At 71.5% G+C, this 57,671-nt stretch carries 39 protein-coding genes and 4 pseudogenes (1 of these 43 cut by a window edge); 27 read left to right on the top strand and 16 right to left on the bottom strand.

Annotation, left to right across the window (positions count from 1 at the left end; all coding sequences use genetic code 11):
- Both Q5761_RS08625 and lysA read left to right on the top strand, forming a co-directional pair.
- A protein-coding gene (locus tag Q5761_RS08625; RefSeq protein WP_318750271.1) for a thermonuclease family protein crosses the window boundary here: on the top strand, positions 1 to 1,009 show its 3' portion. Its footprint begins 35 nt before the window's first position; only the last 1,009 of its 1,044 coding nucleotides appear in the window; its start codon lies beyond the left edge, outside the window; it ends in the stop codon at positions 1,007 to 1,009.
- A 740-nt stretch (positions 1,010 to 1,749) separates the two neighbouring features.
- Entirely contained in the window at positions 1,750 to 3,087 is a 1,338-nt protein-coding gene (lysA, locus tag Q5761_RS08620; RefSeq protein ID WP_318750270.1) for a diaminopimelate decarboxylase, read from the top strand.
- A gap of 132 nt (positions 3,088 to 3,219) precedes the next feature.
- Here lysA and Q5761_RS08615 read toward each other — a convergent pair whose 3' ends face one another.
- Positions 3,220 to 4,302, bottom strand: a complete 1,083-nt coding sequence (locus Q5761_RS08615; protein WP_318750269.1) for a DUF1648 domain-containing protein — start codon at positions 4,300 to 4,302, stop codon at positions 3,220 to 3,222.
- A gap of 440 nt (positions 4,303 to 4,742) precedes the next feature.
- Here Q5761_RS08615 and Q5761_RS08610 point away from each other — a divergent pair, with 440 nt between their 5' ends.
- From Q5761_RS08610 to Q5761_RS08590, 5 genes are all read left to right on the top strand, one after another.
- A complete protein-coding gene (locus tag Q5761_RS08610; RefSeq protein ID WP_318750268.1) occupies positions 4,743 to 6,410 on the top strand; it encodes a peptide ABC transporter substrate-binding protein in 1,668 nt (555 codons plus the stop codon).
- Between the two features lie 266 nt (positions 6,411 to 6,676).
- Positions 6,677 to 7,588, top strand: coding sequence for an ABC transporter permease (locus tag Q5761_RS08605; RefSeq protein ID WP_135225832.1), 912 nt, complete (start codon positions 6,677 to 6,679; stop codon positions 7,586 to 7,588).
- 56 nt (positions 7,589 to 7,644) lie between these two features.
- On the top strand, positions 7,645 to 8,688 hold the full coding sequence (locus tag Q5761_RS08600) for an ABC transporter permease (protein ID WP_318750267.1): 1,044 nt from the start codon (positions 7,645 to 7,647) through the stop codon (positions 8,686 to 8,688).
- A gap of 588 nt (positions 8,689 to 9,276) precedes the next feature.
- Positions 9,277 to 11,658, top strand: a complete 2,382-nt coding sequence (locus Q5761_RS08595) for an ABC transporter ATP-binding protein (protein ID WP_318750266.1) — start codon at positions 9,277 to 9,279, stop codon at positions 11,656 to 11,658.
- 222 nt (positions 11,659 to 11,880) lie between these two features.
- The gene (locus Q5761_RS08590) at positions 11,881 to 13,224 is read left to right on the top strand and encodes a C40 family peptidase (protein WP_318750265.1); all 1,344 of its coding nucleotides are present in this window, start codon (positions 11,881 to 11,883) and stop codon (positions 13,222 to 13,224) included.
- A gap of 406 nt (positions 13,225 to 13,630) precedes the next feature.
- Here Q5761_RS08590 and Q5761_RS08585 read toward each other — a convergent pair whose 3' ends face one another.
- On the bottom strand, positions 13,631 to 14,173 hold the full coding sequence (locus tag Q5761_RS08585; protein ID WP_318750264.1) for a hypothetical protein: 543 nt from the start codon (positions 14,171 to 14,173) through the stop codon (positions 13,631 to 13,633).
- A 135-nt stretch (positions 14,174 to 14,308) separates the two neighbouring features.
- Between Q5761_RS08585 and Q5761_RS08580 the strand changes: the two genes are divergently transcribed.
- Complete coding sequence (locus Q5761_RS08580; RefSeq protein WP_318750263.1) at positions 14,309 to 15,046, top strand: transcription repressor NadR; 738 nt, start codon at positions 14,309 to 14,311, stop codon at positions 15,044 to 15,046.
- 72 nt (positions 15,047 to 15,118) lie between these two features.
- Here Q5761_RS08580 and Q5761_RS08575 read toward each other — a convergent pair whose 3' ends face one another.
- From Q5761_RS08575 to Q5761_RS08555, 5 genes are all read right to left on the bottom strand, one after another.
- On the bottom strand, positions 15,119 to 16,243 hold the full coding sequence (locus Q5761_RS08575; RefSeq protein ID WP_318750262.1) for a hypothetical protein: 1,125 nt from the start codon (positions 16,241 to 16,243) through the stop codon (positions 15,119 to 15,121).
- Positions 16,244 to 16,289: 46 nt separating this feature from the next.
- A complete protein-coding gene (locus Q5761_RS08570; RefSeq protein WP_318750261.1) occupies positions 16,290 to 16,856 on the bottom strand; it encodes a PTS glucose transporter subunit IIA in 567 nt (188 codons plus the stop codon).
- Entirely contained in the window at positions 16,849 to 17,163 is a 315-nt protein-coding gene (locus Q5761_RS08565; protein WP_256369312.1) for a glucose PTS transporter subunit EIIB, read from the bottom strand. Before Q5761_RS08565 ends, Q5761_RS08570 begins: the two co-directional genes overlap by 8 nt.
- 354 nt (positions 17,164 to 17,517) lie before the next feature.
- Positions 17,518 to 18,651 carry a PTS transporter subunit EIIC gene (locus Q5761_RS08560; RefSeq protein ID WP_135225827.1) on the bottom strand — a complete coding sequence of 378 codons (1,134 nt, stop codon included), beginning with the start codon at positions 18,649 to 18,651 and terminating at the stop codon, positions 17,518 to 17,520.
- Between the two features lie 206 nt (positions 18,652 to 18,857).
- Complete coding sequence (locus Q5761_RS08555; RefSeq protein WP_318750260.1) at positions 18,858 to 19,988, bottom strand: PRD domain-containing protein; 1,131 nt, start codon at positions 19,986 to 19,988, stop codon at positions 18,858 to 18,860.
- A 619-nt stretch (positions 19,989 to 20,607) separates the two neighbouring features.
- Between Q5761_RS08555 and Q5761_RS08550 the strand changes: the two genes are divergently transcribed.
- The 13 genes and pseudogenes from Q5761_RS08550 (at position 20,608) to Q5761_RS08490 (ending at position 35,125) form a co-directional block, all read left to right on the top strand.
- Positions 20,608 to 22,716 (top strand): hypothetical protein, encoded by a 2,109-nt coding sequence (locus tag Q5761_RS08550; protein WP_318750259.1) that lies wholly within the window; start codon positions 20,608 to 20,610, stop codon positions 22,714 to 22,716.
- A gap of 314 nt (positions 22,717 to 23,030) precedes the next feature.
- Positions 23,031 to 23,393, top strand: a complete 363-nt coding sequence (locus tag Q5761_RS08545; RefSeq protein WP_318750258.1) for a DUF2512 family protein — start codon at positions 23,031 to 23,033, stop codon at positions 23,391 to 23,393.
- 540 nt (positions 23,394 to 23,933) lie between these two features.
- Positions 23,934 to 25,046 (top strand): M20/M25/M40 family metallo-hydrolase, encoded by a 1,113-nt coding sequence (locus tag Q5761_RS08540; RefSeq protein ID WP_318750257.1) that lies wholly within the window; start codon positions 23,934 to 23,936, stop codon positions 25,044 to 25,046.
- Positions 25,024 to 26,058 (top strand): M42 family metallopeptidase, encoded by a 1,035-nt coding sequence (locus Q5761_RS08535; protein WP_135225823.1) that lies wholly within the window; start codon positions 25,024 to 25,026, stop codon positions 26,056 to 26,058. Before Q5761_RS08540 ends, Q5761_RS08535 begins: the two co-directional genes overlap by 23 nt.
- Positions 26,042 to 27,358 (top strand): M42 family metallopeptidase, encoded by a 1,317-nt coding sequence (locus tag Q5761_RS08530; RefSeq protein WP_318750256.1) that lies wholly within the window; start codon positions 26,042 to 26,044, stop codon positions 27,356 to 27,358. Before Q5761_RS08535 ends, Q5761_RS08530 begins: the two co-directional genes overlap by 17 nt.
- A gap of 272 nt (positions 27,359 to 27,630) precedes the next feature.
- On the top strand, positions 27,631 to 27,879 hold the full coding sequence (locus Q5761_RS08525) for a ferredoxin (protein WP_135225822.1): 249 nt from the start codon (positions 27,631 to 27,633) through the stop codon (positions 27,877 to 27,879).
- 245 nt (positions 27,880 to 28,124) lie between these two features.
- Positions 28,125 to 28,284, top strand: a pseudogene (locus Q5761_RS08520) (transposase); the annotation flags it as partial.
- Positions 28,285 to 29,021: 737 nt separating this feature from the next.
- Positions 29,022 to 29,741, top strand: a complete 720-nt coding sequence (locus Q5761_RS08515; protein ID WP_318750254.1) for a hypothetical protein — start codon at positions 29,022 to 29,024, stop codon at positions 29,739 to 29,741.
- A gap of 30 nt (positions 29,742 to 29,771) precedes the next feature.
- The gene (locus Q5761_RS08510; protein ID WP_318750253.1) at positions 29,772 to 29,942 is read left to right on the top strand and encodes a hypothetical protein; all 171 of its coding nucleotides are present in this window, start codon (positions 29,772 to 29,774) and stop codon (positions 29,940 to 29,942) included.
- A 319-nt stretch (positions 29,943 to 30,261) separates the two neighbouring features.
- Positions 30,262 to 30,624 (top strand): annotated as a pseudogene (locus Q5761_RS08505) (reverse transcriptase domain-containing protein); the annotation flags it as partial.
- The gene (locus tag Q5761_RS08500; protein WP_318751634.1) at positions 30,619 to 31,959 is read left to right on the top strand and encodes an MFS transporter; all 1,341 of its coding nucleotides are present in this window, start codon (positions 30,619 to 30,621) and stop codon (positions 31,957 to 31,959) included. The pseudogene Q5761_RS08505 and the gene Q5761_RS08500, both read left to right, overlap by 6 nt.
- A 195-nt stretch (positions 31,960 to 32,154) precedes the next feature.
- Entirely contained in the window at positions 32,155 to 33,282 is a 1,128-nt protein-coding gene (locus tag Q5761_RS08495; protein ID WP_318750250.1) for an IS110 family transposase, read from the top strand.
- Between the two features lie 622 nt (positions 33,283 to 33,904).
- The gene (locus Q5761_RS08490) at positions 33,905 to 35,125 is read left to right on the top strand and encodes an IS110 family transposase (RefSeq protein ID WP_318750252.1); all 1,221 of its coding nucleotides are present in this window, start codon (positions 33,905 to 33,907) and stop codon (positions 35,123 to 35,125) included.
- Between the two features lie 189 nt (positions 35,126 to 35,314).
- Here Q5761_RS08490 and Q5761_RS08485 read toward each other — a convergent pair whose 3' ends face one another.
- Positions 35,315 to 36,784 carry an IS1182 family transposase gene (locus Q5761_RS08485; protein ID WP_318750251.1) on the bottom strand — a complete coding sequence of 490 codons (1,470 nt, stop codon included), beginning with the start codon at positions 36,782 to 36,784 and terminating at the stop codon, positions 35,315 to 35,317.
- Positions 36,785 to 36,917: 133 nt separating this feature from the next.
- On the opposite strand from Q5761_RS08485, the pseudogene Q5761_RS08480 reads away from it, so the two are divergent.
- A pseudogene (locus Q5761_RS08480) lies at positions 36,918 to 38,235 on the top strand (IS1182 family transposase).
- A 362-nt stretch (positions 38,236 to 38,597) separates the two neighbouring features.
- Here Q5761_RS08480 and Q5761_RS08475 read toward each other — a convergent pair.
- The 8 genes from Q5761_RS08475 to Q5761_RS08440 form a co-directional block, all read right to left on the bottom strand.
- The gene (locus Q5761_RS08475; protein ID WP_318750250.1) at positions 38,598 to 39,725 is read right to left on the bottom strand and encodes an IS110 family transposase; all 1,128 of its coding nucleotides are present in this window, start codon (positions 39,723 to 39,725) and stop codon (positions 38,598 to 38,600) included.
- A 278-nt stretch (positions 39,726 to 40,003) separates the two neighbouring features.
- Positions 40,004 to 42,817 (bottom strand): aconitate hydratase, encoded by a 2,814-nt coding sequence (locus Q5761_RS08470; protein ID WP_318750249.1) that lies wholly within the window; start codon positions 42,815 to 42,817, stop codon positions 40,004 to 40,006.
- A 213-nt stretch (positions 42,818 to 43,030) separates the two neighbouring features.
- On the bottom strand, positions 43,031 to 44,521 hold the full coding sequence (locus Q5761_RS08465; protein ID WP_135225820.1) for an NADP-dependent isocitrate dehydrogenase: 1,491 nt from the start codon (positions 44,519 to 44,521) through the stop codon (positions 43,031 to 43,033).
- Positions 44,522 to 44,923: 402 nt separating this feature from the next.
- Complete coding sequence (locus tag Q5761_RS08460; protein ID WP_318750248.1) at positions 44,924 to 45,196, bottom strand: DUF3243 domain-containing protein; 273 nt, start codon at positions 45,194 to 45,196, stop codon at positions 44,924 to 44,926.
- Positions 45,197 to 45,229: 33 nt separating this feature from the next.
- Positions 45,230 to 46,924 carry an MFS transporter gene (locus tag Q5761_RS08455; RefSeq protein ID WP_318750247.1) on the bottom strand — a complete coding sequence of 565 codons (1,695 nt, stop codon included), beginning with the start codon at positions 46,922 to 46,924 and terminating at the stop codon, positions 45,230 to 45,232.
- A gap of 487 nt (positions 46,925 to 47,411) precedes the next feature.
- Complete coding sequence (locus tag Q5761_RS08450; protein ID WP_318750246.1) at positions 47,412 to 48,542, bottom strand: ABC transporter permease; 1,131 nt, start codon at positions 48,540 to 48,542, stop codon at positions 47,412 to 47,414.
- Positions 48,502 to 49,338: an ABC transporter ATP-binding protein gene (locus Q5761_RS08445; RefSeq protein WP_318750245.1), complete on the bottom strand. Its 837-nt coding sequence runs from the start codon at positions 49,336 to 49,338 to the stop codon at positions 48,502 to 48,504. The genes Q5761_RS08450 and Q5761_RS08445 overlap by 41 nt, the downstream gene beginning before the upstream one ends.
- Entirely contained in the window at positions 49,335 to 49,850 is a 516-nt protein-coding gene (locus tag Q5761_RS08440) for a MarR family transcriptional regulator (protein ID WP_318750244.1), read from the bottom strand. Before Q5761_RS08440 ends, Q5761_RS08445 begins: the two co-directional genes overlap by 4 nt.
- A 586-nt stretch (positions 49,851 to 50,436) precedes the next feature.
- On the opposite strand from Q5761_RS08440, the pseudogene Q5761_RS08435 reads away from it, so the two are divergent.
- From Q5761_RS08435 to Q5761_RS08415, 5 genes and pseudogenes are all read left to right on the top strand, one after another.
- Positions 50,437 to 51,897 (top strand): annotated as a pseudogene (locus tag Q5761_RS08435) (ISLre2 family transposase).
- Positions 51,898 to 51,965: 68 nt separating this feature from the next.
- Complete coding sequence (locus Q5761_RS08430; protein WP_318750243.1) at positions 51,966 to 52,895, top strand: HNH endonuclease; 930 nt, start codon at positions 51,966 to 51,968, stop codon at positions 52,893 to 52,895.
- A 286-nt stretch (positions 52,896 to 53,181) separates the two neighbouring features.
- Entirely contained in the window at positions 53,182 to 54,546 is a 1,365-nt protein-coding gene (gene pdhA / locus Q5761_RS08425) for a pyruvate dehydrogenase (acetyl-transferring) E1 component subunit alpha (RefSeq protein WP_318750242.1), read from the top strand.
- On the top strand, positions 54,546 to 55,523 hold the full coding sequence (locus tag Q5761_RS08420) for an alpha-ketoacid dehydrogenase subunit beta (RefSeq protein ID WP_318750241.1): 978 nt from the start codon (positions 54,546 to 54,548) through the stop codon (positions 55,521 to 55,523). The genes pdhA and Q5761_RS08420 overlap by 1 nt, the downstream gene beginning before the upstream one ends.
- A 447-nt stretch (positions 55,524 to 55,970) precedes the next feature.
- Positions 55,971 to 57,596 (top strand): dihydrolipoamide acetyltransferase family protein, encoded by a 1,626-nt coding sequence (locus Q5761_RS08415; protein WP_318750240.1) that lies wholly within the window; start codon positions 55,971 to 55,973, stop codon positions 57,594 to 57,596.
- The last annotated feature ends 75 nt before the right edge of the window (positions 57,597 to 57,671 follow it).

The following is a 57,671-nucleotide window of genomic DNA, read 5'->3' as shown; positions in this document are numbered from 1 at the left end:
CGGCGTGCCGGCGCGGGCCCGTGCCAAAGCCGCGGCCCTGCTGGTCGCGTTGGTCCTCGCCGTCGCCCTCGGAGCGGCTGGGTGCGGCACCGAGACGGAGCCGGCCACACCGGCGGGTCCCGGCTCGTCGGGGGTGGCGCCGTCCGGCCGCGATGCGGCCGCGGACGATGGGACCGGGGCCACGGAGCCAGCCGCGGGTGCCGCCGGCGAAAGCGCCGAAGGGTCCACGGGCACCGGTGCGAAAAGGGATTCGTCGCCGTCCTCGGGGCGGCTGCAGCCCGCCGCGGAGCGTCAGCGTCCGGGACTCACCCGCGCCCGGGTGGTGGACGTGATCGACGGCGACACCCTCGAGGTCGAGCCCCTGGGCGGTGCGCCGCTGCCCTCGACGCGGGTGCGGCTGATCGGTGTCAACACCCCCGAGGTCCACGGCGAGGTCGAACCCTACGGTCCGGAGGCGGCCCGCTTCACCCGGCGGCATCTCGCGGGCCGGGTGGTGTGGCTCGAGAAGGACGTGTCGGAGACGGACCGCTACGGCCGCGCCCTGCGCTATGTTTGGCTGGTCGAACCGCCTGAGCGGCCGACGCCGGCCCATGTGCGGGAGGGGATGTTCAACGCTATCTTGCTCCTGGAGGGCTACGCCCAGGTGGTCACCTACCCGCCGGACGTGCGATACGCGGACCTGTTCGTCCGGTTCCAGCGCGAGGCCCGGGAGGCGGAGCGCGGCCTGTGGGGCCTGCGGGCTGCGTCCGGCGGAAGGTATGGTGCCGGCGCGGCTGACGGCGGCTCGTCGCAGCCGGGATCCGGCGCGATCCGGACGGCGGGAGCGCGGGATCCCGCCCCCGTCGGCCGACGCGGAGGGTGCGATCCCGCCTATCCCGACGTGTGCATCCCATCGCCGCCGCCGGATCTCGATTGCGGGGACATCCCCTACCGCGACTTCCGGGTGCTGCCGCCCGATCCGCACCGGCTCGACGGCTGGGACCGGGATGGCGTCGGATGCGAGCGGTGATCGCCGTCGCGACCGCTGGGGGACCGGTGTCCGATCACGGCGGGCATCCGAACGCGGGGCCCGGTCCCATGAAGGTTGCGACCGGGGGGTGGAGACGGCCCACGCCAGGGCCACCACACCCCCCAAGAGGTCGCGGGCCCACATCGGACGACCAGCGTGATCATGCAGTCGCATCCGTCGTGCCGCCACACCCCCCAAGAGGTCGAGGGCCCACATCGGTCTGCGGGCCTGGGTCCGGTCGATGCGATACCCCCAACAGGCGAGGCCGAGCAGCACGGCGCCGCTCGCCCCTCGTACCAGGGCGCTGAGGACTGTCAGGATTCGGCCGACGAGTGCGTCCGGCATGGGATCGACCCCCGTCCCTTGTTGCCGATGACGGCGCCAGGGCTGACGTGGTGTCGCGTGCTGACGTGGTCCCTGGGCCCCCGTTGGCCAGGACCGTCTGCCCGCCTGGGTCCCCGGCCCCGGCCTCGGCGACCTGCGGTCGGTGGGGGGAGCGGTCGCACGGGGTGAGCCGACCTGTCATCGGAGTTCGTCACCGCAGGCGGCGCTCCCACCCGCGTTGCCGCTCCCACCCGCGCTCCCGTCCCTCCGGCCTTGTGCCCCTTCCCGGACCTGTGCTACGTTAACCGCGATTTCCCTGCTCCCACCCGGGTCCGGCCGGCCGACGGGCGGCGCGCAGCACCCCGCCCGGCCGCGAACGACCCAAGGGCACGAGCGTCGAGCGGGAGGAGAGCACCTTGCCGCAGCCGGAACTGCAGTCGCGCACGGCCTGGCCGCCGGTGGTCACGAGCCCCCGCGGCCACCTGGCCATCGGGGGAGCCGACGCCCTGGGCCTGGTGGAACGGTTCGGGACGCCTCTCTACGTCCTCGACGAGGCCGCCATCCGTCGGCGTTGCCGCGCCTACCGCGAGGCCATGGGCGACGCCGGGGTCGTGGCCTACGCCGCCAAGGCGCTGTGCACCACCGCCGTCCTCCGCATCATGGACCAGGAGGGGCTGTGGCTCGACCTGGTCTCCGGCGGCGAGCTCCACACCGCCCTGTCCGCCGGGTTCCCGCCCGCCCGCGTCCTCCTGCACGGGAACAACAAGAGCGACGAGGAGCTGCGCCTGGCCATCGAGGTCGGCGTGGGCCGGGTCGTCGTCGACAACTTCCACGAGCTGGAGCGCCTGGCTGCCATGGCCCGGGCCGCCGGCCGCACCGTTCCCGTCCTCCTGCGGGTGGCGCCGGGGGTCGAGGCTCACACCCACGAGTTCATCCGCACCGGCCAGCAGGAGTCCAAGTTCGGCTTCGACCTGGCCACCGGCCAGGCCCTGGAGGCCCTGGACCGCGTGCTGGACGAACCGGCCCTGGACTGGTACGGCTTCCACTGCCACATCGGCTCGCAGATCCTGGCCGTCGAGCCCTGGGAGCAGGCGGCCCGGATCATGATGGACCTGGCCGCCGAGGCGCACCGGCGCACGGGCCGGTTCGTCCGGGAACTGGACCTGGGCGGCGGCCTGGGCATCCGGTACGTGCCGGGTGACGAGCCGCCCTCCATCGCCGAGACGGTCACCCGCATCCGGACCGCCGTGGCCCGCCTGGCGGACGAGCGCGGCCTGCCGGTGCCGCGACTCATCCTGGAGCCCGGGCGGTCCGTCGTGGGCGAGGCCGGGGTCACGCTGTACACGGTGGGGTCCGTCAAGCGCGTCCCGGGCCTTCTGCCCTACGTGGCCGTCGACGGCGGCATGGCCGACAACCCCCGGTACGCCCTCTACCGCGCCCTCTACACGGCGGTGCTGGCGAACCGGCCGCTGGACGAACCGGCCGAGCGGGTCTGCCTGGTGGGCCGCTACTGCGAGTCGGGCGACGTGCTGATCCCGGAGATCGATCTGCCGCGGGTCGAGCCCGGCGACGTGGTGGCGGTCTTCAGCACGGGCGCGTACAACTACAGCATGTCCAGCCAGTACAACCGCTTCCCGCGGCCCGCCATGGTGCTGGTGCGGGACGGGGAGGCCGCGGTCATCGTGGAGCGGGAGACCTACGACGACCTGGTGCGCCACGACCGGATCCCGCCGTCCCTGGCGCGGGAGGGGTGAGGGACCTCGTCCCCGGTGCGTGGTGAGAGCCTCGGGTCACAACGCACCAGCCCCGATCCTCCAGGGGGTAGGGATCGCGCCGAGCCGGCCCATCGCGAGCCGCCTCGCCCGGGACTCGGGAGGAAATCCCGCTCAGCGGCATGGGCCGCGGCCGCCTTCGACCACGGCCTGGGGGCAGCGTTCCCGTAGGACCGCGATGAAGCCCTCGCGATCCACGGGGGATACCAGCACCGTCTCGCCCGCGTCGGTCTCGATGGCCACCCGCCGAAGGGACGGTGCGGCGCTCGCCGCAGGGTTCCACGTCGGTCGCACCCGGCGGATGCGCTGGAGCGGCACGTCAAAGTCCATCAGCCCCACCCGGATCTGGAGGTGGGTCGGCGTGACGCGGTAGTAGGACGGGCGCCAGAAGGTGTAGCCCACCACCAAGAGGTACGGCCCCAAGGCGACGAAGCCGACGATGGCCGTCTCGTCTCCGCGCAGCGCCATGTAGAAGGGAATCAGCGGCGGGATCGCCGTCAGGGCCATCAGGATCTTGCTGCGGGCGGCGGGGAAGTCGACCACCTCCGGCCAGGGCCCGTCCGGCCCGCTCGCGGCCGGCGCCGCCCGAAGGCGCAGCCCCGCCCGATACACCGCCGCGCACCCCCCGATCGCCACCGCCAGCAGCGCCACGATCCACAGATAGAACCAGGGGGTAAGGCCGACCCACCGGCCCAGGGCGACGGCGGTGACCCCCACCGTCAGATGCAGCCACGCAGCCATGAGCAGGAACTTGAACCCACGGAGCAGGTGGCGGCTGGCGCGGGCCATGGCCCGGGCCGTCTCCGGCCGGGGTTCGATGGGCCAGTTGAGCAGCGACGCCGGCCATCGCGTCACCGCCGTGGCCAGCGCGTAGAGGAGCACGCCGATCCCGAGCAGGCCCCAGATGCTTCCCTTGGCGGCGAAGCCGTCGGCCTCGCCCCGCAGGTTGAAGTGGATGGGGACCTGGTCGGGCAGATGGGGCCACCAGATGGCGACCCAGACGAAGGACGCCAGCAAGAGGAGGGCGGCGGCGAGTTCCAGCACGCGCTCGCCGGGCTCCAGGGGCTTGCGCCACGCCGCCTCCAGGGCGTCCTGCCAGGTCCCCGCATGACCACGGGGCGCCCCGGGGGCCGCGTTCCCGGGGCCCGCGGGCGCGTCCTGGGAGGCCGTGTCGGTGCGGACACCCCTCTCCTCCAACCCCATGACCTCCCTGTCCGCCTATGCCATGGGAGCCGGGCATGAGCCGACGTGGGCCTCGGATCCCGACGATCCCGCCGTGGGCCTCGCATCCCATGGCGAGCGACCTCCTATGGATCAGCTTACCATCCCGGCGGCCCGGGCGTCCTCCCGGAAACGCCGTGGAGGGAGGGACCCCGCCTCGGCCCGGCCGGCTGGATCGGGGTCGCCCCGGGCGTCCTCCTGCCAACACCGTGCAGGAGGATGGCTCGCCCGGTGGCCCGGGTACCCCGTTCTAGGCCTCTCCGGCTGGTCGTAGGCTTGGAGGGGCACGAATTCGGACGAACCTCGCCGGCAGCCGGCAGGAATGCGGCCGTCCGGAAAGAAATCCCCGTCGAGCCGAATCTTGGAGGCCACGTCGGAGGCCACGTCGCGAGGCCCACGGGGCGGGAGGGGATAGGGTGAGCCACGGTTCGTGGCGGCGGTTGCCGCGACGTCTTCGCCGGGCGGGCGGCGTCGCGCTCATGGTGGCGTTGGTCGTCTCGCTGGCCCTCGGCGGCTGCGGGGCGCCGAGTTCGTCCGGAGAGGGGGGCGCGGGGGGCGGCGACGAGCAGGTGCTCAACGACAACATCGGCTCCGAGCCCCCGACGCTGGATCCCGCGCTGATGACCGATCTCACCAGCTTCCAGATCGTCAATGCGGTGATGGAGGGCCTCACGCGCATCGGGCCCAAGGGTGTGGAGCCCGGCATGGCGGAGTCCTGGGATGTGAGCGACGACCAGTTGACCTACACCTTCCACCTGCGGGACGCCGTCTGGCAGAATGGCGATCCCGTCACCGCCCACGACTTCGTCTACGCCTGGCTGCGGGTGCTGGACCCCAAGACCGCGGCTCCCTACGCCTACCAGCTCTACTACGTCAAGAACGCGCAGAAGTACAACAGCGGCGAGCTCACCGACCCCTCGCAGGTGGGCGTCAAGGCCCTCGACGACAAGACGCTGCAGGTGACCCTCGAGGCGCCGACGCCGTACTTCCTCAGCCTGACCGCCTTCCCCACGCTGATGCCGGTCCACCAGGCGACGGTGGAGGCCAACCCCGACTGGGCGGGGGAGGCCGCGACCTACGTGGGCAACGGTCCCTTCCGGATCGCCGAGTGGGTCCACGACAGCCACATCGACCTCGTCAAGAGCGACACCTACTGGGACAAGGACACGGTGCGCCTCGAGCGGATGCACATCGTCATGGTCAACGAGGGCAGCACCGCCGAGACCATGTTCGCCAACGGCGAGCTGGACTCCAACGGCAGCCTGAACCCCCAGGACATCCCCCAGCTGCTGGCGAGCGGCGAGGCGAAGACGTCGCCCATCATCAGCGTGACGTCGATCTACTTCAACACGAAGCGGAAGCCCTTCGACGACCCGCGGGTGCGCAAGGCCTTCACCCTGGCCCTGGACCGCAAGGCCATCGTCGAGCAGGTCCTCAAGGGCGGGCAGAAGCCGGCGCTGGCCTTCGTGCCCTACGGCATCCCCAACCCGGTGACCGGCAAGGACTTCCGGGAGGAGGGCGGCGACTACTTCCAGGACGCCGACGTGGAGACGGCGCGGCGGCTCCTGGCGGAGGCGGGCTATCCCAACGGACAGGGCTTCCCCAAGGTGACCTACTTGTACAACGACAACGACACGAACCGGGCCCTGGCCGAAGCCTACCAGCAGATGTGGAAGCAGAACCTGGGCGTGCAGGTGGAGCTCCAGTCCATGGAGTGGAAGGTGTACCTGGAGACCACCAAGCGGGGTGACTACGACCTGAGTCGCGGCAACTGGGTGGGCGACTACCTGGATCCCATGACCTTCCTCGACCTGTGGGTGACGGGCGGCGGCAACAACCGGGTCGGGTGGTCGAACCGCGAGTATGACCGGCTGATCGCCGAGGCCAAGGCCACCGCCGATCAGGAGGTCCGCTTCCGCAACATGCACGAGGCGGAGCGGATCCTGATGGACGAGATGCCCGTGGGGCCGATCTTCTTCGGGGTCGACGTCTACCAGGAGAAGCCGTACGTGAAGGGCGTGTTCCGCACGGCCCTGGGGACCACGGACTACAAGTGGGCGTACATCGAGGGCAAGGGCCGGTGAGGGAGGGGCGGTAGGGTGGCGCCCACGGGTCGTCGCGGGCGCGGACTCGCGGGCGCCCGCACCGGCCCCCAGTGGCCCCGGCCCCCGGCAGCGCCGGTCCCCCGGCCGGTCCCCCGGTGGCGTTGTCCTGCAGACCCTGAGCCCACGGGGTTCGCCGGTTGGCGTCGAGGGGCGGGGTCGCGGGTTCGCGACGCCGAGGCCAGCACGCCCGGCGGGCTGCGGCCCGGGGGCCGGTTCGTCCCCGTGGTGCAGGAGGAGGCCGAGCCGTGCAGTACGCCGGCCAGCGCCTGGTGATCACGCTGATCACCCTCTGGGCCATCGCGACGCTGACCTTCTTCATGATGCGCGCGGTGCCGGGCGGGCCCTTCGACGCGGAGAAGGACCTGCCGCCGGCGGTCAGGGCGAACCTCGAGGCCCGGTACCACCTGGACTGGCCGGTCTGGCGGCAGTACCTGGACTACCTCTACCGCACCGCGGTGTGGGACCTGGGGCCGTCCTTCACCTACCCCAACCGGACGGTCAACGACATCGTGGCCGAGGGGTTCCGGGTGTCGGCGGCCCTGGGTGCCCTGGCCATCGCGGTCGCGCTGGTCCTGGGGATCGGCGTGGGCGTGGTGGCGGCGCTGCACCACGGCCGCTGGCTCGATCGGGCGGCGATGTTCGCCGCGACCCTGGGCATCTCCATCCCCAACTTCATCCTGAGCGGGCTGCTGATCTACGTGTTCGCCTTCCGCCTGCGGTGGTTGCCGGCCGGCCTGTGGGGCAAGCCCGAGCAGGCGGTCATGCCCACCCTCGCGCTGGCGGCGCTCCCGACGGCGGTCATCGCGCGGCTGGTGCGGGCCAACATGCTGGAGGTCCTGCGGCAGGACTTCATCACGGTCTGTCACGCCAAGGGGTTGAGCCCCGGCCGGGTGGTGTTCGTCCACGCCCTGCGCAGCGCCGTGCTGCCGGTGATCACGTACCTCGGCCCGCTGGCCGCCGGGGTCCTGACGGGTAGCTTCGTGGTGGAGAACATCTTCGCGATCCCGGGCCTCGGCAAGTACTTCGTCCAGAGCGTGACGAACCGCGACTACACCGTCATCATGGGCGTCACCATGTTCTACAGCGTGCTGCTGGTGGTCGCCAACGCATTGGTCGACCTGGCCTATCGGCTGGTGGATCCCCGCATCCGCCTCTGAGACGGGGCGAACCGGCGGGCGGGACCCTTCGCAGCGACGCGGAGAGGAGGGCCGGCATGAAAGCGTCGTCGCACCAGGCGCTGCCCGGGTCACCGGCACGGCCGCGGTGCGACCCGGCCGAGGGAGGGGGGAGCGCTTCCACCGGGCCGGGGGGTGGCGCACCCGGTGCCGGCGGCGAAGGGGGCGGCTCCCCGGCTGTACCGTGGGCCGAGGGCGGCGACGGCTTCGGGGGGGTACCCCCGGAGGCGCTGGCCCCGGCGGCACCGGGATACTGGCAGGAGGCCTGGCGCCGCCTGCGGAGGAACCCGCTGGCGATGGCAGGGCTGGTGGTCAGCGGGCTGATGGTCCTGGCCGCGGCCATCGGACCGGTCCTCTCGCCCTACGGCTACGACGAGCAGGTGCTCGCCGAGGCGAACCAGCCGCCCAGCGCCGCCCACTGGTTCGGCACCGACCACCTGGGGCGGGACATCCTGACCCGCGTGCTCTACGGAGCCCGCATCTCGCTGGCCGTGGGCATCATGGCCAGCTTGATCGGCCTCACCATCGGCGTGGCCTACGGCGCCATCGCCGGGTTCTACGGCGGGGTCGTCGACAACGTCATGATGCGCGTCATCGATGTGATCTACGGGCTGCCCTTCATCCTCTACGTGGTCCTGCTCATGGTGGTCCTGGGACCCGGCCTGGACAACGTCTTCATCGCCCTGGGGGCGGTGTACTGGACGGGGATGGCGCGGATCGTGCGGGGCGAGGTCTTGAGCCTCAAACAGCGGGAGTTCGTCCTCGCCGCCCGCGTCATGGGCGTCCCGCCCTGGCGGGTGGTCTGGCGCCACCTGGTGCCCAATGCCATCGGTCCCATCCTGGTCACGATGACGCTTTTGGTGCCCGAGGCCATCTTCAGCGAGGCCTTCCTGAGCTACTTGGGCCTGGGGGTGCAGGCCCCCATCGCCTCCTGGGGCGTGCTGGCCGCCGAGGGCAACCGCGCCTTGCGGGCGGCCCCGTGGGCCCTGTTCTTCCCGGCCACCTTCATCTGCATCACCATGCTGGCCTTCAACTTCCTGGGGGATGGGTTGCGGGACGCGCTGGATCCGCGGCTGCGCTGAAGGGCAGGGCGCGCCGGGATCCGCTCCGGACGACGCCGGAGTCGGCCGGCCGGGGCCGACGTGGGGGCGGTGCAAGGATCGCGAGGGGCCAGGGCCGACGCAGGGGGGACGCAGGGATCGGGATGGGCCAGGGCCGACGCGACGGGCGACGCAGGGATCGCGATGGGATGGGGCCCTGCCGGTGGGATCGGCGGTTCCATCCCGCCGGTCGAGGCCGCGACCATCCCGCCGGTGGGGTCCGTGGTGCAACCCCGGCCGGTGGGGTCGGCTGTGCAACTCCGCCGGTGGGGGCCGTGGTGCAACCCCGCCGGCGGGGTCCGTGGTGCAACCCCGCCGGTGCGGGACGTGGTGCAGCTCCGCCGGTGGGGGCCGCGTGCAACTCCGCCGGCGGGGTCCACGGTGCAACTCCGCGTGGGGCCGGCGGTGGCGCCCCGCAGGCAGGATCCGCGGCGGCACCCCGAAGCGGCCGAGGGGATGCTCCTGTCGCCGCCGCTGGATCCTCGTGGCCGGTGCGATGGGCACGTCCGGGCCGGTCGGCGCCGGCGGCTCATCACGGCATGACCGAAGGGCGATCGAGGAGGCGACGCCGTGGGCGGGTTGGACCCGAGGCGAACCGGTGCAGGGGCCATCGGGAGGCCTCCGGCCATCCGGGAGGCCGGGGCGGCCGGCCCTGCGGAGCGGGGGATCCCGGAGTCCGGGCGGGCGCTGGCTGCGCACCGGGACCCGGCCTCCGCGGGCACCGATCCCCTGCTGGTGGTCGAGGACCTGGAGGTCACCTTCTTCACCGACCAGGGCCCGGTGCCAGCCGTGCGCGGGGTGAGCCTCACCGTGGGAGGCGGCGAGGTGGTGGCCCTGGTGGGCGAGTCGGGGTCGGGGAAGTCCGTCACCGCCCGGGCCATCACCGGCCTGGTGCCGCCCCCGGGCCGGGTGGTCGGCGGGCGGATCCGCCTGGCGGGGCGCGACCTGACCGGCCTCGGTCCCGCCGACTGGCGCCGGATCCGGGGCCGCGAGGTGGGGATGGTCTTCCAGGACCCCATGACGTCCCTGGACCCCCTGTTCCGCGTCGGCGACCAGCTGCTCGAAGCCATCACCGCCCACCGGCGGATGACGCGATCCCAGGCTCTGGCCCGGGCCGAGGAGCTGCTGGCCATGGCCGGGCTGCCCCGGCCCGCCGACCGGCTGCGCCAGTACCCCCATGAGCTCTCGGGCGGCATGCGCCAGCGGGTGCTGATCGCCATGGCGCTGGCGACGCCGCCGCGGCTGATCATCGCCGACGAGCCCACCACGGCCCTGGACGTGACCATCCAGGCCCAGATCCTCGCCCTGCTGGACGACCTGCGCCGCCGCACCGGGGCCGCCCTGCTGCTCATCACCCACAACCTCGGCGTGGTGGCCGAGCTGGCCGACCGGGTGTACGTGATGTACGGCGGCCGCATCGCCGAGGCGGCGCCCGTCGACCGGCTCTTCACCCGTCCGGCCCATCCCTACACCCGGGCCCTGCTGGCGGCCGTCCCCGACCCCCTGGCCACCGAGGCGCGTCCGCCCGAACCCATCCCGGGCGACCCTCCCGATCCGCGGCGGCTCCCTGCCGGCTGCCCCTTCGCCGGCCGCTGCCCCGTGGCGGAACCGCGGTGCTTCACCGAGGCGCCGCCGTTCCGGGAACTGGCTCCGGGTCACGGGGCGGCCTGCTGGCTGCTGGACGAGGCCAGCGGGCCCGCGGAACCGACGGGGGCGGCCGATGGGGACGGGGCCGCGCCGGCGGGGTGGACCGATCACCGCCGGGCGAGCCCAGCGGTGCCGCCGGCGGCGGACGAACCGGCCACCGAACGATCCCGGGGGCCGCGGGTCCGGCTGACCTTCGGGGCTGCAGAGCGGCGTCTCCCGGCGGATCGGAGCGGTCCCGCAGGAGGCGAGCCGCCTTCCACGGCACGGCGTTCGCCGGCGGCGGCCGGCGGGCACGACGCCGACGCCATCCCCCGCCCCACCGACCCCACCGCCCGGCCGGGGGACGCCTTGCTCCGCCTGGAGGCCGTGACCACCCTGTTCCCCGTGCGGCACGGCTGGCGCAAGGTGCGCCAGCTGCGCGCCGTGGACGGCGTCTCCCTCGAGGTGCGCCGGGGGGAGACGGTGGGGCTGGTGGGGGAGAGCGGGTGTGGCAAGACCACGCTGGGGCGGACCATCGTCCGCCTGTATCGGCCCGCCCGGGGCCGGATCCTGTTCCGCGGCCACGACCTGGCGAACCTGGACGAACCGGCCCTGCGCCCCCTGCGGCGCCATCTGCAGATGGTGTTCCAGGACCCCTACGCATCGCTGGATCCGCGCATGCGGGTGGAGGACCTGGTCGCCGAGCCGCTCCACCTGATCCCGGGCCTCAGCCGGCGGGAGCGACGGGAACGGGTGCGGGCCATGCTGGCCCGCGTGGGGCTGCGCCCCGAGCACGCCCTGCGGTATCCCCACGAGTTCTCCGGCGGCCAGCGCCAGCGCATCGGCATCGCCCGGGCGCTGGTGGTCGAGCCGGAGCTGGTGGTCGCCGACGAGCCCCTCTCCGCCCTGGACGTCTCCGTCCAGGCCCAGATCCTGCGCCTCCTGGCCTCCCTCCAGGACGAACTCGGCCTCGCCTATCTGCTGATCACCCACGACCTGGCGGTGGTCCGCCACGTCTGCCAGCGGGTGGTGGTGATGTACCTGGGACGGGTGGTGGAGGAGGCGCCGGTGGCGGAGCTCTTCGCCCACCCCCTGCATCCCTATACCCAGGCCCTCCTGGCCGCCATCCCCGTCCCCGATCCCGTCCGGGCCCGGCGGCGGGAGCGGCGGCTGGTGCAGGGCGAGCCGCCGGATCCGCTGAGTCCGCCTTCCGGGTGTCCCTTCCGAACCCGGTGCCCGGTGGCCCAATCCCGGTGCGCCGAGGAGGTCCCCATGCTGCGGGAGCTGGCGCCTGGCCACCGGGTGGCGTGTCACCTCGCGGGATGAATCGACACCGCTGTAGATCCACTGCCGCAGGCGGGAGAGGAGGTCGAATCGGTGACAGCCGCCCCTGCACCCTCGTCGACGCCCTGGGCGCCGCCCCCCGTGCAATCCCAGGACCCTCCGTCCGCAAGCTCGGACCCGGGCCCAGGGTCCGGACCGCGTGTCGCCCGTCCGGTTCCCGATCCGAACCCTGGGCCGAAGCCCGGCGCCACCCGCTGGGTGGCGGTGGCCGTCGCCACCGTGTGGCGCGACCCGGACCGGCCGCGCCCTGTGGACCTGCCGGCCCTGGCGAACCCGACGGCGCTGAGGGAGTGGCTGGCGGCCCTGGACGTCGCGGCGAAGAAGGATCTGGTCGGACGCATCGAAACCCAGGTGCTCCTGGGCCAGCCCGTCACCGTGCTCGAGGAACGGGACGGGTGGGTGCGGGTCGCGGTGCCCGAACAGCCGGAACCGGGGGCACCGCGAGGCTATCCCGGTTGGATCCCCAGTTGGCAGCTGACATCCGATCCGGCGTGGGCAGCCCTGGCAGGGCCGGCGGGGGCCGGCGGGGCGTGGGGCCCCTGGACGGCACCTTCGACTCCCCCGGACCAGAGCACCGTCGGCAGTGGCTCCAAGGCCGCGGTGGTGCCCGCGACCGTCACCGTGGCTGCGGTGACCACGTGGCTCCATCACCGGCCCCACCCGCAGGCCCGCTGGATGGAGATCAGCTTCGGGACCCGCCTGCCCCTCGTCGGCGAACTGGCCCCCAGCGGCTGCGGGGGGGCCGGTTCGTCCCCTTCCGCGCGGTCGAGCGGCACGGGGCCGTCCACGACCGACGGGGGAGCGGGGACGTCGAGCGGCGCGGGCGCGGCCTCCTCCTACACCACCCGAGGACGGGAGGCACGGGGTGGAGCGGGAGGGCCCATGGCGACCACGGAGCGCGAGGGGTGGATCGCGGTGGCGGTCCCGGTCCCCGAGTGGTGCGCCGGGCTCTCGCCCCCCGGTGAAGGCGCGGGCGGTCGGGTTCCCCGGGGTGCTCGGACGGATCTGGGAGCGACAGGCGCTGGCGTGGCCGTCGCCTGGGTGCGCCGGGCCGACGTCCGCATCGACGGCCGCCAGACGACCCCGGGGGTGGCCGAGGGCGCCAGGGAGGAGCACGGGCCAGCGCCGACCGGCGCGGGCGGCGTCCGGCCGGGTTCGACCGCCACGGGGTCCATGCTGCTCGAGACGGCCCGGCGTTTCCTGGGCGTGCCCTATCTATGGGGCGGCACCTCGGGCTTCGCGGTCGACTGCTCGGGCTTCGTCTACCTGGTCCACCGGTTTCACGGCATCGCGATCCCGCGGGACGCTGCTCCCCAACGGGACCACGGCGGGGGCCAGCCGGTGCCCCGGGACCGGCTGCGGCCGGGCGACCTGGTCTTCTTCGCCCACGACGGCGGCAAGGGCCAGGTCCACCATGTGGGCATGTACGCGGGCGACGGGCGCATGATCCACGCGCCCAACTCGGAGCGGGTGGTGGAGGAGATCCCCCTGGACACGCCGCCGTACGGCGAGCGATACGCCGGCGCCCGCCGGTACCACGCCGGCTAGGTGGGGCGGCACAACACGGGCAGGCAGGGTGGCGCGCCACGCCGGGCCCGGGTGCCGGCCATCCGGGGCACGCCAGGGGGCCAAACCGCGCGGGCCAGGCGGGCCACCCGCGGCGGCCCCGCCCGGACGACCGCCTAGCTTCCCAGGCCGCTGGGACCGCCCGGACGACCACCGGACGACCGCCGAGCTTGCCACGCCTCCGGAAGCCCGCCCGGGCGACTGGCCGGCTCGCCAGGCCGCCGGGACCTGCCCGGACGACGCCCCTGCGTGCAAGGCGCCCAGGGCCCGCCCGCCCCCCGCCCGCCTTGCCAGCCGGGCGCGGGCCGGGTCCAGACGACCTCGCGGCCAGGGCGGGTGGCCGTCCGACCAGCCCGGGCGGCCGCCCGCCGGCCCTGGCGACCATCCCCTAACGGCCTTGGCCGGCGGCGGGCAGTCCTGAGGCTCCCTGCCCCGGACCGGCGAGGCGGATCCCGGCCCGCGCCAGGAGCTGCACGACGGCCAGGGTCAGCGCCGCGTCCATCAGGTGATGGACGGCGGTGCCGACCCCGGTGACCCAGCCCTGCCAGGGCGTGCCCGACGCGGCCCAAACCACCAGGGCCTCGCCGACGGCGTGGATCGGCAACACGGCCAGCAGCGCCGCCCACGGCGCCCAGCCCCGACGGAGCAGCAGGGCGCCGACGGCGGCGAAGGGCACGTGGGTGAATGCGCGGGCCGCGACCACGGGCCCGAGGGTCAGGAAGAACCCGGCCGTGGCCCCCAGCCCCACCATGACCGCGGTGGTCGGCCCGAGCCACATCGCCAGCATCGACGGCACGTGGGACGCCAGGGTCGCGCTGAAGTGGGGACCGATCATCACCTGGAGGGTTCCCCGGAAGAAGATCGGAATCATCAGGGCGAGGGCCGTGAGCAGGCCCCCGAGGACCACCTGGCGCGCGGGTTGCGACGGCATGGCGGCACCCCCCAACTTCTGGGTCCTGTGTGTTTTCAGCTGTATATACAGCACGATGGGGACGGGATCCTGCCGTCGGCGCCGACCGGGTCGAGGCGCCGTGCGCCGGGGAGGGGGTCCGGAGGTGAGGTCGGCATGCCCCGTGACGGGAGGGCTCGAGGCGGTGCGCCATCCGAGGCCGGTTCGTCCCATCGACCGGCGCCGGAGGGACGGCTCCCTGGCGGCGGAGCGCAGCCGGCAGGGGGTGACGCCACGGCGCGCCGTCACGCCATCCTCGAGGTGCTGGAGGAGGCTGGGGAACCCGTGCCCGGCCACCGGCTGGCGGCGCGGTTCGGCGTCACCCGCACCGTGATCGTCCACGACATCGCCCTCCTGCGCGCCCAGGGGGCGCCCATCGTGGCGACCCCGTCGGGGTACGTCATCAACCGACCGGCCGCCCGCCACGTGTGGAAGGTGGCCGTCGAACATGGCCCCGACCTCGACGTGATCCGGCGCGAGCTCTATGCCATCGTCGACCAGGGGGTGACGGTGCGGGACGTGATCGTCGAACACCCCGTCTACGGCGAGCTGCGCGGCTGGCTGGATCTGCGGTCGCGCCACGACGTGGACCGGTTCTGTCGGCGGATGGCGGCCACCCGGGCCGAGCCGCTGCTCACTCTCTCCGGCGGGCCCCATCTCCACACCCTGGAGGCCGACGATCCGTCGGCCCCGGAACGGGTGGCCGAGGCCCTTCGACGGCTGGGGTTCCTCCTCGAAGAAGGTGCGGCGGGTGCCCCGGAGCCGCTCGGCCGCGGCGGGATGACGACGGGGAACGGCGATGCGCCGCCAGGGAGCGGCGGCGCATCGAAGGAAGACCGGGCACGCGGTCCGTGATGGCACGGTCCCCGGTACGAGGCCAGGGAGGGCGGCGGGCTGCCGGCCGCGAGCGTGCCGCGACCGCCTGCCCTACGCCCGCGCCGTCGACATCGCCATCCGGCGATAGGTGTGCCGGCGCCCGCGGATGGCGATGCCGTAGGCCAGGATGTTCTCGGGCAGGGCCACGCCGTGGTACCCCGCGTCGCCCAGGTGGTGCAGGTCGAACCCGCAGGCCTTGCTCATCAGGGCGATGTGTCGCACGGTGGCCTCGTCGGCGCCCTCCTGGGAGGTCCCGACGGTGGCCATCGCCAGGGCGCCGGCGGCGTGGGCCGCCCCGACCCACCGCCGCGCCTGCTCCACCGTGACGCCGGGCACCGTGGCGGGTGCAGGCAGGGCGACCACGTCCACGCCGGCCGCCACCAGCCCCCGGATGGCGGCCTCGTCCAGGAAGGGCTCCTGTCCGAACCAGGCGCCGGCGCCGTGCATCCGCCCCGCGGCCAGCAGCAACCGCTCCGGCGGGAGCACCCGGCGGATGGCGGCGGCGGCCCGCTGGATGCCCTCGACGGTGACGCCCGTCTGGGGGTTGCCCGTGAGGAGGATCCACTGCGCGCCCTGGGCCACGGCGCGCAGGGCGTTGTCCGGCGTCGCCCGACGACCGGTCGGGACCCGCTCGCTGGGCTCCAGGTTGATGCCCACCACCCGACCGGCCAGGCAGGCCAGGGCGGCAAGGGGGCCGGGGGGTGAAGAGGGAGCCGGCCCCGCCGCGGATGCGGCCCTGGGCTCGACGCCGGAGCGGCCGTCCCCTGCCGCCGGGGTTGCCGAACCGCCTTCGTCGCGCTGGGCGTCGGCTTCCGCCCTTTGGGGGGACGAACCGGCCCCGGCCGCCGTCGGCTCGTCGGTCGGCATGGCCCACGCGGGCGCGGCGGTGCCGGCTTCGTCCGAGCCGGGCAGGCCCGCGATCCGGGGCCTCAGCACGTCGTAGACGTTCACCAGCAACAGGTCGGCACCGAAGGCGGCGGCCAGCTCGCCGTTGGTCACGCCGTCCACCAGCGGCGGCGCCACGGCCACCGTCTCGGCCGCCAGCACGCGGCCCTCGCTGGCCGCGATGGCGTCCCGGAGGGCGTGTCCCCGCAGGGCCAGCAGCCGGGCGGGCGGCATCTCCAGGAGCCGGGCCGGGTTCGTCGGGGTCGGGAGGGGCACCTCGTGGCGGCTCACGGGCAGGGTCCTCCTTCGACGATGCGGCCGGACCGGAGCGGCGGGCTTACCCCCGGCCTCGTGAGACGGTGCTGCCCCGCCCGTCCGGGGCGGGGGCCGGCTCCGCCCACACCACGCGGAAGAGCACGTCGCGCCCCGCGCGGACGGGGCCGCGGGCGGGCTCCGCGATGCGGCCGGCCCGTTCGTCCAGATTGGTGACCACCACGGGCGAGAGCACCGACCGGGCCGCGGCGGCGAGGCGGCCGAGATCCGCCCGGATCAGGGGCTGACCGGGCCGGACGCGGTCGCCGACCCGCACCAGGGCCGCGAAGACCCCCTCGGCGTGGGCGGAGTCGATGCCCACGTGGATGAGCAGCTCCAGGCCCTCGTCGGTGCGAAGGCCCACGGCGTGCCCCGTGGGGAAGAGGGCGGTGACGGTGCCCGCCAGCGGCGCCACCACCTGGCCGTCCTCGGGCAGCACGGCGGCGCCGTCGCCGACCATCCGCTCGGCGAAGACCGGGTCGGGGACCTGGTCCAGGGGCACGACGCGGCCCGTCAGCGGGGCGGGCACGGCCACGCCGTGCCCGCCCCCGCCGTCACGCCTCCGGGCCCGGGGGGCCACGCCCTCAGCCACGGCCCAGCAGCTCCTTGATCTCGGCCTCCAGGTGTTCGGCGCTGGTCCCGAACACCACCTGCACCGCCCCGCCGCCCAGGCGCACCACCCCCATGGCGCCCTGCCGGCGCAAGGCCGGTTCGTCGACCTTGTTCGGGTCGGCCAGCACCAGGCGCAGGCGGGTGATGCAGCTGTCCAGCTCGCGGATGTTGTCGGCGCCGCCCAGGGCTTCGATCACCGCTTTCGCCTTCTCGGACATGGTCTGCGCCTCCCTGGCAGGTGATGGCGAGGTCGAGCGACCCGTTCGGGGCCGGGCGGCCCGTTCCACCCCTCCAGCGGCCGGTTCCACCCTACCACAACCCGGCCGTTCCCCGCGTCCCCGCCCCGTCGCGCCCCGTCACCCGCCCGTTCCCGCGGCCGCCAGCCGCTGCGCCGCCCCCTCCCCGCCTCGGCGTCATCGGTCCGGGCCGAGCCTGCCATGCGATCCCGCAGGCGCGGGGGCGTCCGGCGGCAGGGTCCAGCCGGCGTCGCGGCCGGATGGCCGAGACCCTCCCGGCCGGCGTCCGGGCATGGGGGGCGCGGGCGTCGCCGCGTCCCGACGCCCCCACCGCGACGACGCCCGGGGACGCCTTGCGGCCTCACGGTGATTCGCCTTGCGGCCTCCCGGTGACGCCTTGCGGCCTCACGCGCCGGGATTCGACCGCGCCTCGGCGGGCTCGCGACCCGGCGTGGGCAGGTCGAGGCGCCGGATCAGGAAGCGGAACAGCACGTAGTACACCACCAGGAACACCAGGCCGATGGGGATCAGCAGGGCCGGCTTGGTGGCGATCCCCCAGTTGATCACGAAGTCGATGAGACCGGCCGAGAAGGTGAACCCGTGGCGGATGCCCAGCTCGTAGACCAGGGCCATGGAGATGCCCGCCAGCACGGCATGGGTCACGTAGAGCACCGGCGTCAGGAACATGAAGGCGAACTCCAGCGGCTCGGTGATGCCCGTGACGAAGGAGGTCAGGGCCGCCGAGAGCAGGATGGCGCGGGCCGATGCCCGGTTCTCGGGCTTGGCCTCGTGGATCATGGCCAGGGCCACGCCGATCAGGCCGAACATCATGATCGGATACCATCCGGCCATGAAGATCCCGGCCGACGGGTCGCCGGCGAAGAAGCGGTGCAGGTCGCCGTGGACCACCTGCCCCGTCTGCGGGTTGGTGTAGTCGCCGAAGACGAACCACACCAGGCTGTTGATGATGTGGTGCAGGCCGAAGGGCAGCAAGAGCCGGTTCAGCACCCCGAAGACGAAGACCCCGGCGGCCCCCGCCCCCACGATCCAGTTGCCCAGCGCGTCGATGGCCTGTTGGACCGGTCCCCAGACGAACCCGAAGACCACGCCCAGGACCAGGGCCCAGAAGGCGGTGACCAGCGGGACGAACCGGCGCCCGCCGAAGAAGCCCAGCCACTCGGGGAGCCGGATGTTGTGGTAGCGGTTGTACATGGCCGCGGCCAGCGCGCCGGTGAGGATGCCCGCCAGCACGCCCATGTTGAGGTCCTCGTTGATGGTGGTCAACGTCTTCTGGAAGACCACGTAGCCCACCAGGGCCGCCAGGCCCGCCACCCCCGCCTGCTCGGCGAGGCCGATGCCGACGCCCAGGGCGAAGAGCAGCGGGAGGTTCGAGAAGATCGCGTCGCCCGCCTGGGCCATCACCGGGATGTTGAGCAGGTCCGGCTGCCCCAGGCGCAGCAGCAGGCCGGCCGCGGGCAACACCGCCACCGGGGTCATCAGCGCCCGGCCGACCCGCTGCAATCCCCCCATGAGGTTCATCGTCCACACCCCTCCTCGTGAAATCTGTCCATCGGCCCCGGCAAAAAACCGGAGGATGCGCAGCCCTCGGGCTGCGCACGCCTCCGGTTGATGCCGGGTCGAACCCGTCACACACCGGTTCGCTTGGGTGGAACGGCTCCCGGGAAGAACGGGCAGGTCATGGGTTCGACGCCGGTGCGCCACCTCCTGCCGGCGGACAGGGGCCCCTACGGCGCTCCCGGGACCGGACCGCGAGCGGGCGCATCCCTGGGGGGACGGCGCCGTCCGGCCGCCTCCCGGGGTCCGGTCGCCACCGCCGGGTCGCCCCCTGAACGGACCGCGGCGCGGTCGCCCGTCGTCCCCGATCCGGGTGCGGACGGGCCGTCGGGCCGGCCTGCGGGCAGGGGCTCGGGCGACGGCGGACCGGCCGCCCCGCCGTCCAGCATGAGCTTCGCGAGGTGCAATGCGACGTAGCCCAGGTCGTCGGGTTGGACGGGCTTGCCCAGCCGCCGCGCGATCTCCTCCCCCAGCTCCCGGGCGAGGGCCATCGCCTCCGGGAACTCCTCGGCGATGCGGGGCAAGAGCGGGTTGGGCGTGCCGCCGCCCCGGGCCACCGCGTCGACCAGGTACCGCAGGTGGGCGACCAGGCGGGCGTGGTCCAGGCCGCCCGGCCGCAGGGCGACCCCCAGGCGCCGGCGCACCCACTCCACCAGATCGTGGACCAGGGCCGTGCTGCGGGCGGGTTCCTTGACCGGCACCCGCGCCCGGGCGGCCCGCAGGTGGAGGGCCACGAACCCGGCCTCGTCGGGCGGCAGCGGCGGACCGCCCGCGGCCACCACCTCCGCCAGCACCTGCCGCGCCAGCGCCAGCTCCTCCGGGAAGAGGACCTCGATCTCGGCCAGGAACGGGTTCTCCAGGGGCAGCCCGCGGCGCACCCGCTGCACCGCGAAGGCCAGGTGGTCCAGCAGGGCCGGCACGATGTGGGGGTCGACGGGCTCGCCCAGCGCCGCCTCCGCTCGTTCCACCAGCTGCGCGACGAGGCCGGGCAGCCACGGCGGCACGGGGACCCCGGGGGCGCCCGCGGCGTACGTGGCTTCGATGGCCGGGTCGTCCGCGGCGACGTAGGCGGCCTTGCGGGCGCGGAAGCCCAGCCCGCGGCCCTCCAGCACCAGGGTCCGACCCGCGGCGTCCCGCACCAGCACGGCGTTGTTGTTCAGCACCTTGACCACCCGGTACGCGCCGTGACCCGCCGGCGACGGCCCGTCGCCCTGCGGGTCGGCACCGCGGCGCCGGGCCTGCGCTCGGGGGCGCGTGGCCCGGTCCTGGGGCATGCGGCCGCCCGGCTCCTCGCCGGCCATCGCCGTCCACCCCCTGCCCCTGCGACGGTCCATCGTCCTCCCTGGGGCGGTCGGCCGTTCCGCCCTGCGGCGGTCGGTCCCCCCGGGGCCGGACCGGCCCTGGGGCGCCGCCACGCGTCCGGGACGAACCGGCCGCCCACGGTTCGGGGCGACGGTTCGGGGCGACGGCACCCAACTCCTGCTCCGCCGCCCGGGACGGACTGCCATCGCAGGCGGCGAAGGTCTATGGCGAATGTCGTAGCCGCTTCGCCCGCGCGGCGGTTCGCCTCGCAAGCCGCCGCGATCCGGGGGGCGGCGCGGTCGAGATTTGTCGCATGAGGGCAGGGAGCTTCGCGGAATCTCGCGGAATCTCGAGGAATTTCGTGCCAGGATATGGACAAGCCTCACCGAACACCGAACTCGGAACATCCCGGGGTCGCGTGGCGATACGGGCGGGGTCGGGTCGCATGGCGAGATGGGCGCGACCGGCGTGCCGAAGATGGTCGGCGGGGGAGGGGGCGTCATGGGGGGATCGGGCATGGGATCCACGGCGGGGTGGGACGGGCAGCCCCGATGCGACGGGCAGGCGCGACGCGACCCGGGTCTGGGCGGGGACGGGCTGTCGCGAGGTGGCGGGGGGATGCCACGGGCCCAAGGGCCGCGGAGGGACGGACGGCCGCCACGGGACATCGCCGCCGCCGTGGGCCGCTGGGGCCGGGTCCCGGTGGCCGGCCTGCGCGGGTGGACGGCGACGCATGCCTGGCGCATCCGTCAGGCCCTCGGCGTGGTCGCGGTTGGCGCCGGGACGGCGGCGGCGGTGGAGCTGGCGCGGAGGGCGGGGGCGCCGGCTTGGGGCATCGCCCTGGCCGGGCTCCTCGCGGCGCTGGCCGGCGCGTGGTGGTGCGACCATCGGGGGCGGACGCGGGTTCGTGACGAGGAACACCGCCACCGGCTGCTGGAGGCGGTCCTCGACGAGTTCCGCTCGCGGGCGACGGCCGTCACCCTGGCCGCGGGGGTGTTGCGGCGGCACGCCTCGGTCGGCGAGCCCGCCGGCGAGGCGGGGGCCCGAGCCGCCCCAGGCGGCCACCCTGGGGCGCGGCGGGGTGCGGCAGCCGCGGAGCCCGGGTCGCCGGCGGCGGGCGGTGGGAGCTGGCCGGGCCAGGCGACCGGCGGCGGGGGCCGATCCGCACGGACGAGCGGGGACGAGAGCCAGCCCGCGTGGACGGGCGGGGACGAGAGCCGGTCGGCGTGGACGGCCGGAGACGGGAACCGGTCGGCGCAGGCGACCGCGGCGCACCGCGAGGATCTCGCCGCCGACACTCCCTGGGGGGATGCGGAGGAGGGCCGCGGCCGGCCCGCCGACGGGGCGGACGGCGGGTGGCCTACCGCCAGGCGCTGGAGGCAAGGCGCCGTGGACCACCGCGGGTACGCCGTGGTCCAGCTGGAGGCCGAGGCGGAGCTGTTGCGGGTCGGCGCCCTTCAGCTGGCCTGCTGGTTGCGCCTCCGGGCGGGCCGGGTTCGTCCGGAACGGGAGCGGGTCGATCTCGCCGCGGTGGCCGAGCGGGTGGTCCGCCGCCTGGCGGTGGTCGCCCAGGCCCGCCAGGTGCGCCTGGCCTTCACCGGCTCGCCGGGCCCCGCCGCCGTGGTCCGGGGCGACCGCGCCCTGCTGGAACTCCTGTGCACCAGCCTGGTGGCCGTCGCGCTGGACCGGTACCGCTCCGGGCGACGGTTGGTTGTCGCGGTGGACGGCGACGGGGCCGCGGTGACGTTGGCCGTGCTGGAGGCCGCGGGCCGCGCCCGCGGCGAGGAGGGTGGGGCGGCGCAGCCGACCCAGGGCGTCGGGGCGGGTCCAGGCCCGGTCCCGGCGCACCGATCGGGCGGGACGGGGGGAGGGGCGACGCCCCTGGGCGATCCCCTGGCGGGACCTTCGGGATCCTCCCGCTGGCGCCGTGGGGGGCCGTGGTCGCTGGCGCTGGAGCTGACGCGCGATCTCGTCAGGCTGCATGGCGGCCGCCTGCGGGTGGGGCGCGGCCTTCCGTGGGTCGTCGAGATCCCCGCGGCCCTCGGCCCCTTCGGGGGCTTGCGCGCCAGGGCCTGGGCGGCGGTACCCTGGCGCTGGGACGCTGGCCAGGATGCCCCGGGGGCCAGGGCGGCCGAGGCCTGGCCTGGCGCCGGGTTCGCGGCGGGGCCGGAACCGACGGCCGGCGGCAAGGCGAGCCCTTGCCGCCGGCCGTCGCCGGGGGAGGCGGCGAGGCGCCTCCGGGCGCGGCGTCCGCCGGCGGAGCGGGGGGCCGCGGCCCAGGCCGGCGGCTGGGGGGCCGGGCGCTCGGCTGTAGGCGACGGGGCGCCGCCGCCCGGCACCGCGGGCGGCGGCGCCCCGGGGCCGGCCAGGGCCGTCTCGCCCTGCGGCGGGTGGCGGGGCAGGGGGGACGGCGGCGACGGCGGCCGAAGCCCAGCCGGGTGGTTGCGGGCTGCCTCGGCGTGGCGCGGCCTCGCCCGGGGCATGCTAGGCGTGATCCGGCGGGCGCGGGCGGCAGGCCCAGGGCGTTTGGAGGGGCCGAGCCGACCGGCGACCGCCGCCGCGCCGAAGCCTGCGGGGTCCGCGGAGCTCCGGGTCCCGTTCTCCGTAGGGACGAACGAGGCGGGGGCGCGCCCGCCGCGAGCCGCCGGGCTCCGCCGGAGGTTGGGGCTGCGCGTCCTCCGGGCTCGAGCCCTCCGCGGGTGGGCTCTCCGCAGACCAGGCGGTTGACGGGGCGCCCGACGGCCGGCGGTCGGGCGGGTGCCTCGCCCCTGGATGCCCGGCCTGATGCCCGACCTTGGGGGGCGCAGGATCCGCGGACGCCGGCCTCGGCGCACGTGCACGACCGCAGGACGTCCGCCCTGCCAGCGGGGCCACGCCGGTCGGCCGTCACGGGGGGCGCCCGTGGCCTCCCACCCGCTCCGGTACCGGGATCCGCCGGGGAGCCGGGGCGTGGCGCACCGGGCGGCCGGCGAAGCACCGGCCCGGAGGGGGGCGATGGCGCACGACAGAGGAGGAGATGGCGCCTCGAGGGGGTGGCCGAGATGGCGCACCTGGGCGCCCTGGTCGTGAAGTTCGTGGCGACCGCCGCGGTGCTGCTGTGGGTCCTCCCCGCCGGCGGCAGCATGGCCGGGCCAGCGGCCCTGCTCGGCCTGGCGGCGGGGATCACCCTGCTGGGGTACGCGGCCGGGGATCGGCTGGTGCTGCCCGTCGGGGGGCAGGCGGTGGCCGTTGTGGTCGACGTGCTGCTGGCGGCGGCGATCCTGGCGATGGCGGCCTATCTCTGGCCCACCCTGGCGCTGCGGCCGGGGGCGATCGGCCAGGCGGCCCTTGCCCTGGGGGTCGCCGAGTTCTTCTTTCACCGTTACCTCCAGGCGCGAGGTCTCGTCCGGTTCGACACGACCTGAGCCCACCCCCGACCGGTCCCTGGGCCCCGCCGGGCGCCCGGGCCGGTGGCCTCGTGCGCCGCCGGGCGGATCGCCGTCGCACCGGGGTGCTGGGCCCGCAGATCGGCGTCCCGGAGGACCTTCCCGCGGGTGGGTTCCGGCGATGATCCTGCCGGCGAAACCGGGCGAAAATCCTCCGGCAATGCCGAAAATCCCCTGGCAAACATGGTATGATCGACGGTTGGGAGGTCGACGGTCCGCCGGTGCGGTGCAAGCCGCACCGGCGGACCGTTCAGGGGGACCGCCGACCGGGAGGCGGTTCTTGGGAGAACCGACCGCACGCCGTGGGGCGAGGCGCGCCACCGCGCCACGGGGCGAGGCGCGCCAGCCAGCCACGGGGCGAGGTGCGCCACCGCGCCACCGGGTGACGCCAAAGCGCAACCGCCCCCCGCGACGCAGCGCGGCCACGCCCCGGAGCGAGGCGACGGCCGGACCCCAGGCCGCGACCATTCCGTGGCCCTCGGCGCGGCGGGCCCCCGGCGGGTGGGGGAGGGTCGCCCATTGGATGCAGCGGAGGTTCTGGCCCGGCTGGCCGGCATCCCAGGCCCCCCGGGCCACGAGGCCCAGGTGGCCGCGGCGGTGGAGGCGCTGTGGCGCCCGCTGGCTGCCGAGGTGCGCCGGGACGCGCTGGGGAACGTGATCGCCGTCGTCCCCGGCGAGGGGCTGGCGCTGCCCGACGGCCGGCGGGCCAGCGTGATGTGGGCCGCCCACATGGACGAGATCGCCCTGCTGGTGTCGTCCATCGAAGAGGGAGGGTTCCTGCGGGTCGACGCCGCCGGCGGCGCCGACCCCCGCAACCTGCTGGGGCAGGAGGTGACGGTCCACACCGCCGCCGGCCCCCTGGCCGGGGTGGTGGGCACCAAGCCGCCCCACCTGACCAGCGCCGACGAGGCCCGCAAGGTCCCCCGCCTGCGGGACCTGTTCGTCGACGTGGGGCTGCCGGCCGAGGAGGTGCGCCGGCGGGTGCGGGTGGGCGACCCCATCACCATCCGCCAGTCGCCGGCTCGCCTCCAGGGCCAACGGATGACGGGCAAGAGCCTGGACAACCGGGTGGGGGTCACCGTGCTCACCCTGGCGCTGGAGGAACTGGCCCGGCGCCGGCACGCCGTAGACGTCTACGCCGTCGCCACCGTCCAGGAGGAGGTGGGGCTGCGGGGGGCCGCCACCAGCGCCTACGGCCTCGAGCCCACCCTGGCCGTGGCGGTGGACGTCACCTTCGGCGACCAGCCCGGCATCCCCGACGGCAAGACCGTGGCGCTCGGCCAGGGGGCGGCCATCGCCCAGGGCGCCAACGTGCACCCGCGGGTGCTGGCCGCCCTGCGGGAGGCGGCCACGGCCGAGGGGATCGCCACCCAGCCCGAGCCCATCCCCGGCTCGTCGGGCACCGACGCCTGGGCCATCCAGATCGCCCGGGAGGGCATCCCCACCGCCCTGGTCTCCGTGCCCCTGCGCCACATGCACAGCCCCGCGGAGGTGGTCGACCTGGGCGACGTCCGCGAGGCGGCCCGCCTGCTGGCGGCCATGGCGGCGCGCCTCGACGCCGAGGCGGTGGGCCGCCTGGTGGGGCCGGGCTGGCAGGAGGTGAGGGCCGGTGCTGCTGGCACGGCTCAGTGAGGCCCGGGGCGTCGCCGGCGACGAGGCCGCGGTCCGTGACATCATCCTGGAAGCCGTCCGCCCCTTCGTCGACGCCTATCGCGTCGACGCCATGGGCAACCTGCTGGTCGTCAAAGGAAGGGACAAGCCCGGTCCGCGGGTCATGGTGGCCGCCCACATGGACGAGGTCGGCCTGATGATCACCCGGGTCGAGAAGAGCGGGCTGCTGCGCTTCGCCAAGGTGGGCGGCCTGGACGACCGCCTGCTGCCCGGCAAGCGGGTGCGGGTCGGCCCCGACGGCGTCCCCGGGGTCATCGGCAGCAAGCCCATCCACCTGGACCGCAAGGCGAGCAGCGTCACCCCGGCGGACGAGCTCTACATCGACATCGGCGCCACCTCCCGCGAGGAGGCGGAGCGGCTGGTTCGTCCCGGGCACTACGCCACCTTCGACACGGCCTTCGGCGAGTTCGGCCAGGGCCTGTGGAAGGGCAAGGCCTTCGACGACCGGGCGGGATGCGCGCTGCTGGTCGAGCTGCTGCGGGGCGAGTACGGCTTCCCCCTCTACGGCGCCTTCACCGTGCAGGAGGAGGTGGGCCTGCGCGGCGCGGCGACGGCGGCCCACGCCCTCGACCCCGACGTGGCCCTGGTGCTGGAGGGCACCACCTGCGCCGACATCCCCGATGCGGACGAACACGGCCAGTCCACGCGGCTCGGCTGCGGCCCCGCCATCACGGCCATGGACCGCACGGTGATCCCGCCGCGCTGGCTGACGGACCGGCTGGTGGCGGCGGCGGAGCGCCGCGGCATCCCGTACCAGTGGAAGCGCACCACCATGGGCGGCACCGACGCCGGGCGCATCCACCAGGCGCGGGCCGGCGTCCCGTCGGCGGTGGTCTCGGTGCCCTGCCGCTACATCCACTCGCCGTGCGCGGTGATGAGCCGGCAGGACTTCGAGCACGCGCTGGAGTTGGTGCGCGGCTTTCTCGAGGATCTGAGCGAAGGAGGCGTGCCCCGCCATGGCGACCCCCAGTGAACAGCCCGACCGCCGGACCCGAGGGTCCGCGGGCGCCGGCGCTGACGCCGGTGCCGGCGCGGCCCTGGGCCCTGGTCCCACGGATGCCCCGGACCCGCGACCCGGCGGACCGGACCCGCGAGGCCTCGGCGCGGCCCCGGGCGCGGGCGCCGCGGATGCGACCCCGCCCTCGGCCTCTTCCACCCCGGCTCCGACCTCGGCCGGCCGGGAGTCCCGCGCGCCCGCCGGCGAGTCCCGGCTGATCGGCTTCCTGCGCGAGCTGACCGAGACCTACGGCCCGCCGGGCCGGGAAGACGCCGTGCGCGAGGCCATCCGCGCACGGGTGGAGGCCTGGGCGGACGAGGTGCGCGTCGACGCCCTGGGCAACCTCATCGTCCGGCGGGCGCCGCGGGGCGGCGCCGCAGCCGGTGCGAGGACGGGCGGCGGGGGCGGTGCGGGTCGAAGCGGCCACCGCGTCATGGTGGCCGCCCACATGGACGAGATCGCCCTCATCGCCACCCACATCGACGACAGGGGCTTCATCCGCGTCGAGCCGGTGGGCGGCCAGGATCCCCTGGTGCTGGTGGGCCAGCGGGTGGCGTTCGCCGGCGGCGTCGTGGGCGTGGTGGCCTGCGAGCGGCTGGACAGCCCGCGGGATCTCAAGATGGGCAAGCTGTACGTGGACATCGGCGCCCCGTCGGGCGATGCGGCGCGCCAGCGCGTGCGCGTCGGCGACATGGCCGTCTTCCACCGGCCGCTGGAGCGCGCCGGCAGCCGCCTGGTGGCCAAGGCCCTGGACGACCGCTCGGGCTGCGCCGTGCTGATGGAGGCCATGGCGCGGCTCGAGGAGTCAACCCACGAGGTGCCCCACGAGGTGTTCTTCGTCTTCACCGTACAGGAGGAGGTCGGAATGCGCGGGGCGCGCACGGCCGCCTTCGCGGTGGAGCCCGACGTGGCGGTGGCCGTCGACGTCACCGTGGCGGGTGACACGCCGGAACCCGAGCATCGGCTAGCGGTCGAACTCGGCAAGGGGCCGGCCATCACGGTGAAGGACAACAGCCAGATCGTCCACCCGCTGGTCCGGCGCTGGATGGAGACGACCGCCCAGGCGGAGGGCATCCCGTACCAACTGGAGGTCCGGCCCTTCGGCGGTACCGACGCGGGGGCCATGCAGCTGGTGCGCGCGGGGGTGCCGGCGGGCACCCTGTCCATCCCGATCCGCCATGTCCACACCCCGGGGGAGATGGTGGACGCCGACGACCTGGAGCATGCCGTCCGGCTTCTGGTCGCCATGCTCCAACGGCCCCTGCCGGCGGCGTAGGGCGGTGGCAGCCGCCCGACCATTCATGAAAATGAATGTCACTTCTTATCTGCCGAAAACGCGGGATTTTGCGAATTCCCGGCAGGATTCTCCGCCGGACGTGCGGTACAGTAAGAGGGGGTCGACGTGCATCCTCCCCACGGGGGATGCGAGGTCTCCCGCCACGGGGGCGGCCGCCAGGGGGCAACCGCCGCTGCCAGCGCGCTTGCCACGGTGGACGGGGTTGCCATAGACTGAGAGGGGTAATCCGGCGAGGAAAGGAGCACCGGCCGATGATCTACGTCATCTGCGAGCCGTGCATCGGCACCAAGGACCAGTCCTGCGTCGAGGTCTGCCCGGTGGACTGCATCTACGAGGGCGAAGACCAGTTCTTCATCCACCCCGAGGAGTGCATCGGCTGCAGCGCGTGCGCGGCCGTGTGCCCCGTCGAGGCGATCTACGACGAGGACGAGGTCCCCGAGCAGTGGCAGCACTACAAGGAGAAGGCCCGCAAGTTCTTCGAGGAACGCGGCCAGCTCTGATCCTCGACAGCGGTGCCTGCTCCCATCACCGACCATGCCAGCGAACCGCGCCCCGGCAACCCTTCCGGGGCGCGTTGCGTCATCGATACGGGTTGCCCGGCATCGGTAGGACCGGTTTCCCAGCATCAGTACCCAGTGATGCAAGACGCCCTAGGGTCAAGTCAAGTCCTCGTAGTCGGGGACGTGGATCGTTCGCAAAACGCTGTTGAGGCACGTGCCCATGGGCGCTACGCGGCCTTGGGCTGTTACCGCTAGAGGCCGTGGTGCGGGCGTACAAGGACCTCTGGCGGGTCGAACGGGCCTTCCGGACCCTCAAGTCCCCCCTCGACCTGCGGCCCATGTTCCACTGGACGGAGCCGCAGGTACGGGGGCACGTCATGATCTGCTTCCTGGCCCTCGTGCTGGAGAGCCTCTTATTACGTAAACCCGGTCGCCAAAACCCCGTGGCGAGCTAGGAGGACGTGCTGAACGACCTCGCCCAGTTCCATGCCGTGGTCGTCGAACTCGATGGCGAGACCTACCTCACCGGGACCGAGCTGGTCGGGCCGGCCTACGAAGCCTTCAAGGCCGTCGGTCTGCGGCGACCGGCGCGGGTGCAGCTCGGCGACGTCCTGAGACGACCCCCGCCGCATAGTGTACTGGTACGTAGTCCTCGTGTGCCCAAGAAGGCCTTATATTTTAAGGGGTCTCAAGGATCGCGGTGTTACTATCGAGCCAGGTCGAGCGCGCTTGGACGATGTGGGCTTCGCGAAGGGTGTGGCGCTCCTCTGCAAAGAGGCACCACAAGCCAGCCGTAAACGTGGGACCGACACCCGTCCTATTTCGGGAATCGTAATAAGACGGAGATATCGACTGTTTTCCGCCGATCTAGGGGTACAGGGCCAGCCCAAGGGCCGAGATCCCCACATCCATGGTTTGCTCTACCATTTGCAGGAGTCGTATCCTATGGTTGCTTCATTCACTAGGAGTTGGATGCCATGTCGTATGTGACGATTACCAACCGGAGGGCGTAGACGCTGCGGCTTCGGCTAGGCCCATACACCGCAACTGTCAATTTCGACCCGACGACATTCGAAATTCGAACCATTGAAACCGACCTACCCGCTATCAAGCCGCTGATAAAAAAGTATGCATACGAACAGGTGACGTGGGCCGGGCGCGCCAGAATTGTTGACTCTGCTCATTTTAATTATAACCTGTTCCCGCTGGTTCCTCCGCCGAGCGTAACAGCATCAAATCCGGCGGCGGCTCAGGACTACGAAGCGATTGACATTGATATTGTTGAAGGACCAGGTTATGCGATTCGAGAGTCGTCATCATTAGAGGCGATTACATTCTGGTGGATTGAAGAAAACAATGATCCGCGAGAAGGCTTGCCGTTCGAAGTCAGTGTGATAATCAACGGAAATCAAACGAAATTGACCGGAACAACTGTTATCGGATACGAAAGCGCAACATCAATGCAACTCGCGCCTCTCGTATTAAGAATGTTTGCTTTGCCGTACGAGTGGTGTTCGACGGGAAGATCTGTTATCGACTTTGCTGTCATCGGGGCGCCCTTTTCGGGGCGAGTAGTCTTTGACGCAAACGAACGGAGCATTGTAGACATCACTCTAAACCAACACCCTGTACCTAAGTTCGAAACCCGTCGTAGGTACGGCGAAATTTGGTGGCGAACTCGGTCAGTAGTAATGAAAACGATCAAATTTACACAAAATAATGAACCGATTGATATTCCTTTTGATGCGAAAGGTGGGGTAGCCTGTATAAGGTCTGGAAACATTAAGCGGGATTTATTCTTTGACGGCCCTGGCTATGCTTTTGCGACGTCTCCGACTCTCGGTGCAATCACCGTTTGGTAGATAACGACTGGAACTGTTGGAGATGTAGAAGTGGCCATGGGTGACTTCAAGGTTGATGCCGGCTTAACTCAAATGGTGGCATATCCAAGCCTGATTGGTACCGAAGCGTTGGATTTGAAGGTGTGCGTGCTGCAAATACCGGTTGTTCGACTGAATTCAGTGCTTAAGGCCAAACATGAAGTTCCTGCTGTGGTTGGCTAGGAGAATCATCATGCTAGGCCGTAGAGTTGTGTATGGAAGTCGTGAGCGGAGGATTGTTCCTCCGCTCAATTGTGTACGCCCGGCATGGGCGAGTGCTAAGGGGTGAAAGTCCCCTGCGGAGTGTGGCCCCGTACAACCGCTAGCCGAAGGCAAGGGTGCCCGTGGCGACGCGGGATCCGAAGGAAGCCGGAGGCAAAGTCGCGACCCGACGACCAGGAACCGCGGGCGAGGCAGTGTCGTCTGGGCGAGCCGGCAAGACACTGCGAAGCCCGAGATGGGCCGAAGGGCGGCGCTGTAAACGCGGCGGGTGTGCGACGAAATGCTGATCCGCCGCTATCTGCAGGCCGGCGTGATGGTCGGTGGGGTGAAGGTGCGGACGGACGAGGGGACACCCCAGGGCGGCCCCCTCAGCCCGCTCTTGGCCAACGTCCTTCTCGACGACCTGGACAAAGAGCTGGAACGGCGGGGACACCGTTTTGTCCGTTATACGGACGATTGCAACATCTACGTCCGCTCGGAACGGGCAGGGCACCGGGTCATGGCAGGAGTACGGCGGTTCCTCGAGCAGCGGCTTCGGCTCAAGGTCTACGAACAAAAGAGCGCGGTCGATCGGCCGTGGCGACGCAAGTTCCTCGGCTTCAGCATGTATCACGGCCGGGACGGCGTCCGCCTGCGGGTGGCCCAAAGGCAAGATCGGTCGAAATTGACGAAACATGGATGTTTTAGGTCAAGAGGTGCAGGGCACGTGCTGGCTACAATCGACCTGTTTCGGAGGAATCCCAATATTGCGAAGTTGGTTCTTGCAGAAACTATCTCATACGTGGGCGATAGCATTTTCGACATCGTAATCCTTTGGGAGATATATGAGCAGACACGGTCGACTTTTGGTACAGCAGCGTTGATGATTGGAGAAGTAGTTGCTCAGTTAACTCTGGGGCCAATTCTGGGCGCAGTCGCCGACCGATTCGACCGAAAGATGATAATGCAGGTTTCAGCCATAGTGCAGATGCTGTTAACTGCATTAATGGCGTTGTGGTCCTTTTGGGATGATCTCCCCGTTTGGGCAATATACGTTTTTTCATTTACGTTATCTGTTTTCCAACTGGCGTATTCACCCGCGCGCTCTGCGATTTTGCCTGAGATTACTGATCCGAACATTTTGTTACGAGTCAATGCACTGTGTAATTCACTGGGGCAAGTTGCTAGCGTAGTCGGAGCAAGTATTGGGGGCATCCTGGCCGTAGAAGTAGGGAATGCTCTAGCTATAGCTGTGGATAGTGCTACGTTTGCAGCTGCAGCGTTTCTTATTGGCCAGATGCAGTATCAAAGTCTTAGAATATCAAGTGAGATGGCAACGGAAGGCAGTAAAAAACCGGGGAAACTGGCGTTATTGTCTTATTTGTTAAGAGACATGCGCAAATCGCTTGGTTTTTTGCTAGGAAATGTGATAATTTTACACATCATCGTACTTGGAACCGTCAGCAACATTGCGCTTGCGCCGATCAACGTACTTGTTCCCATGTTGATGGCCGATTCGTTCGGAGGCGATGCGAGGCACCTTGGATTTTTCGAGTCGGGCGTGGGGTTGGGTATGTTCCTGGCGGGTAGTTCCATGTCAATGGTTAAGCTAACACGCATAGGTGTTGTTTTCGCGATGGGCTTCTGTATCCAGGCAGTGGCGTTGGGACTGATTGCCTTAGCGTCGGTAGCGTGGCTTGCGGTTTTTGGCGGGATGCTGTTAGGTGTGGGCTTCGTCGCCACCATAGTGCCGTTCGGTACATTGGTCCAGACGCTTGTTCCGGTTGAAATGGTTGGGAGGGTCCGAGCAATCAGTTCAACCTTGTCAAGTGCAATTATTCCGATCTCTTATTTTTGTTTTGCCGTTTTGGGCGACATGGTGGGGTCCAAGTTGCCGTTGCTAATGGGGGCTGTTCTCATGGCAAGTTGCGGCGCAATTGCGCTTTGCGCTCATACAATTCGCGCGGTGTCCCTAGACCATAACGTGCTTGGACTATGACCCACGAGGGGGAAGTGGTGTGCAAGGGAAGCCGGACCTAACGGGGGAATCCGTTTCGCTATCGTCTCCATAGGGGTTTTTCGCATTACGTCATGCTAGTCACAATGAACGAGGCCGGCCCCGTTTCGCAGGTGCGTGGGTTACGCTGAAGGTACCTGCCTTCGCGCAGAGCCACATACGAAAGGGGCCGGTACCATGAAGGATATCACGAAGTTCGTGGGCCTGGACGTCCATAAGGACACCATCGCGGTCGGGGTGGCAGATCGCGACGGCGGTCGGGGCCGGTACTGGGGCACCATCCCGCACCGCCCGGAGGCCGTGCGCAAGCTGATGGAGCAGCTCGGGCCCAAGGAGCAGCTTCTGGTGTGCTACGAGGCGGGTCCGACGGGCTACGGGCTGCAACGCCTGTTGGTTTCGCTGGGGATCGCGTGCATTGTGGTGGCCCCGGGGCTGACGCCCACGCGCCCCGCGGACCGGGTGAAGACCGACCGCCGGGATGCCGTGCGCCTGGCGGAGCTGCTGCGGGCCGGCGAGCTGACTCCAGTATGGGTACCGCACGAGGAGGACGAGGCGCTGCGCGACCTGGTGCGGGCCCGGGAGGATGCCAAGCAGGATCTATTACGTGCACGCCACCGGCTGAGCAAGTTCCTGCTGCGGCACGGGATCCGGCCGCCGGAGGGGGTGCGCCGGTGGTCACGCCGGTACCGGGAGTGGCTGGAGGGGCTGCAGTTAGGGCATCCGGTGTTGCAGCGGGTCTTGCGGGAGTACGTGTACACCATCGACGAGATCGAGGAGCGGCTCAAGCGCCTAGAGGCGGAGATCCACGAGCAGGCCACCGCGAGCGTGTACGCGCCGGTGATTCAGGCCTTGCAAGCGCTGCGCGGGGTGGGTGAGGTGGTGGCGGTGACCGCGGTGGCTGAGGTCGGGTCGTTCTTACGCTTTGCCCGGGCGCGGCAGCTGATGGCGTACGCGGGGTTGGTGCCCAGCGAGTACTCCAGCGGGGCACGGCGGCGCCGGGGTGCGATCACGAAGACGGGGAACGCGCACCTGCGCCGGGTGCTGGTGGAGGCGGCGTGGTCGTACCGGCACCCGCCGGCGCTGAAGGCCAAGATCCGGGCGCGCTACGAGGGGCAGCCACCGGAGGTGCAGCGGATCGCGTGGAAGGCGCAGGAGCGGCTCTGCCGGCGCTACCGGCGCATGGTGGCTCGGGGTAAGCCCCATGCCGTGGCGGTGACCGCCGTGGCGCGGGAGCTGTTGGGTTTCATCTGGGCGATCGCGTGCTGGGTGGAGCGGCAGCGGCTGCAAGAGCAGGCTGTTGCGTGAGTGCCCGTGGCGGCGTGGGCAAGCTGCTAGCCGTGGAGGCGTTATTGCGGTAGGGGTTAAGGTCCCAGGCCCGGCACGGGGAGAACCCTCGAGGGCTGCTAAGCGTCGCAGGTACGCGCGTCCCTAGTCTGAGGCAGCTCCCCGACGGATGGCGTGGGATGCGGTGACCAACCCGCGGATATCAGCGTGCCGACCGTCGGAGCGATGCCTGGGCCTTACCCCTCTACCGCACCTTTCCGGGCGGGCTTGACGGCCTCGTTCATATCAGCCCGTGTGAATAACGCTGCATAAGCTAGGTGATCTAGCAGTGTTCTTCGGCCGGCATGCCGAAGAAGAAACACTATGAACAGGAAGAAGTTTCGGGACTACCAGCCCCATCAGCTCATGATCCTGCCTCCTCGTGGGTTATAGTCCAAGCAGGTTTTGACTCCCGCCTTCGCCAAGTTTCGTCAGGGCCGGAGGAGGTCCACTGCCTCCTCGCCGTGCGACGGCCTTAGGCAGACCGACCCCTCCGGCACCTGGCGAATCCGCTGCTCAACGGTCGCTAGGGCGTCGTGCCGCGAGCACCGGTTCCACGAGGGCACCGTGGGTGGCGGGGATCGCCCCACGCGGAGGTGGCATCATGTTGCACGTCGGAATCGACCAGGGCAGCCAGCATCACGACGTCTGCCTGGCGTCCGAGGGGCAGGCTCCTTCCTACCTCCGGGTCCCCAACGATGCCGACGGCCTGCAGGAACTGCTCGCCGCGATCCGGCGTCGAGAACCGGACCCAGCACAGGTGCACGTGGCTATCGAAGGCTCGGGACAGGGGCTCTTCGTGGCCGCGCTCCTCGCCACAGGCTTTCGGGTCTATCCCGTCAATCCCAAGGCGGTGGACCGCTACCGGGACCGCCTCTCCCCGGCCGGCAGCAAGGACGACCGCCGGGATGCCCTGGTCCTGGCCGAGATCCTCCGCACCGATCGCCATCGCCTTCAGCCCCTGCGGCTGGAGAGCGACACCCTGCGCCAGCTCCGGGTGGTCTACAGCCACCACCAGACCCTGGTAGAAGAACGCACGCGGCTTCTGAATCAGCTCACCGCCTGCCTGCGCACGTATTACCCGCGGGCCCTGGAGCTGTTTGCCGACCTCGGCCGGCCCGTGGCCTGGACCTTTTTGCGCGCCTTCCCGACCCCGGTCCACTTCGCCCGCGCCCGCCGGTCCCGGATCGAGAAGCTGTTGCGCCAGCACCGCTACCCTGGCGTCGCCGCCAAGACCGCCGAACTGCTCGAGCTCGCGCGCAAGCCCCAGCTCCCGGCCGATCCGGCCACCGTGGCCCTGTGGGCACGCCGCATGCTCTTTCTGGTGGATCAGCTCGAAGCCGTCTGCCGCGAGCTCGAGGCCTGTCATGAGCAGCTGGAGACCCTGGTGCAGGCGCACCCGGACGGCGATTTGTTTCGCTCCATGAAAGGCATCGGCACGGTGCTGGCTGCCGGCATGATCACCGTCTTCGGGGAGGACCGCCAGGCGGTCCCCAGCGTCCGCCCAATCCAATGTCGGTCGGGGACAGCCCCCGTGACCGTTCGCAGTGGCAAGACCGTCCGAGTCCGTTTCCGCCACGCTTGCAACAAACAAGCCCGGAATACGCTGCAGCTACTGGCGCAGCAGCTCGTCCTGCACCATGCCTGGGCCCGGGAGATTTATCAGACCCACCGCGACCGAGGGCGTCACCATCATGAAGCCTTGCGCATCGTGGCCCACCACGCCCTTCGGGTCCTTTTTGCGATGTGGCGAGATCGTCAGCCCTACGACCCCACCCGGTTCGAGGCGGCGCGTCGTCAGCGGCAACAGCCCAAGGCCGCGTAGCGCCCACGGGCACGTTCCTCAGCAGCCGCTTTGTCAAAGATCACATCCCCGACTACGAGAGCTCTGCAAAACAGGCGGGAAGCTTAGCGCATGGGGCCGGAGAAGGTTGCCATCTACTGGATGGTACATGTGGCACTACAGGAGAGCGGCTCTTCCACTTGGTCCGGCTTCCTACGGGTGCCGACCTGCTCACGCAGCCGCCCGTTCCGGGAGCCGAGGCCCTTTTCGATGTCCACGCGCATCTTTGAATCGACAGGCCATCTTCTTGGCGTTGAGCACCAGGCAGGTCAGCAGCACCTGAATCGCCGTCCGTTCCCGCCCTCGGTAACGGCTCCGCCCCAGTCCGTGCCACTGCTTGGCCTCTCCAAAGGTGCGCTCGATGACCTTCCGCACGCGCAAGGCCCGTTTTAGCCCCCGCGGCCGGTTCGCTTCCGTGCCCGGATGCCAGTACAGCACCTTCCGCGTTTGGCTCCGGCTCAGACAACTCCCCGCCCGCGGGCAGACGCGGCAGGCTCGCTCGGAAAAGTACACCAGCCACCCCCCGCGCTGGTGCGGGCTCTGGCCGATGGAGCGGTGGCCCTCGGGACAGATCCATTGCCGGCGGCGTTGGTCGTATGTGAACCCTTGCTTGGGCAACCTTTGCCTTTGCGTCCGCTGGGGAATGTACGGGCGGATGCCCTGCCGAACAAGATCCTGCCTCAGACCACTGGCGTCGTACGCCTTGTCCGCCACCAGCCGCCGCGGCCGCAAGCCCTGGGCACGCGCTTGTTTCACCAGCGCCGGAGCCCCTTCGAGGTCGCTCGCGTTCCCCGCCGTCACCGTCGCCGCCAGCACAAAGCCGGTCTCATCCGTCGCCAGATGCATCTTGTACCCGAAAAAAGGCTTCTTCCGGCGCTGGTGCCCCCAACGCGCCTCCGGGTCGGCATAGCTCGCCACCCGTTCGTCCTTTAGCACCCGCTCCACTTGCTTCCGCACGCGCCGCACCGCTGGCGCCTGGGCGGCTTGCCGGGACGTGATCGCCGCCAACAAGGCCTCCGTCCGTTCCTGTTCCGCCTTCAGCAGCTGATCCTGATCTTCATAGGTCGCGTCCGGCACCGGCTCGGCCAGCGCCTCCAGCTCCTTCGCCACCGGCGGCGCCGCCTGCCGGACGGCTTGCAGCAGCCGCTGCCGCCCCTCCCGCAACAGCTGCACCCGCGTACGGGCCGCCGCATGGGCCACCACCGGGCTGGAGTCCATCACCAACCAGCGGCCTTTCAGACACCCCTTCGCCCGCGCCTGCTCCACCAGCCGCTGCAGCAGCCGCTGCCACCGCTCCTCCCCCAGTCGCTGCCGAAACCGCACCAGCGTCGTGTCGTCGGGAATCGCATCCTTCCAGCCGAGGCGGCAGAAGTAGCGATAGAGGACGTTGTAGCGAAGCTGCTGGCAAACCTGCACGTCCGACAGGTTGGCCCACACGGCCAGGAAGAGGATGCGCACCAGCTGCTCCGGCGGGTACGAAGGCCGGCCTTGATCGGCACTGTACCGATCGGCCGTCTCTTCCTCCACGAACGAGAAATCGACGGCCCGGTCGATGTCCAGGAGAGGGTGTTCCGCGGGCAGCATGTGGTCAAAGAGGAGCTCATCGAAGAAGTTCCGCTGTCGATCCAACCTTCCCAGCATGGTGCATCGGCCTCGGTTTCGGTATCGTCTCCATTAGGGATTCTTCGCTTTACGTCCTGCCAGTCCTTGCCGAAAAAGCAAAGGGGTTTTTCAGAGCTCTCGACTACGGCGACTTGACCCTAGGGCGTCTGCGCTGGACGAGTGGCTCCGGGAGGATCACCCGGTCCATTTCATTAGCCAGGTGGTCGACCAGTTCGACCTGTCAGCGATCTACAACGACTACACCGAGCGCCGGGGCCAGCCCCCGTACGAACCGCGCATGATGGTCAAGGTGTGGCTGTACGCGTACATGCGGGGCCTCCGCTCCTCACGGCGCCTGGAGCGGGCCCTGTACGAAGACGTGGGCTTCCGGGTGCTTGCGGCGAATCAGCAGCCCGACCACTGGACGCTCTCGAACTTCCGGCGCCGGCATCATGAGGCCCTGGCCCGGCTGTTTGTCCAGTCGGTCCGCCTGGCCCAGGACGCCGGCTTGGTGAAGCTGCGGCATGTAGCGGTCGACGGGACCAAGCTCAAGGCCTACGTCTCCAAGCACAGCGCCATGAGTTACGGCCGGATGAAAGATGAAGAGCGGCGCCTGGCCGAAGTGATCCGGCGCTATTTGGAGGAGGTGGAAGCCAACGACCGGTCGGAGGATGCGGAACACGGCCCGGACAGCGGCTGGCGCCTGCCTCCCGAGCTGGCCACGGCGGAAAAGCGGCTGAAGGCGATTCAGGCGGCCAAGGCCCGGCTGGAGCAGCGGGCCCGGGCCGAGGCCGAAGCCAAGGAAGCGGCGCGGGAGGCGGAGGCGGCGAAGAAGGGGCGCCGCTCCCGCCGCAAGCAAGCCCCCTCCGACCCCCTCCCGGCCGACAAGGATCAAATCAACTTCACCGACCCCGAGTCGCGGATCATGCGCAGCGCCGACAAGGCTTTCATCCAGGGTTGCAACGCCCAACTACGTGGACGCGGAAACGCACGTTATCGTGGCGGCCGACCTGACGAACCAGGCCACCGACGCGCGCCATCTCCTGGGCCAGCTGCAACAAGTCGAGGCCAACACCGGGTGCCACCCCAGGGAGCTTTCCGCCGACGGCGGTTGTTACAGCGACGCCAACCTCCAGGCTCTGGAGGAGCGGGGTGTCGAAGCCTTCATCCCGCCGGATAAGATCCGTCATACGGAATGGCGCCAACTCCAGCCACCCCGGGGGCGGATGCCCAAACCCATGACGGCCAGGGACCGGATGCGCCGCAAACTGCGAACCGTTCGGGGGCGCCGCCGCTACAAACTCCGCCAGTGCTCGGTGGAGCCGGTCATTGGGCACCTCAAAGAGGCCATGGGGCTCCGGCAGCTGCTTCTCCGTGGGCTGTCGAAAGCCCGCTTCGAGTGGCTCTTCAGTTGTACCGCTTTCAACCCCATGAAGCTCTGGCGCCACCACGCGCTTGCCCGCCGGATGGAGGCGATCGCCCCCTCCTGAGGGAGGGGTACCGACCGCTCCCATGCCTGGGCGCGGCCCTCTGACGTTTTCAAAGACCAGCGGCTTCGAGGGCCAACGGCATTACCAACACGGGCTGATATGAACGAGGCCGTCAAGCCCGCCCGGAAAGGTGCGGTAGAGGGGTAAGGCCCAGGCATCGCTCCGACGGTCGGCACGCTGATATCCGCGGGTTGGTCACCGCATCCCACGCCATCCGTCGGGGAGCTGCCTCAGACTAGGGACGCGCGTACCTGCGACGCTTAGCAGCCCTCGAGGGTTCTCCCCGTGCCGGGCCTGGGACCTTAACCCCTACCGCAATAACGCCTCCACGGCTAGCAGCTTGCCCACGCCGCCACGGGCACTCACGCAACAGCCTGCTCTTGCAGCCGCTGCCGCTCCACCCAGCACGCGATCGCCCAGATGAAACCCAACAGCTCCCGCGCCACGGCGGTCACCGCCACGGCATGGGGCTTACCCCGAGCCACCATGCGCCGGTAGCGCCGGCAGAGCCGCTCCTGCGCCTTCCACGCGATCCGCTGCACCTCCGGTGGCTGCCCCTCGTAGCGCGCCCGGATCTTGGCCTTCAGCGCCGGCGGGTGCCGGTACGACCACGCCGCCTCCACCAGCACCCGGCGCAGGTGCGCGTTCCCCGTCTTCGTGATCGCACCCCGGCGCCGCCGTGCCCCGCTGGAGTACTCGCTGGGCACCAACCCCGCGTACGCCATCAGCTGCCGCGCCCGGGCAAAGCGTAAGAACGACCCGACCTCAGCCACCGCGGTCACCGCCACCACCTCACCCACCCCGCGCAGCGCTTGCAAGGCCTGAATCACCGGCGCGTACACGCTCGCGGTGGCCTGCTCGTGGATCTCCGCCTCTAGGCGCTTGAGCCGCTCCTCGATCTCGTCGATGGTGTACACGTACTCCCGCAAGACCCGCTGCAACACCGGATGCCCTAACTGCAGCCCCTCCAGCCACTCCCGGTACCGGCGTGACCACCGGCGCACCCCCTCCGGCGGCCGGATCCCGTGCCGCAGCAGGAACTTGCTCAGCCGGTGGCGTGCACGTAATAGATCCTGCTTGGCATCCTCCCGGGCCCGCACCAGGTCGCGCAGCGCCTCGTCCTCCTCGTGCGGTACCCATACTGGAGTCAGCTCGCCGGCCCGCAGCAGCTCCGCCAGGCGCACGGCATCCCGGCGGTCGGTCTTCACCCGGTCCGCGGGGCGCGTGGGCGTCAGCCCCGGGGCCACCACAATGCACGCGATCCCCAGCGAAACCAACAGGCGTTGCAGCCCGTAGCCCGTCGGACCCGCCTCGTAGCACACCAGAAGCTGCTCCTTGGGCCCGAGCTGCTCCATCAGCTTGCGCACGGCCTCCGGGCGGTGCGGGATGGTGCCCCAGTACCGGCCCCGACCGCCGTCGCGATCTGCCACCCCGACCGCGATGGTGTCCTTATGGACGTCCAGGCCCACGAACTTCGTGATATCCTTCATGGTACCGGCCCCTTTCGTATGTGGCTCTGCGCGAAGGCAGGTACCTTCAGCGTAACCCACGCACCTGCGAAACGGGGCCGGCCTCGTTCATTGTGACTAGCGGCGGCGGGGCGGGGGAGCCGGGGCCGGTGGGCGCTGGGCGGTGGCCGGTGGGTGGACGCTGTGGTCCATGGCAACCAAGACCGGATCCATCCCCTACAAGAAGTAGGGCGGCTCCCTTCCCTTCGGAGCCGCCCCGTTGGCCATGTTGCCCGCTGGGTCGCCTTGCCCAGGCACCGTCACGCCGCCTGCATGATCTGCCGCAGCACCTTCTGCAGGATGCCGCCGTGCCGGTAGTACTCCACCTCGATGGGCGTGTCCAGCCGGCACAGCACCTCGAAGCGCACCTCGCTGCCGTCGTCGCGCCGGGCCGTCACCTGCAGGCGCTTGCGGGGCTGGAGCCCCTCGCGGATGCCGGTGATGAAGTACTCCTCGGTCCCCGTGAGGCCCAGGCTCGCCGCGTTCTGCCCGTCGACGAACTGCAGCGGCAGCACGCCCATGCCCACCAGGTTGCTGCGGTGGATGCGCTCGAAGCTCTCGGCGATCACCGCCTTGACGCCCAGCAGGTAGGTGCCCTTGGCCGCCCAGTCGCGGGAGCTGCCGGTGCCGTACTCCTTGCCCCCGATGACGAGCAGCGGCGTGCCCTCCTTTTGGTAGCGCATGGCGGCGTCGTAGATGGTCATCTTCTCGCCGCTGGGGATGTGCACGGTCCAGCCGCCCTCGGTGCCGGGCACCAGCTGGTTGCGCAGCCGGATGTTGGCGAAGGTGCCGCGCATCATCACCTCGTGGTTGCCGCGGCGCGAGCCGTAGGTGTTGAACTCCTCCCACTTGACGCCGCGCTCCAGGAGGTAGCGGCCCGCCGGGCTGTTCTTCGGGATGGCGCCCGCGGGGGAGATGTGGTCCGTGGTGATGGAGTCGCCCAAGAGGGCCAGCACCCGCGCCCGGACGATGTCCTCCGGCTGGCCGGGTTCGTCCGCCATGTCCTTGAAGAAGGGCGGCTCCTGGATGTAGGTCGAGTTGGGATCCCACTCGTAGAGCTCGCCGGTGGGCGCGGGCAGCTTCCGCCACTGCTCCGGGCCCTCGAAGACCCGGGCGTACTCCTTCTTGAACAGCTCGGGCCGCACCACCTGGCGGATGGTCGCCTGGATCTCCTCCTGGGTCGGCCAGATGTCCCGCAGGTAGACGGGCCGGCCGTTGGGGTCGTAGCCCAGGGGGTCTTCCAGCAGGTTGATGTCCACCGTGCCGGCGATGGCGTAGGCCACCACCAGCGGCGGCGAGGCCAGGTAGTTGGCCTTGACCAGCGGGTTGATGCGCCCCTCGAAGTTGCGGTTGCCGCTGAGCACCGCCGCCGCCACCAGGTCGTTCTCGGTGATGGCCTGAGCCACGTCTTCGGGCAGGGCGCCGCTGTTGCCGATGCAGGTGGTGCAGCCGTAGCCCACCACGTGGAACCGCAGCGCCTCCAGGTACGGCAGGAGCCCCGCCTCCCGCAGGTAGTCGGTGACCACCCGCGAGCCCGGCGCCAGGCTGGTCTTGACGTACGGCTTGACGGTCAGGCCCCGCTCCACGGCCTTCTTGGCCAGAAGCCCCGCCGCCAGCATCACCGAGGGGTTCGAGGTGTTGGTGCAGCTGGTGATGGCGGCGATGACCACCGAGCCGTGGGTGAGCTCGGTGGTGGTCCGGGGCCGGGTCAGCACCGCCACGCCGCCGCCCTCACCGGACGAACCGGCATCGCCCGCGCCGGCTCCCGCACCGTTCCCGCCGGCCGCGGCCGCACCCGCCCGGGCCGCCTCGCGCCCCGGCTCGGCGCCCGTCCGGAAGGGGACCGAGGTGTCGCCGGGCTTCTTGCCGAAGGTGGCCAGCGCCTCGCGGAAGGCGCGGCCCGCCTCGCGCAGCGGCACCCGGTCCTGGGGCCGCCGCGGCCCGGCCAGGCTGGGCTCCACGTCGCCCAGGTCGAGCTCCAGCACGTCGCTGTAGACGGGGTCGGGCGTCGCGTCGGTGCGGAACAGGCCCTGCTCCTTGCAGTACCGCTCCACCAGGGCGATGTGCTCCTCGTCCCGGCCCGTCAGGCGCAGGTAGTCCAGGGTCTCGCCGTCCACGGGGAAGAACCCGCAGGTGGCGCCGTACTCGGGGGCCATGTTGCCGATGGTGGCCCGGTCCGCCAGGGGCAGGTTCGCCAGGCCCGGCCCGAAGAACTCGACGAACTTGCCCACCACGCCCTTCTTGCGCAGCATCTGGGTGACGGTGAGCACCAAGTCGGTGGCCGTGGCGCCCTCGGGCAGCCGGCCCGTCAGGCGGAAGCCCACCACCTCGGGCACCTGCATGAAGTAGGGCTGGCCCAGCATCACCGCCTCGGCCTCGATGCCGCCGACGCCCCAGCCCAGCACCCCCATGCCGTTGACCATGGTGGTGTGGGAGTCGGTGCCCACCAGGGTGTCGGGGTAGGCCCGCACCTCGCCGTGTTCCTCCCGGCGGTGGACCACCTTGGCCAGGTACTCCAGGTTCACCTGGTGGACGATGCCCGTCCCCGGTGGCACCACGCGGAAGTTGTCGAAGGCGTTCTGCGCCCAGCGGAGCAGGGTGTAGCGCTCGCGGTTGCGCTCGAACTCCTTCTCCACGTTGTAGAAGAAGGCGTACTGCGTCCCGAAGGCGTCGACGATCACCGAGTGGTCGATGACCAGGTCCGCCGGCACCAGCGGGTTGATCCGCTTGGGGTCGCCGCCCATGCGGGCCACGGCGCTGCGCATGGCGGCCAGGTCGACCACCGCCGGCACGCCGGTGAAGTCCTGGAGCAGCACCCGGGAGGGCATCCAGCCGATCTCCCGGCCGTCGGGCCTGGGCTGCCAGCGTGCCAGCGCCAGGACGTCGTCCTCGGTGATGGTCTCGCCGTCCAGGTTGCGCACCAGGTTCTCCAGCAGGATGCGGATCGTGAAGGGCAGGCGGTCCAGGTCGACGCCCGCGGCCTCAGCCAGCTTGGGCAGGCTGTAGATCACCACGGGGCCATCGGGCGTCTCCAGGGTCGTACGTACGCCAAACGGGTCGCGACGCTCGGTCATCGGTCGTCCCCCTCTCTGGGGCCATTGTAGCGCTTTTCGATCGCCATTTCCGCCAGGACGAACCGGCCGGCGGCGCGGCCGGCGGCGGTACCGGGACGATGCCAGAAAGGCGGGGTGCCCGGCGGCATCCGCCGGGCACCCCGTTTGCGACGATGCGGTCCTCGCGGTCGCTCGTGCCTCGCGGTCGCTCGTGCGCGGGCTGCCGGGCCGCTCTCAGTCCTCGCCCTGCGCCTTGGTGAACCCCGGCTCGCCGTCGAACTCCTGCAGCACCTCGATCTGCATCCAGCGGAAGCGGCTGCCCACGCGCTGGACCAGGTCGACGACGTCCTCCTGGCGCGCCTCGCCGTCGCCCTTGTAGAGGAAGCGGCAGCGGTAGTGGTCCACCAGGTCGATCAGCCCGCCCGTGGGCGGGTACACCTGGGTCCCGCGGTTGGAGATCATCTTCAGGCGGAAGGCGCTGCCCTCGGCCAGTTCCTCCAGGGCGGGACCCAGCTGCTCCGGACGGAGGTCGCTCTCGACGAACACGTCCGCGCCCACGATGCGGCGGCTCTTGGCCTTCACGTAGGCCGGGTCGGGGCTGATCTGGGGCAGGCGCACGGCGCGGTGGGCGCGCACCTGCGTGGTCCGCGGCTTCTGGCCCAGGTTCGCGATGATGGCCTGGGTGTACTCGGTGGTCTTCGCGCCGCGGTCGTAGCCCACGACGTCGCCCGTCAGGACCTTGCCCTCCTCCAGCGTGTAGAGGATGGCGTTCTCGATCAGCTCGGCCACGGCGAACTCCTCGATATAGCGCAGCATCATCACCGCGGACAGCAGCACCGCGGTGGGGTTGATCACGTTCTTGCCCGCGTACTTGGGGGCGGAGCCGTGGACCGCCTCGAAGATGGCCACCTCGTTGCCGATGTTGGCGGACGGGGCGAAGCCGAGGCCGCCGACCAGGCCCGAGGCGAGGTCGGAGAGGATGTCCCCGTTCATGTTCGTGGTGACGAGGACGTCGAACTGCTCGGGGCGCTTCACCAGCTGGTGGGCGGCGTTGTCGACGATGATGTGCTGGGCCTCGATGTCGGGGTACTCCTGCGCCACACGCTCGAAGACCCGCTTCAGGGTCCCCTCGCTGAGCTTCATGATGTTGGACTTGGTGGCGCAGTGGACCCGCTTGCGCCCCTCGGCCCGGGCCAGCTCGAAGGCGAAGCGGACGATCTTCTCCGATCCCTTGTCGGAGATCAGCTTCAGGGTCTGGGCGACGCCCGGCGTCTGCTGGTGCTCGATGCCGGCGTAGAGGTCTTCCACGTTCTCGCGGACGACCACCAAGTCGATGCCCCGGCCCGAATAGGGGGTGGGCACGTTGGGCAGCTCCCGCACCGGCCGCACGTTGGCGTACGTCTCGAAGAGCTTGCGCAGGGTGACGTTGGCGCTCTTCTCACCGTAGCCGACAGGCGTCTCCAGCGGCCCCTTGAGGACGATCCGCGACTTGCGGATGGACTCGATGGTCTCCGGCGGCACGCCGGAGGCGAGGCCCTTCTTAAATACACTGGCCCCCGCTTCACGGATCTCGAAGACCAGGGGGGCCTTGGCTGCCTCGAGGATCTTGAGGGTGGCGTCGATGCACTCCGGGCCGATCCCGTCGCCGGGGATCACGGTGACGAGCTTCCGGCCGTCCTCGGTGACGAACAGCTTCTTCCCGCTCTCCGTGGTGACTAGTGGCATCTCGTCCTCCCCAGGGGCTCGCGCGCCCCTCGACGCGAGTATAGCACTGCGCTTGCCAGCGGCGTCAACTTTCGGGAGGAACGGGCGCAAGACCGGTGCGGACCTGCGGGTGCCGGTCCTGTCCACAGGCCCGCGGCCGGCGGTCGGCGGGCGGTCGGGGACACGGGCGTCGGGCCGGTTTCGCGCCGGTGGGGTGGCGCCGGCCACGGCACCGCCGGGCGGAAGGCGCGACGGGGCCCCCGGGCGACGGGGGCGCCCGCCGGTCGGGATCCGCCAGCGGCCGGTCGCCCGGGCCGAGCGAACGCCGGGCCGGCGGTCGCTCCGACCGCCGGCCCGGCGCGAAGCGGCTCCCCGCCTCCCCTGGCTCGGCCGGCATGCGTCGGACGGGAGCGGGTCGCCGGATTACTTGACCACGCCGCGTCCCACCGTGCGGTCGGCCAGCTTGATCAGGGCCGAGGCGATCTGCGCCTGCTCCTGGTTGGAGGCATGCTGCCACATCTCCTTGAGCAGCCGCTGCTCGGCGCTGCGCGGCTCGGCCTCCTTCGCCAGCCAGTCCCCGACCTCGGTGACCACGCCCGTGATGCCCTCGTTGGACATGCCCAGGTTCTCCATGGTCCGGACCTTGTCGGCCAACACGGTCAGTTGCTGGCGGAAGACCTCGCTGAATTCCGGCACCGGCGATTCCTCCCTTCACCGGTGTCTAAGGTGTCACCGGCGCCGAGCCGGTATGCGACCGGCCCCGGAGGCTGGGATCCACCGGATGAGCGCCAGCAGGCCCACCGCCGGAACCAGCAGCCCGAGGGCCAGCTCGCGCAACATGCGGCCGTCCAGGGGCCCCGCCAGGATGAGCCCCAGCAGGCTGCTGGAGAGGATGCTGCCGATGTACCGACAGGTCATGTAGAGGCCGGAGGCGCCCCCCGTCTCCTCCCGCGGGACGAACCGGTACAGCGCGGTCTGCAGCGCGAGATTGTTCACCCCGTTGCTGGCGCCGAGGAAAGCCAGCACGACGAAGAGCAGGGCGAGGGGCGCCTGAGGACCGACGACCAGCAGGGCCAAGGCGCCGGTCGACAACGAGAGCCCGGCAGCCCAGAGGGCCGGCCGGTGTCCCGCCCGGTCGACCCACCGCCCCACCAGCGGCGACGCCACGCTGCTGAAGCCGGCCACCGAGAGCATCATCAGCCCGCTGGTGCGGGGATCCAGGTGGCGCACCTCTTCAAAGTAGGCCGGCATCCCGAAGAACACCGTGTAGAAGGCCAGGTTCGAGAGGATCCAGGCGCCGTAGACGGCGGTGCGGGCGCGGTCCCGCCGCAGAAGTTCCAGATCCAGGAACGGCTCCCGGCCGGCGGCGCGGACCCGGCCCTCCCACCGGGCCAGGGCCACGCCCAGGCCGATGGCCACCGCCATCGCCCACCAGGCCGGCTGCGGTTCCGACAGGGAGAGGAGGGCCGCCAGCCCGAAGGTGACGGTTCCGGCGAAGAGGACCACGCCGAGCCCGTCGAGCCGCCGGCCGAGCTCCCCCAGGCCTCCGGCCCTCTCCATCGGAGCCGCAGATCGCTGGCCCCGCCCCGGGCCCGCGGATGGCGAGGACCCGCTGGGACCGTCGACCGGTGCCGACCGCCTGGGACTCGCGGGCGCGGCGGACGGGCCCACCCGCGCCGGCCCAGACGGCACTGCCCCGGACGAACGGGCCCGCGCCGGCCGAGGCGACGCCGCCCCGGCCCCGGGCGAACCCACCCGCGCCGAGCGAGGCGACACCGCCCCGGACGAACCGGCCCGCGCCGGCCCAGGCGATGCGGCCCCGGACGAACCGGCCGCCCCGGCATCGACCGGGAAGGCCCGCAGCGCCAGTCCCGCGCTCAGCGCCACAGGGACGAAGTTCACGGAGAACAGCGCCTGCCAACCGCCCGCCTGCACCAGGAACCCGCCCAGGGAGGGCCCCAGGGCGGCCGAGGTGGAGGCGAACACCGCCAGGATGCCCAGGGCCTGCCCCGTCCGGCCGGTGAAGGCGTCGCGGACGGCGGCCATCCCCGCCGGGTAGAGGGTCGAGCTTCCCAGGGCCTGCAGCACCCGCGCCGCCACCAGGGCGCCCAGGGTCGGCGCCAGGGGCGCCAGGGCCGAGGCGAGGGCCACCAGCGCGAGCCCGGCGAAGAAGACCCGCCGGCGGCCGACCAAGTCGGCCACCTTGCCCATCACCGGCTGGCCGACGGCGCTGGCCAGATAGAAGGCGGCGATGACCCACGTCAGCCGGCCGATGGGGACCTGGAAGTCCCGGGCGATGGCGGGGAGGGCCACGGCGATCATGGAGGAGTTCAGGGGATTGAGGAGGGCGCCGAAGGCCACGGCGGCGAGGAGGAGCCCGGGGCTGCCGCCGGTTCCAGCCTCGGCCGCCCGGCGAACCGTCATAGCGGCGTCTGGAGCCGCGGCCGCGCGGGAGCCCGCCACCGGGTCCGCACCGGAGGCTGCGGCCGGGCCCGCGTGGGGGCCCACGGCCGAATCCGTGTCGGGGCCCGTGACCGGACCCGCGGTGGAACCCGCGACCGGACCCGCGCCACGGCCCCCGGCCGGTCCCGCGCCGGAGCCCGCGGGTGGATCCGCGCCGCAGCCGCCGGCCGATCCCACGCCGCAGCCCGCGGGTGGGTCCGCGCCGCAGCCCCCGGCCGGGCCCGCGCCGGAGCCCGCGACCGGGTCCGCGGTGACGCCGGCGGCCGGGTGCGGGGCTCGTCGTCCGGTCGGATGCGACTCCGGTTCTGCCGGCGGGGCAGGGGCCGGGTTCGTCCCCTGGCACCGCCCCGCTGGCCCGGGTCGGCCGGTAGCCCGGCGCCCATCCGCGTCACCGGGTCGCTCCACCATCTCCGGTTGGACAGCCCGCGGCTCGGCGTCCCGCCCCACCTCAGGTCACCGCCCGCGGGTAGAGGCGCGACGCCACCGCCACCAGGAAGGCCAGGGCCAGCGCCAGCACCGCCACGTCGTGACCCAGGCCGAACTGGCTGGCGCCGCCGCGGATCATCAGGCCCCGCAAGGCGTCGACCTGGTACGTGAGCGGATTCACCCTTGCGATGCCGTGGACCCACCCCGGCATCAGGTGGAGCGGGTAGATGGCGTTGCTGGCGAAGAAGAGCGGCATGGTCAGCACCTGCCCGATCCCCATGAACCGCTCCCGGGTCCGCACCAGGCACGCCACCACCAGGGAGAGGGTGGAGAACACCGCCGCCCCCAGCACCGCCAGCGCCAGCACGCCCACCAGCGCCGCCGGGTCGGACCGAACCGCCACCCCCGTGGCCGCCGCCAGCAGGTAGATCACCACCGCCTGGGTCAGCGCCCGCACCCCCGCCGACAGGGCCTTGCCCAGCACCAGAGCGGTTCGCGGGGCGGGGCTCGCCATGTACTTGTGCAGGATGCCCAGGTCCCGCTCCCAGATCAAGGCGATGCCGTAGAAGATGGCCACGAACAGCGTGCTCTGCGCCAGGATCCCCGGCGCCATGAAGTCCAGGTAGGGCAGCCCACCCGTCGGCATGCCCCGCAGGCGCCCCATCACCTGTCCGAAGACCAGCATCCACAGGGCGGGCTGGACCGCCCGGGTCACCAGCTCGAAGGGGTCGTGCCGCAGCTTGCGCACCTCGGCTTCCACGATGGTCAGGGTCTGCCGGACGAAGGCGGCTGCCGCGGCGAGCGGGCCGGGCGCGGTCGCGCCCGGCCCGCCCCGCGACCCGGGGTCGCCCGTCGCCGTCGGTCCGGATTCCCCGTCGTCTGGCAGGGGCGCGGCGGGCGCCGCCCCGGGCACCGCTCCGCCGCTCGCGGCGGGCGTCCCGGGGGACGCGGGAGCCTGGATCCATCCGGTCGCGCCCGGGCTGCGGACCCCGGGCTCGACGGCGGTCCAGGGCGCAGGCTGGACCGCGGCTCCGGCCACGGGGGCGCGGACGGCGCCCGGCCCGGCCTCCCCGGGGCCGGTTCGTCCCGGGTCGAGGTGCGGGTCCGGCTGCTCACGAGAGCCGCCGGGCGGTGCGGCGGGTGCGGGCGACATCGCGGTAGGTCCCTCCCGATTCCAGCGAGCTGCCGGTGAAGTGGACGAACACGTCTTCCAGCGTGGCGGCGGCGCCCACCCGCGCCTTGAGCGCAGCCGGCGATCCCACCGCCGCCACCTGGCCCCGGTGGAGGATGGCCACCTGGTCGCAGAGCTCGTCGGCCTCTTCCATGTAGTGGGTGGTGAGGACCACGGTGGTGCCGAACCGGTCGCGCAGAAGGCGCACCTGCTCCCAGACCCCGCGGCGGGCGGTGGGATCGAGACCCACCGTGGGCTCGTCGAGGAAGAGCACGGCGGGGCGGTGCAGCAGGGACTGGGCGATCTCGAGGCGTCGGATCATCCCGCCGGAGTAGAGGCGCACCAGGGTGTGGGCTGCGTCGCCCAGGCCGACCAGCTCGAGGAGCTCCATGATGCGCCCGTGCCGCTCCCGGGCGGGGATCCCGTAGAGCTTGGCGAAGACCAGCAGATTTTCGTAACCCGTCAGGGCGCCGTCGGCGGAGAGGAACTGGGGCACGTAGCCCACCCGCCGACGCACGGCGGCGGGCTGGCGCACCACGTCGAACCCGGCCACCCGCGCGGTGCCGCCGGTGGGCAGGAGCAGGGTGGTCAGCATCTTGATGGTGGTGCTCTTGCCGACGCCGTTGGGACCGAGGAGGCCGAAGATGGTCCCCGCAGGGATCGCCAGGTCGAGGTGATCGACGGCGACGAAGTCCCCGAAGGACCGGGTCAGCTGGACGGTCTCCACCGCCAGACCGGAGCCGGCGGGATGCGGCGCGGCAGGCGCTGCCGTGGTCAACCCTCCTCGACCTCCTCGGGCAGGCGGGGGCCGGCCGGCTTTGCGCGCCCCCCGGCCGAGGCCGGCTCCGCGACCTCCGCTGCGACGCGCTCCAGCAGCCGCAGTCCGGCGGCCAGGGCAGCCAGTTCCTCCGGCCGGAAGCCGGCCAGCCGCTCGGCGAGCTCGGCCTCGGTCCTCCGCCGGGCGACCTCCAGGTCTTGGCGGCCGGCATCGGTCAGATGGAGCACCACGCGTCGGCGCTCGGCCGGATCGATGTTGCGGGTCACGAGCCCCCGCTGGACCAGCCGGTTCACCAGTGCGGAGGCGGTGGGGCGGGCGACGCCGAGGTGCTCGGCCACCGCGGAGAGCGACGCCCCCGGGTGATGGTGCAGGTACAACAGGGTGCGGAACTGGGGCACGGACAGCCGCCCCGGTTGATGGCGGCGCATCTGCCTCCGGATCAGGCGCATGAGCCGGGGGACCACCTCGGTGATCCCCCGAGCGCAGTCCTGCGCGGTGAGCGACGGGACCATGGGACATCGCCCCGACCAGCAGTCGATCGGCCAGGACTCAACGATTCGCTTAGCTAACCTTTAGTGTTTCCAAGCGATCGATCCCCGTCAAGGCGCGCCATCGCTCAGCTAAGCTGAGGCGACACGACCCGCGTCGGAGGCTCGAAGCAGGTGACGGGATCCCGTGGCGAACTAAATACACCGTGTCCACGCGATCGCCGACACGGCGCCCAGAGAGGTGGCGAGGGAGCCCCAGGCAGGACGGGGTACCCCATGGCTGTCTGCTGGCTCCTGCGCCTCGGATGGTGAGGGGTCGCAGCGTTGGCTCGCCTTGAACCAGATCCCGGGGGACGCTGCTCCAGGGATCCTGCCCAGTGGACCGGTGACGGGGGTCGACGTCCCCTGGCACCGTGTGGAGATCCGTCGGCAGCAGGTCGCCCGGGTCTCGACGAGCTCGTCGCCGTGTACGTTCGCCGAGGGGCTCCTCGAGGGACTGTCTAAAGTTTCGGTAGGTGCTGGTGGGGGAAAAGCGAAGGAGAGACCTCACCAGGTTGTCCCAAACGGGACAGCCGATCCTTCTGGCCAAGGATGGAGGTGAGGCCTCTCCATGAAGGACGTGATTCGCCGCATCGGGGAGATCACCCTGCAGCTTGCTCGGGTTGTGGAAAAGGCCCTGTGGGAGGCTCCGGACTTTCGAGCGCTGGAGGTGGCCGTGGTCCGAGGGGCGCAGGAGGCCGCGCGGCAACTGTTGGTCACGGCTTTGGAGGCGCTGGACCGGCAGCTGATGGAGCAGCGGGACCGGCGGCAACTGAAGTGCGTCAATCAGCAACCGCGGAGCCTGATCACGTGGGTGGGTGAGATCCAGTGGGAACGACGGTATTACCAGGAGCGGCCGAGCGGCGCACGGCGGTTCTTGCTGGATGAAGTGCTCGGGCTGGCGCCGCGGCAGCGATACTCGCCGCTGGTGCAGGAGTTCGGGATTCAGCTGTGCACCCAAGTGCCGTTTGCGGCGGCAGCGGACTGGCTGGAGCGGGTGAGCTGCGGGGCCGTGCGGCTGAGCGCCATGGCCTTGTGGGCGGATGTGCAGGCGGCCGGGGCCCGAGCGGACGAAGCGGCGAAGGCGCAGCGGGAGGCGGTGTTTGAGCGGGGCGAGATCCCGCCCGGGAGCCGGCCGGCGGCCGCCGTCGACTTGGAGTTTGACGAGCTGTTGGTGCGGGGCCGGCGGCGCGGGCCGGATGGGCAGAAAGAGCGGATTGCGCTGATGCATGCGCTGGCGTATGAGGGCAAGGCGACGGACGCGCGGGGGCGGACGGTGCTGAAGAACCGGCGGGTGCACGTGGCCGTGGGCGAAGGGACGGCGTCCATCGAGGAGGCGCTGGCGGCCTTTGCGGCGGAGTGGGACTGGGCCCGGGTGGAACAGTGCACGGTGGGTGGGGACGGGGCGCCGTGGATCCGCAAGGCCCTTGAGTACCTCCCACAGTCTTCGTATCGCCTCGATCCGTTCCACCTGAAACGGGCCATGCGGCGGGGACTGCAGCACGACGCGGAAGCCCACCGGCAGCTGGCGGCGGCCCTGGCCGAGGGGAAGCCGTGGCGCGAGGTGTAGACGATCCTGGATGCGGCTCGCCGGCGGGCGCGGGGTGAAGCGCGCGACCGCGTCCAAGAACTGAAGCAGTACTTGAAGAACCACTGGGACGGCATCGTGGCCGACGCGAACGCGCGGCGGCTCGGTGCGATCGAGGCGGAGAACTACCACGTGCTGGCCCGGCGAATGAAGCGGCGCGGGGCCGCGTGGAGCGAGCGAGGGGCTCGGCACCTGGCCCGGCTGTTGGCGGCTCGAGCGAACGGGGAGCTCGATCGCTACGCGCGTCCGGTCTGGCAGCGCCGCCAGGCGCCACCGGTGGCCCCGACCCCGCAAGGCCGGCTGTTCGGGCAGCGCCTGAGCCGGAGCGACGTGGAGGATGTCGCCCAGTGGCTGCGGGTGCGGATCCCGGCGCTCTACGGACCCCATGCGGACCGCGAGTGGGTGAAGGCGCTGCGGCATCTGGCCGGCCTTTCTGTGGCGTGACCGGAACATGGGTCGGGGGGATCCACCTACCGAAGCTTGATGCAGTCCCTCGAGGGTGAGAGCTTGCGATGAAGTTCTTCGTCGCGGTAACCGACAACGACTGGTTTGATTTCTTGGCAGCACGAAGGCCGGAGGAGGTAAACTTCTGGAGGCCGGGCGGTCGAGGCGAATTCCGGGCCATTCAGCCCAACGAGCTTGTTCTCTTCAAACTGCATAGTCCGCGCAACTTCATTGCTGGAGGAGGTTTTTTCGTCCGACACTCTTTCCTACCTGTATCCATCGCATGGAAGGTCTTCGGGCTTGCCAATGGCGTTGAGAGTCATGAGGCATTGTTGCGAAAGGTCCAGCGTTACAGATCCCGCAAGGAACCCGAACGGGATCCCGTCATCGGTTGCCTGGTTCTCGCCTCTCCGTTCTTCTGGCCGCCCGATGAGTGGATACGTCTTCCCCCGGATTGGCACCCGAACATCGTCCAAGGCAAGACCTACGATACATCAACCCCCATTGGACGAAGACTGTACGAGGCCGTTATGGAACGGATGAATCGCATGGCGATCTACGATGCAGAGCTTGTCAAGGAAGGGGAGCCGGAGTCACCCCGATACGGCAAGGAGCAAATCATTCGACCGAGGTTGGGACAGGGAGCGTTCAGAGTGGTCGTGATGGAGGCGTATCGCCGTCGGTGTGCCGTTACCGGTGCCAAGGTGCTTCCGGTCTTGGATGCTGCACACATCAAACCCTTTTCGGCCAACGGGCCAAACGTCGTCAACAATGGGCTGTTCCTTAGACAGGATCTTCACACATTGTTCGACCGGGGATACATTACGATCGACCGGGATTACCGGGTGGTGGTCAGTCGACGGCTAAAGGAAGACTTCGACAACGGGCAAGAGTACTATGTCTACCATGGCAAGCCCTTGACGGTACTGCCCAAGGCTGACGAGAGGCCTCATGAAAGTTTCATTGAGTGGCATAACGAGCACGTGTTCTTGGCTTGACAAGAAAACTTTTCCGACAGGCGGATCGTGCCGGTGGCAACGCGTCGTCTCGGGGCGCTCCCGCTGCTACCTGCCGGGCGCGGGCGCGGTCCGGATCGCCGAGGAGGGCATCTTGAAGTTCGAGGAGCACCACTTCGAGGAGGAGTAGCCGCCCGGGGCGAGGCAGGGAATGCCACCGCGCAACCGAACTGAACCGGATGGGCGGTGTCTAACGACCGTTTGTAAGCCTCGCGGGGCGAGGGCCGGCTCGCGCCGACGGGGTTCGGTGCGACAGGGGGGGAGCGGCGTGGGCAGCTTACACCACCTCCGGGAGGAGACCTTCGCGATGGTCCGGGTGCTGGACCCCGACGGCAACCTGGTCGGGGAGCCCCCTGACCTGGACGACGCGAGGCTCCTCGAGTTCTACCGGTGGATGGTCTTCGCCCGGATCTTCGACGAGCGGTGCCTGAACCTGCAGCGCCAGGGGCGCATGGGCACCTACGCACCCCTGGCCGGCCAGGAGGCGGCCCAGGTGGGCAGCGCCTTCGCCCTCGAGCCGGACGACTGGGTCTTCCCGTCGTACCGCGAGCACGCGGTGACCATGATCCACGGCCTGCCCATGGAGAACGTGCTGCTGTACTGGATGGGCCGCGAAGAGGGCAACCGGATCCCGGAGCACGTCAACGTGTTCACCGTGGCGGTGCCCATCGCCACCCAGATCCCCCACGCTGTCGGCGCCGCCTGGGCGGCGAAGATCCGCGGCGACCGGCGGGCCTTCATCGTCTACTTCGGCGACGGCGCCACCTCCGAGGGCGACTTCCACGAGGGGTGCAACTTCGCCGGGGTCTTCAAGGCGCCGGTGGTCTTCTTCTGCCAGAACAACCAGTTCGCCATCAGCGTTCCCCTGCACCGCCAGACGGCCAGCGAGACCATCGCCCAGAAGGCGGTGGCCTATGGCTTCCCCGGCGTCCGGGTCGACGGCAACGACGTGCTGGCGGTCTACAAGGTGACCAGGGAGGCCCTGGACCGCGCCCGAGCGGGGGAGGGCCCGACGCTGATCGAGGCCGTGACCTACCGCTTCGGTCCCCACACCACCGCCGACGACCCCACCCGCTACCGTACCCCCGAGGAAGTGGAGGAGTGGCGGGAGCGCCGCGACCCCATCACCCGCATGCGCCGGTTCCTCATGGCCAAGGGGCTTCTGGACGAGGCCCAGGATCGGGCCATCGCCGAGGAGGCCCGGGAGCGCATCGCCGCCGCCGTCCGGGCCGTCGAGCAGATGCCCAAGGCGGCGCCGGAGAGCATCTTCGACTACGTCTACGCCCAGCTGCCGTGGCATCTCGAGGAGCAGCGGCGGGAGCTGCTGGAGGAGCTCGGGCGGACGGGCGGCACGTCGGGCGGCGGCACCGGGGGCGGCGGCACCGGGGGTGGCGGCAGCGGGGGCGGCACGGGGAGCGGCGCGGGGGCTGCCCCGACCGGCCGGGCCGGCTCTTCCGGGACGAACGCGGCCGGCGCGCCCGAGGGCGGGGCCGGTTCCACCCGCGGCGGTCGGGCGGGGGGTCCGGCCGGTGCGGCGGGCACGGCCGCCGGCGGCGACCCGGGCCGTCCGCGGGCCGGGGGCGGCGCGGGCGGCGCCGGGGCCTCGGGGGATGCCCGGGGGGGTGGGTGGTGATGGCCAAGCTGACCATCGTCCAGGCGGTGGCCGACGCCCTCCGCACCGAGATGGAGCGGGATGAGCGCGTGGTCGTCCTGGGCGAGGACGTCGGCGTCAACGGCGGGGTCTTCCGCGCCACCGAGGGCCTGTACGAGCGGTTCGGGGAGAAGCGGGTGATCGACACCCCCCTGGCCGAGTCGGGCATCGTCGGCACGGCCATCGGCATGGCCATCTACGGCCTGCGGCCCGTGGCCGAGATCCAGTTCGAGGGGTTCATGGCGCCGGCCTTCGACCAGATCGTCAACCACGCGGCCCGGATCCGCACCCGCTCCCGCGGCCGCTTCAGCTGCCCGCTGGTGATCCGGGCGCCTTGGGGCGGCGGCATCCGCGCCCCCGAGCACCACTCCGACAGCCCGGAGGCCTGGTTCATCCACCAGCCGGGGCTCAAGGTGGTGATCCCCAGCACCCCCTACGACACCAAGGGCCTCTTGATCGCCGCCATCCGCGACCCGGACCCGGTGATCTTCTTCGAACCGAAGCGGATCTACCGCGCCTTCCGCCAGGAGGTGCCCGAGGAGGCGTACACCGTCCCCATCGGCCGCGCGCGTACGGTGCGGGAGGGGCGCGACGTCGCCATCTTCACCTGGGGCGCCATGGTGCGGATCGTGGAGGAGGCGGCGGAGGAGCTGGCCGGCCGCGGCATCGAGTGCGAGATCGTCGACCTCAGGACCCTCAGCCCGGTGGACGTGGACGCCATCGTGGCGGCGGTGCAGAAGACGGGCCGCGCCCTGGTGGTCCACGAGGCGCCCAAGACGGCCGGCTTCGGGGCGGAGATCGTGGCGCTGATCAACGAACGGGCGCTCTTGTACCTGGAGGCGCCGGTGTACCGGGTGGCGGGGTTCGACACGCCGATGCCCCTCTTCCACCTGGAGGACTACTACCTCCCCAACAAGGACCGGGTGATCCGGGGTGTGGAGCGGGTCCTGAGCTTCTGAGCCCGTCCACGGTGCCGGCCGCGTCCTGGCGCGCCGTGTCGCGTCGCGCCGAGGGCGGGGGTCGAGTCCCGGCGGCTTGGCTTCGCCTCGGGAGCCCGGGAAAGGGACTCGAGTCCGCCAGGGCGTGGGATGCCGTGCGGTGCGGCGACCGGTGCCGGTGGGCGGGGCCGCCCCTCCCCAGAGGGTCCGCCGGAGCGGGCGACGGGGGTCCGGTGAGGGGACCGCGGCCGCGACACGGCCGGGGAGGAGCGCGGGACGCGGCCGGCGGTACGATGGCCGCGGCGAGGCGGGCGGATGCCGGGCGGGACCCCGCCCGGCCCGGTGCCGCAGGGGGTCGGGGCCCGCCGCGGGCCGCGGTCCGGGAGCAGGGCTTGGGCGAGTTCGGGTCTCTTGGTCGACGCGAGGGTTCGGCGAGGGCCGGCAACGGGGAAAGGCGAGGTGCGGGGCATGGCCTACGAGTTCCGGCTCCCCGACGTGGGCGAGGGCATCCACGAGGGGGAGATCGTCCGCTGGCTGGTCAAGCCCGGCGACCGGGTCCAGGAGGACCAGCCGCTGGTGGAGGTCCAGACCGACAAGGCCACCGTGGAGATCCCCTCGCCGGTGGCGGGGGTGGTGCGGGAGCTGCGGGCGAAGGAGGGCGACGTGGTCCCGGTCGGCAGCGTCATCGTGGTGATCGACGCTGAGGCCCGCGCGGACGAACCGGCCGGGGCGGCGGCCCCGGCGGCGGCCGGCCCGACGGGGGCGGGGGCACCTGCGGCCGGTCCCGCCGGGGCGGGGGCGAACCCGGCGACGGCGCCGGGCGCCGGGACGGCAGCTGCGGCGGCCGGCGCTGCTGGAGCCGGTTCGCCCGCGGCGGGGGTCCCGGGAGCGGCGGCTGCTCCTGCCGCGCCGGGGGCGGTGGCGGCACGCCCGGAAGGGCCTGCAGGCCCGCCCGGGGTTGCGCCGGCGGGGGTTGCGCCGGCGGCCGCGCCCGGTGCCCCGGCCCCCGACGGGCGGCGGGTGCTGGCTACGCCGGCAACCCGCCGCCTGGCCCGGGAACTGGGGGTCGACATCCGGCTGGTGCCGGGCACGGGCCCGGCGGGCCGGGTGACGGCCGAGGACGTGCGAGCCTTCGCCGCCGCCCGGGCGGCGGGGGCGCAGCCAGTGGCGGCAGCTCCGGGGGGTGGGGCGCCGGGCGCGGCGCTTGTCGCGGCGGGAGCCGCTTCGACCCCCACGGCGCCCACCGCAACCGGCGTGCCGGCGGCAACGCGACCCGGTGGGCCGGCGGGGCCTGCGACCCCGGTGGCGCCGCCAGGTCCCGCTGCACCGGCAGCCCAGGCCGCACCCGAGGCCCCGGCTGCTCCCGGGGTTCCGGCCGTGCCCCCAGGCGGCGAGCAGCGCGTGCCCTTGCGCGGCCTGCGCAAGCGCATCGCCGAGAAGATGGTCCAGTCGATGTACACCGCACCCCACGTCACCCACGTGGAGGAGGTCGACGTCACCGAACTCGTCGAGCTGCGGCGCACGGCGCTGCCCCTGGCCGAGGAGCGGGGGATCAAGCTCACCTACCTGCCCTTCATCGCCAAGGCGGTGGTGGCGGCCCTGCAGCAGTTCCCGATCTTCAACGCCAGCCTCGACGACGAGCGCCAGGAGATCGTGCTCAAGGGCTACTACCACATCGGCGTGGCGACGGCCACCGACGAGGGCCTGATCGTCCCGGTGGTGCGCGACGTGGATCGCAAGAGCATCTTCCAGATCGCCCGGGAGATCGCCGCCCTGACCGAGGCGGCGCGGGCACGGCGCATCGCCCTGGACGACGTGCGGGGCTCCACCTTCACCATCACCAACGTGGGCGCCCTGGGCGGCGGCGTGTGGTCGACGCCCATCATCAACTACCCCGAGGTGGCGATCTTGGGGGTGCACAAGTTCCGGGAGACGCCGGTGGTGCGGGACGGGCAGATCGTGGTGCGGACCATCACCTACCTCGCGCTGAGCTTCGACCACCGGGTGGCCGACGGCGCCGACGCGGTGCGGTTCGTCAACCGGATCAAGGCGTACCTGGAGCAGCCGAGCCTGCTGTTCTTGGAGATGGCCTGAGGTCCTGGGGGATCCGCAGCGGCCCGAAGGGAACCGCGGCCCCGGCCCCGGGTCGTGCGGTGCCCGGACCGAATG

This window comes from Thermaerobacter composti (assembly GCF_033582035.1).
Lineage (GTDB): Bacteria > Bacillota > Sulfobacillia > Thermaerobacterales > Thermaerobacteraceae > Thermaerobacter > Thermaerobacter composti.
This window is presented reverse-complemented; position numbering and strand designations above follow the sequence as displayed.

What these genes read in the sequence shown, in the direction of transcription:
- Q5761_RS08495 (WP_318750250.1), top strand. Translation starts at nt 32,155, where the DNA reads ATGAAGGATATCACGAAGTTCGTGGGCCTGGACGTCCATAAGGACACC.
- Q5761_RS08550 (WP_318750259.1), top strand. Translation starts at nt 20,608, where the DNA reads ATGCCACGGGCCCAAGGGCCGCGGAGGGACGGACGGCCGCCACGGGAC.
- Q5761_RS08450 (WP_318750246.1), bottom strand. Translation starts at nt 48,542, where the DNA reads ATGTCGCCCGCACCCGCCGCACCGCCCGGCGGCTCTCGTGAGCAGCCG.
- Q5761_RS08490 (WP_318750252.1), top strand. Translation starts at nt 33,905, where the DNA reads ATGTTGCACGTCGGAATCGACCAGGGCAGCCAGCATCACGACGTCTGC.
- Q5761_RS08475 (WP_318750250.1), bottom strand. Translation starts at nt 39,725, where the DNA reads ATGAAGGATATCACGAAGTTCGTGGGCCTGGACGTCCATAAGGACACC.
- Q5761_RS08465 (WP_135225820.1), bottom strand. Translation starts at nt 44,521, where the DNA reads ATGCCACTAGTCACCACGGAGAGCGGGAAGAAGCTGTTCGTCACCGAG.
- Q5761_RS08530 (WP_318750256.1), top strand. Translation starts at nt 26,042, where the DNA reads ATGGCGACCCCCAGTGAACAGCCCGACCGCCGGACCCGAGGGTCCGCG.
- Q5761_RS08545 (WP_318750258.1), top strand. Translation starts at nt 23,031, where the DNA reads ATGGCGCACCTGGGCGCCCTGGTCGTGAAGTTCGTGGCGACCGCCGCG.
- Q5761_RS08525 (WP_135225822.1), top strand. Translation starts at nt 27,631, where the DNA reads ATGATCTACGTCATCTGCGAGCCGTGCATCGGCACCAAGGACCAGTCC.
- Q5761_RS08415 (WP_318750240.1), top strand. Translation starts at nt 55,971, where the DNA reads ATGGCCTACGAGTTCCGGCTCCCCGACGTGGGCGAGGGCATCCACGAG.
- Q5761_RS08555 (WP_318750260.1), bottom strand. Translation starts at nt 19,988, where the DNA reads ATGGCCGGCGAGGAGCCGGGCGGCCGCATGCCCCAGGACCGGGCCACG.
- Q5761_RS08470 (WP_318750249.1), bottom strand. Translation starts at nt 42,817, where the DNA reads ATGACCGAGCGTCGCGACCCGTTTGGCGTACGTACGACCCTGGAGACG.
- Q5761_RS08560 (WP_135225827.1), bottom strand. Translation starts at nt 18,651, where the DNA reads ATGAACCTCATGGGGGGATTGCAGCGGGTCGGCCGGGCGCTGATGACC.
- Q5761_RS08440 (WP_318750244.1), bottom strand. Translation starts at nt 49,850, where the DNA reads ATGGTCCCGTCGCTCACCGCGCAGGACTGCGCTCGGGGGATCACCGAG.
- Q5761_RS08580 (WP_318750263.1), top strand. Translation starts at nt 14,309, where the DNA reads ATGCCCCGTGACGGGAGGGCTCGAGGCGGTGCGCCATCCGAGGCCGGT.
- Q5761_RS08485 (WP_318750251.1), bottom strand. Translation starts at nt 36,784, where the DNA reads ATGCTGGGAAGGTTGGATCGACAGCGGAACTTCTTCGATGAGCTCCTC.
- Q5761_RS08420 (WP_318750241.1), top strand. Translation starts at nt 54,546, where the DNA reads ATGGCCAAGCTGACCATCGTCCAGGCGGTGGCCGACGCCCTCCGCACC.
- Q5761_RS08585 (WP_318750264.1), bottom strand. Translation starts at nt 14,173, where the DNA reads ATGCCGTCGCAACCCGCGCGCCAGGTGGTCCTCGGGGGCCTGCTCACG.
- Q5761_RS08600 (WP_318750267.1), top strand. Translation starts at nt 7,645, where the DNA reads ATGAAAGCGTCGTCGCACCAGGCGCTGCCCGGGTCACCGGCACGGCCG.
- Q5761_RS08455 (WP_318750247.1), bottom strand. Translation starts at nt 46,924, where the DNA reads ATGACGGTTCGCCGGGCGGCCGAGGCTGGAACCGGCGGCAGCCCCGGG.
- Q5761_RS08430 (WP_318750243.1), top strand. Translation starts at nt 51,966, where the DNA reads ATGAAGTTCTTCGTCGCGGTAACCGACAACGACTGGTTTGATTTCTTG.